This is a genomic window from Bradyrhizobium sp. HKCCYLRH2047 (assembly GCF_051168175.1).
Classification (GTDB): domain Bacteria; phylum Pseudomonadota; class Alphaproteobacteria; order Rhizobiales; family Xanthobacteraceae; genus Bradyrhizobium.
Genome location: NZ_JBNPUM010000016.1, coordinates 1 through 55,644, shown reverse-complemented (window position 1 = coordinate 55,644; position 55,644 = coordinate 1). Strand labels below are relative to the sequence as shown.

The 55,644-nt window shown below is 66.4% G+C and carries 53 protein-coding genes (1 of these 53 only partly in view); 28 read left to right on the top strand and 25 right to left on the bottom strand.

The genetic code is table 11. From position 1 onward, the window contains the following. The 5 genes from ACQR1D_RS28565 to ACQR1D_RS28545 form a co-directional block, all read right to left on the bottom strand. On the bottom strand, positions 1-274 hold the 5' end (the start) of the coding sequence (locus tag ACQR1D_RS28565; RefSeq protein WP_316238236.1) for a hypothetical protein. Its footprint begins 740 nt before the window's first position; 274 of the gene's 1,014 nt are visible here — the first part of the coding sequence; its start codon is at positions 272-274; its stop codon lies beyond the left edge, outside the window. Between the two features lie 318 nt (positions 275-592). Next, on the bottom strand, positions 593-3,124 hold the full coding sequence (locus ACQR1D_RS28560; protein ID WP_434894217.1) for an HWE histidine kinase domain-containing protein: 2,532 nt from the start codon (positions 3,122-3,124) through the stop codon (positions 593-595). After that, the gene (locus ACQR1D_RS28555) at positions 3,121-3,714 is read right to left on the bottom strand and encodes a biliverdin-producing heme oxygenase (protein ID WP_434840454.1); all 594 of its coding nucleotides are present in this window, start codon (positions 3,712-3,714) and stop codon (positions 3,121-3,123) included. Before ACQR1D_RS28555 ends, ACQR1D_RS28560 begins: the two co-directional genes overlap by 4 nt. Positions 3,715-3,878: 164 nt before the next feature. Then, positions 3,879-4,316 (bottom strand): nuclear transport factor 2 family protein, encoded by a 438-nt coding sequence (locus ACQR1D_RS28550; protein WP_434840455.1) that lies wholly within the window; start codon positions 4,314-4,316, stop codon positions 3,879-3,881. A 34-nt stretch (positions 4,317-4,350) separates the two neighbouring features. Then, entirely contained in the window at positions 4,351-4,776 is a 426-nt protein-coding gene (locus ACQR1D_RS28545; protein ID WP_434840456.1) for a nuclear transport factor 2 family protein, read from the bottom strand. 98 nt (positions 4,777-4,874) lie between these two features. Here ACQR1D_RS28545 and ACQR1D_RS28540 point away from each other — a divergent pair, with 98 nt between their 5' ends. Next, positions 4,875-5,804 carry a LysR family transcriptional regulator gene (locus ACQR1D_RS28540; protein ID WP_434840457.1) on the top strand — a complete coding sequence of 310 codons (930 nt, stop codon included), beginning with the start codon at positions 4,875-4,877 and terminating at the stop codon, positions 5,802-5,804. Between the two features lie 43 nt (positions 5,805-5,847). Here the strand turns inward: ACQR1D_RS28540 and ACQR1D_RS28535 are convergent, their stop codons facing one another. The 5 genes from ACQR1D_RS28535 to ACQR1D_RS28515 form a co-directional block, all read right to left on the bottom strand. Next, the gene (locus ACQR1D_RS28535) at positions 5,848-6,468 is read right to left on the bottom strand and encodes a glutathione S-transferase family protein (RefSeq protein WP_316178174.1); all 621 of its coding nucleotides are present in this window, start codon (positions 6,466-6,468) and stop codon (positions 5,848-5,850) included. Positions 6,469-6,597: 129 nt separating this feature from the next. After that, positions 6,598-7,584: an MBL fold metallo-hydrolase gene (locus ACQR1D_RS28530; protein WP_434840459.1), complete on the bottom strand. Its 987-nt coding sequence runs from the start codon at positions 7,582-7,584 to the stop codon at positions 6,598-6,600. 1,317 nt (positions 7,585-8,901) lie between these two features. Next, entirely contained in the window at positions 8,902-9,312 is a 411-nt protein-coding gene (locus ACQR1D_RS28525; protein WP_434894218.1) for a PaaI family thioesterase, read from the bottom strand. 147 nt (positions 9,313-9,459) lie between these two features. Next, complete coding sequence (locus ACQR1D_RS28520) at positions 9,460-10,284, bottom strand: SDR family NAD(P)-dependent oxidoreductase (protein ID WP_434840461.1); 825 nt, start codon at positions 10,282-10,284, stop codon at positions 9,460-9,462. A 199-nt stretch (positions 10,285-10,483) separates the two neighbouring features. Next, positions 10,484-10,921 (bottom strand): HIT family protein, encoded by a 438-nt coding sequence (locus tag ACQR1D_RS28515; protein ID WP_315802805.1) that lies wholly within the window; start codon positions 10,919-10,921, stop codon positions 10,484-10,486. A 467-nt stretch (positions 10,922-11,388) separates the two neighbouring features. On the opposite strand from ACQR1D_RS28515, the gene ACQR1D_RS28510 reads away from it, so the two are divergent. After that, positions 11,389-12,132, top strand: coding sequence for a helix-turn-helix domain-containing protein (locus tag ACQR1D_RS28510; RefSeq protein WP_434845359.1), 744 nt, complete (start codon positions 11,389-11,391; stop codon positions 12,130-12,132). Positions 12,133-12,370: 238 nt separating this feature from the next. Here ACQR1D_RS28510 and mutY read toward each other — a convergent pair whose 3' ends face one another. Continuing rightward, positions 12,371-13,465, bottom strand: a complete 1,095-nt coding sequence (mutY, locus tag ACQR1D_RS28505; protein ID WP_410051434.1) for an A/G-specific adenine glycosylase — start codon at positions 13,463-13,465, stop codon at positions 12,371-12,373. Between the two features lie 121 nt (positions 13,466-13,586). Between mutY and ACQR1D_RS28500 the strand changes: the two genes are divergently transcribed. The 11 genes from ACQR1D_RS28500 to ACQR1D_RS28450 all read left to right on the top strand — a co-directional run bounded on the left by ACQR1D_RS28500 (position 13,587) and on the right by ACQR1D_RS28450 (position 24,511). Beyond that, a complete protein-coding gene (locus ACQR1D_RS28500; RefSeq protein WP_434840464.1) occupies positions 13,587-13,871 on the top strand; it encodes a type II toxin-antitoxin system RelE/ParE family toxin in 285 nt (94 codons plus the stop codon). Next, positions 13,843-14,163: a HigA family addiction module antitoxin gene (locus ACQR1D_RS28495; protein WP_315802800.1), complete on the top strand. Its 321-nt coding sequence runs from the start codon at positions 13,843-13,845 to the stop codon at positions 14,161-14,163. The genes ACQR1D_RS28500 and ACQR1D_RS28495 overlap by 29 nt, the downstream gene beginning before the upstream one ends. 26 nt (positions 14,164-14,189) lie before the next feature. After that, positions 14,190-14,669 carry a DUF721 domain-containing protein gene (locus ACQR1D_RS28490; RefSeq protein ID WP_434840465.1) on the top strand — a complete coding sequence of 160 codons (480 nt, stop codon included), beginning with the start codon at positions 14,190-14,192 and terminating at the stop codon, positions 14,667-14,669. A gap of 118 nt (positions 14,670-14,787) precedes the next feature. Then, the gene (locus ACQR1D_RS28485; protein ID WP_315802798.1) at positions 14,788-15,444 is read left to right on the top strand and encodes a DsbA family protein; all 657 of its coding nucleotides are present in this window, start codon (positions 14,788-14,790) and stop codon (positions 15,442-15,444) included. 243 nt (positions 15,445-15,687) lie between these two features. Further along, on the top strand, positions 15,688-19,152 hold the full coding sequence (smc, locus tag ACQR1D_RS28480; RefSeq protein ID WP_434840466.1) for a chromosome segregation protein SMC: 3,465 nt from the start codon (positions 15,688-15,690) through the stop codon (positions 19,150-19,152). A gap of 63 nt (positions 19,153-19,215) precedes the next feature. Continuing rightward, positions 19,216-20,205, top strand: a complete 990-nt coding sequence (locus ACQR1D_RS28475; RefSeq protein WP_434840467.1) for a small ribosomal subunit Rsm22 family protein — start codon at positions 19,216-19,218, stop codon at positions 20,203-20,205. A gap of 145 nt (positions 20,206-20,350) precedes the next feature. Next, positions 20,351-20,782, top strand: coding sequence for a COG4315 family predicted lipoprotein (locus tag ACQR1D_RS28470; RefSeq protein WP_434840468.1), 432 nt, complete (start codon positions 20,351-20,353; stop codon positions 20,780-20,782). 189 nt (positions 20,783-20,971) lie between these two features. Beyond that, complete coding sequence (locus ACQR1D_RS28465; RefSeq protein WP_315802794.1) at positions 20,972-21,529, top strand: LemA family protein; 558 nt, start codon at positions 20,972-20,974, stop codon at positions 21,527-21,529. A 33-nt stretch (positions 21,530-21,562) separates the two neighbouring features. Continuing rightward, on the top strand, positions 21,563-22,762 hold the full coding sequence (locus tag ACQR1D_RS28460) for a M48 family metalloprotease (protein WP_316217322.1): 1,200 nt from the start codon (positions 21,563-21,565) through the stop codon (positions 22,760-22,762). 262 nt (positions 22,763-23,024) lie between these two features. Then, entirely contained in the window at positions 23,025-23,786 is a 762-nt protein-coding gene (locus ACQR1D_RS28455) for a hypothetical protein (protein ID WP_012042514.1), read from the top strand. Between the two features lie 56 nt (positions 23,787-23,842). Then, positions 23,843-24,511 carry a hypothetical protein gene (locus ACQR1D_RS28450; RefSeq protein WP_434840469.1) on the top strand — a complete coding sequence of 223 codons (669 nt, stop codon included), beginning with the start codon at positions 23,843-23,845 and terminating at the stop codon, positions 24,509-24,511. 16 nt (positions 24,512-24,527) lie between these two features. Here the strand turns inward: ACQR1D_RS28450 and ACQR1D_RS28445 are convergent, their stop codons facing one another. Together ACQR1D_RS28445 and ACQR1D_RS28440 are read right to left on the bottom strand one after the other, a co-directional pair. Next, on the bottom strand, positions 24,528-25,067 hold the full coding sequence (locus ACQR1D_RS28445; protein ID WP_315802791.1) for an adenine phosphoribosyltransferase: 540 nt from the start codon (positions 25,065-25,067) through the stop codon (positions 24,528-24,530). 134 nt (positions 25,068-25,201) lie between these two features. Then, entirely contained in the window at positions 25,202-27,364 is a 2,163-nt protein-coding gene (locus ACQR1D_RS28440; RefSeq protein WP_434840470.1) for an anthranilate synthase component I, read from the bottom strand. Between the two features lie 389 nt (positions 27,365-27,753). Between ACQR1D_RS28440 and ACQR1D_RS28435 the strand changes: the two genes are divergently transcribed. Further along, a complete protein-coding gene (locus ACQR1D_RS28435) occupies positions 27,754-28,902 on the top strand; it encodes an IS4 family transposase (RefSeq protein WP_316182801.1) in 1,149 nt (382 codons plus the stop codon). Positions 28,903-29,100: 198 nt separating this feature from the next. On the opposite strand, the gene ACQR1D_RS28430 is transcribed toward ACQR1D_RS28435, so the two are convergent. Next, on the bottom strand, positions 29,101-29,673 hold the full coding sequence (locus ACQR1D_RS28430; protein WP_315802789.1) for a TetR/AcrR family transcriptional regulator: 573 nt from the start codon (positions 29,671-29,673) through the stop codon (positions 29,101-29,103). A 132-nt stretch (positions 29,674-29,805) separates the two neighbouring features. Between ACQR1D_RS28430 and ACQR1D_RS28425 the strand changes: the two genes are divergently transcribed. Then, positions 29,806-30,222, top strand: coding sequence for a 4-oxalocrotonate tautomerase (locus ACQR1D_RS28425; RefSeq protein ID WP_316238228.1), 417 nt, complete (start codon positions 29,806-29,808; stop codon positions 30,220-30,222). 61 nt (positions 30,223-30,283) lie between these two features. Here ACQR1D_RS28425 and ACQR1D_RS28420 read toward each other — a convergent pair whose 3' ends face one another. Beyond that, positions 30,284-31,336, bottom strand: coding sequence for a hypothetical protein (locus ACQR1D_RS28420; protein ID WP_316238227.1), 1,053 nt, complete (start codon positions 31,334-31,336; stop codon positions 30,284-30,286). Between the two features lie 399 nt (positions 31,337-31,735). Here ACQR1D_RS28420 and ACQR1D_RS28415 point away from each other — a divergent pair, with 399 nt between their 5' ends. Next, complete coding sequence (locus tag ACQR1D_RS28415; RefSeq protein WP_315802786.1) at positions 31,736-31,939, top strand: hypothetical protein; 204 nt, start codon at positions 31,736-31,738, stop codon at positions 31,937-31,939. Positions 31,940-31,984: 45 nt separating this feature from the next. Here the strand turns inward: ACQR1D_RS28415 and ACQR1D_RS28410 are convergent, their stop codons facing one another. The 4 genes from ACQR1D_RS28410 to petA form a co-directional block, all read right to left on the bottom strand. Then, the gene (locus tag ACQR1D_RS28410; RefSeq protein ID WP_315802785.1) at positions 31,985-32,659 is read right to left on the bottom strand and encodes a dienelactone hydrolase family protein; all 675 of its coding nucleotides are present in this window, start codon (positions 32,657-32,659) and stop codon (positions 31,985-31,987) included. Between the two features lie 146 nt (positions 32,660-32,805). Then, positions 32,806-33,138 (bottom strand): YnfA family protein, encoded by a 333-nt coding sequence (locus tag ACQR1D_RS28405; protein WP_434840525.1) that lies wholly within the window; start codon positions 33,136-33,138, stop codon positions 32,806-32,808. A gap of 115 nt (positions 33,139-33,253) precedes the next feature. Then, positions 33,254-35,326 (bottom strand): cytochrome c1, encoded by a 2,073-nt coding sequence (locus tag ACQR1D_RS28400; RefSeq protein ID WP_434840524.1) that lies wholly within the window; start codon positions 35,324-35,326, stop codon positions 33,254-33,256. 60 nt (positions 35,327-35,386) lie between these two features. After that, entirely contained in the window at positions 35,387-35,917 is a 531-nt protein-coding gene (petA, locus tag ACQR1D_RS28395) for a ubiquinol-cytochrome c reductase iron-sulfur subunit (protein ID WP_315802877.1), read from the bottom strand. Between the two features lie 280 nt (positions 35,918-36,197). Here petA and ACQR1D_RS28390 point away from each other — a divergent pair, with 280 nt between their 5' ends. From ACQR1D_RS28390 to ACQR1D_RS28365, 6 genes are all read left to right on the top strand, one after another. Then, the gene (locus ACQR1D_RS28390) at positions 36,198-36,680 is read left to right on the top strand and encodes a tRNA (cytidine(34)-2'-O)-methyltransferase (RefSeq protein WP_434840523.1); all 483 of its coding nucleotides are present in this window, start codon (positions 36,198-36,200) and stop codon (positions 36,678-36,680) included. After that, entirely contained in the window at positions 36,677-37,309 is a 633-nt protein-coding gene (gene queE, locus ACQR1D_RS28385) for a 7-carboxy-7-deazaguanine synthase (RefSeq protein ID WP_315802781.1), read from the top strand. Before ACQR1D_RS28390 ends, queE begins: the two co-directional genes overlap by 4 nt. 16 nt (positions 37,310-37,325) lie before the next feature. Beyond that, the gene (locus ACQR1D_RS28380; RefSeq protein WP_315802876.1) at positions 37,326-37,694 is read left to right on the top strand and encodes a 6-pyruvoyl trahydropterin synthase family protein; all 369 of its coding nucleotides are present in this window, start codon (positions 37,326-37,328) and stop codon (positions 37,692-37,694) included. A 105-nt stretch (positions 37,695-37,799) separates the two neighbouring features. After that, the gene (gene hemF / locus ACQR1D_RS28375) at positions 37,800-38,687 is read left to right on the top strand and encodes an oxygen-dependent coproporphyrinogen oxidase (RefSeq protein WP_434840522.1); all 888 of its coding nucleotides are present in this window, start codon (positions 37,800-37,802) and stop codon (positions 38,685-38,687) included. Between the two features lie 31 nt (positions 38,688-38,718). Next, the gene (locus tag ACQR1D_RS28370) at positions 38,719-39,444 is read left to right on the top strand and encodes an HAD family hydrolase (RefSeq protein ID WP_434840521.1); all 726 of its coding nucleotides are present in this window, start codon (positions 38,719-38,721) and stop codon (positions 39,442-39,444) included. Positions 39,445-39,650: 206 nt separating this feature from the next. Next, entirely contained in the window at positions 39,651-41,591 is a 1,941-nt protein-coding gene (locus ACQR1D_RS28365; protein ID WP_434840520.1) for a diguanylate cyclase, read from the top strand. Between the two features lie 10 nt (positions 41,592-41,601). Here ACQR1D_RS28365 and ACQR1D_RS28360 read toward each other — a convergent pair whose 3' ends face one another. Genes ACQR1D_RS28360 through ACQR1D_RS28340 form a run of 5 tightly spaced genes read right to left on the bottom strand, consistent with a single transcriptional unit; the run spans position 41,602 to position 45,173 of the window. Then, positions 41,602-42,378 carry a TSUP family transporter gene (locus ACQR1D_RS28360; protein WP_434894219.1) on the bottom strand — a complete coding sequence of 259 codons (777 nt, stop codon included), beginning with the start codon at positions 42,376-42,378 and terminating at the stop codon, positions 41,602-41,604. Next, positions 42,375-43,625: a CCA tRNA nucleotidyltransferase gene (locus ACQR1D_RS28355; RefSeq protein WP_434887425.1), complete on the bottom strand. Its 1,251-nt coding sequence runs from the start codon at positions 43,623-43,625 to the stop codon at positions 42,375-42,377. The genes ACQR1D_RS28360 and ACQR1D_RS28355 overlap by 4 nt, the downstream gene beginning before the upstream one ends. Beyond that, complete coding sequence (locus tag ACQR1D_RS28350; protein ID WP_434887424.1) at positions 43,622-43,885, bottom strand: DUF6111 family protein; 264 nt, start codon at positions 43,883-43,885, stop codon at positions 43,622-43,624. The genes ACQR1D_RS28355 and ACQR1D_RS28350 overlap by 4 nt, the downstream gene beginning before the upstream one ends. Further along, the gene (locus ACQR1D_RS28345; RefSeq protein ID WP_434887423.1) at positions 43,882-44,544 is read right to left on the bottom strand and encodes a CoA pyrophosphatase; all 663 of its coding nucleotides are present in this window, start codon (positions 44,542-44,544) and stop codon (positions 43,882-43,884) included. Before ACQR1D_RS28345 ends, ACQR1D_RS28350 begins: the two co-directional genes overlap by 4 nt. An 8-nt stretch (positions 44,545-44,552) precedes the next feature. Continuing rightward, a complete protein-coding gene (locus ACQR1D_RS28340; RefSeq protein WP_434887422.1) occupies positions 44,553-45,173 on the bottom strand; it encodes a DUF1285 domain-containing protein in 621 nt (206 codons plus the stop codon). Positions 45,174-45,437: 264 nt separating this feature from the next. On the opposite strand from ACQR1D_RS28340, the gene ACQR1D_RS28335 reads away from it, so the two are divergent. The 3 genes from ACQR1D_RS28335 to ACQR1D_RS28325 are packed head-to-tail and all read left to right on the top strand — an operon-like array spanning position 45,438 to position 50,211. Beyond that, entirely contained in the window at positions 45,438-46,436 is a 999-nt protein-coding gene (locus ACQR1D_RS28335) for an AAA family ATPase (RefSeq protein WP_315802772.1), read from the top strand. Beyond that, the gene (locus ACQR1D_RS28330; RefSeq protein ID WP_316178122.1) at positions 46,436-47,392 is read left to right on the top strand and encodes a DUF58 domain-containing protein; all 957 of its coding nucleotides are present in this window, start codon (positions 46,436-46,438) and stop codon (positions 47,390-47,392) included. The genes ACQR1D_RS28335 and ACQR1D_RS28330 overlap by 1 nt, the downstream gene beginning before the upstream one ends. Continuing rightward, positions 47,389-50,211: a DUF4159 domain-containing protein gene (locus ACQR1D_RS28325; protein WP_316178120.1), complete on the top strand. Its 2,823-nt coding sequence runs from the start codon at positions 47,389-47,391 to the stop codon at positions 50,209-50,211. Before ACQR1D_RS28330 ends, ACQR1D_RS28325 begins: the two co-directional genes overlap by 4 nt. Positions 50,212-50,213: 2 nt before the next feature. Here ACQR1D_RS28325 and ACQR1D_RS28320 read toward each other — a convergent pair whose 3' ends face one another. Continuing rightward, positions 50,214-50,330, bottom strand: coding sequence for an ABC transporter (locus tag ACQR1D_RS28320; protein ID WP_434882533.1), 117 nt, complete (start codon positions 50,328-50,330; stop codon positions 50,214-50,216). A 23-nt stretch (positions 50,331-50,353) separates the two neighbouring features. Here ACQR1D_RS28320 and ACQR1D_RS28315 point away from each other — a divergent pair, with 23 nt between their 5' ends. The 3 genes from ACQR1D_RS28315 to ACQR1D_RS28305 all read left to right on the top strand — a co-directional run bounded on the left by ACQR1D_RS28315 (position 50,354) and on the right by ACQR1D_RS28305 (position 55,464). Then, positions 50,354-52,417 (top strand): hypothetical protein, encoded by a 2,064-nt coding sequence (locus ACQR1D_RS28315; RefSeq protein WP_316178116.1) that lies wholly within the window; start codon positions 50,354-50,356, stop codon positions 52,415-52,417. Positions 52,418-52,605: 188 nt separating this feature from the next. After that, positions 52,606-52,977, top strand: coding sequence for a DUF2946 family protein (locus ACQR1D_RS28310; protein ID WP_434845375.1), 372 nt, complete (start codon positions 52,606-52,608; stop codon positions 52,975-52,977). 159 nt (positions 52,978-53,136) lie between these two features. Further along, complete coding sequence (locus ACQR1D_RS28305; protein ID WP_434894220.1) at positions 53,137-55,464, top strand: TonB-dependent receptor domain-containing protein; 2,328 nt, start codon at positions 53,137-53,139, stop codon at positions 55,462-55,464. The last annotated feature ends 180 nt before the right edge of the window (positions 55,465-55,644 follow it).

Sequence of the window (55,644 nt, the reverse complement as noted above, 5' to 3'; positions counted from 1 at the left end):
CGGCACGTGCATTGGCCGCGGTCGACGAGAGCTGAGCCCGCTCCTTCTGCGAGGCGAGCTTGCGCGTGACCAGCGACGCGCCCTTCGCTTCGCGATCGTCGTCGCGCAGATACCAGCACTGCTTCTTGGTCGCGCGATCGATGCGATAGAACCAGTGCTTCCCCGCCGGCGTCCCCGCAGGCTTTGCAAGGCATTCGTCTGCAGCCGATGCCGGTGTAAACTCGATTGTCGTCGCAGCCGCTCCCGCCAGCACGGCGATAGCAACGCACGGCAACAAACTCGTCGTTCGATTCGTCATCAGACCTCCGACGATTCAACGCGCCCCCGTTGCGCCGTTTCGGCGATGACTTCGTTCGGAATAAGGCTGCGGAGGTTCCATTTGTCGAAACAATGTTAGAACAGCGGTGTCCTTTGGATGCGTTCTAATATTTTCGGGCTGTTTTGTCGCAGCAACAGTGGGATAGTCGATGCTGTGTCTCCCATCGTGCGTTATGTCGCTCACGACAAACACGCGGATGTGAGAAAACCCAAGACTGCAATCATGAATGCCAATCACCGCGACGCGCAAAGCCGACTTTGATGCGCGTGCGACTCATTTGATCTTCATCAATGCCTTCTCGACGACTTCGCGCGTGTACGGCTTCTGAATCACCGGCATGTCGGACAGCTCCGCCGGAATCGGCGCACGCTCGCCATAGCCGGTCGCGAACATGAAGGGCACGCCGAGTTCCTTCAACCGGTGCCCGACCGGCAGGCTGCTCTCCGCGCCAAGGTTGATGTCGAGCAGCGCGAAGCTCGGCACCGCGCGCTCGATCGACTTCAACGCCTGATTGACGGAGGCCGCGGTGTCGATGTGCCGCGCACCCAGCTCGAGCAGAATCACTTCGGCGCCCATCGCGATGATCAGATTGTCCTCGACGATCAGCACCGTACCGGACAGCCGCGGCGTGTCCTCTTCCTTGAACTGATGACGGGAGGGAGCGCCTGTCATCGCCGGCACCATCTGGACGAAATTGGCAGGGATCACGAAACGCGCCTGCACGCCGAGCAGGTCGAAGCGGATCTCGGCGTCGCCCTTGAGGTCGAACGGCACCGAACGCTCGATGATGGTGGTGCCGAAGCCGCGCCGCGACGGCGGCTGCACAGGCGGGCCGCCGCTCTCCTTCCAGTCGATGACCAGGCTCCAGCCGGGATCGAGCCGCCAGATCACCTGCACCTGTCCGGTGGAGTCGGCCAGCGCGCCGTATTTCGCCGAGTTGGTCATCATCTCGTGCACGACGAGCGCGAGCGTTGCGAACGCCTTGGGGTCGAGCGCGACATCCGGCCCTTCCATCAGCACCCGCCCTGCCCGCGAACCGAGATAGGCCCCCGCTTCCGATTCGAGCAGTGCGCGCAACGCGACCGGCGCCCAATTGAGATTGGTGATCTGGTCGTGGGCGCGCGCCAGCGACTGGATGCGACCGCCGAGCACGGAAGCGAACTCCTCGACCGAGCTCGAGGTCTCCTTGCTGTGCGCGACCAGGCCGCGCACGAGGCTGAGGATGTTGCGGACGCGGTGATTAAGCTCCGCGATCATCAGCTCCTGCCGCTCCTGTGCGCCGCGGCGCTCGCGCGCGGCGAGCTCCGAAAGCTGCAGAATCACTTCAAGCAGAGTGATGCGCAGGCCCTCGGCGATGCGCAGGTCCGCCGAAGACCATGGCTTCGACTGGCCGGCCACCGTCTGCTGCCACAGCTCGAAGCTCTTGCGCGGCGTCAGGCGCGGCCCGAGCGGCCCCTCGGCATAGGTCTTGTTCGGATCGCCCGCCCAGTTGACCGAGCGCAACACCTCGCGGCGGAAGAAGATCAGGCAGTCGCGCGGCGTGCGCGAGATCGGGACGGCGAGGAAGCCGGCGGCGCGATCGCGGAATACCTCGCCGGCCGCGTACACCTTGGCAATCTCGGCGCTGGCGCAGATGCGGCCGGGGGAGGTCCGGTTGATGAAGCCGATGAGGTCCTGCACCTCCTCTTCGGTCGGCGTCTCGCCCTCGAGCGTGATCTCGTCGTCGGACCACACGGCGATGCCGTCGCACTCGATCATCTGCCGATAGTCGGCGACAAGGTCGAGGATCGCGCGCTTGCTGTGCGCCTGCGCAGCCGCGCGCTCGATCAGCCGTTCCTGGATCTGATGCGCACGCGCCTCATAGGCGACGTCGGTCTCGCGCTCGCGCGCCTCGAGCAGCCAGGAGTACATCTGGCCGAACAGCTCGGCCGCGGTACGCTTCTCGAACGACAGATGATGCGGCGCATAGTGATGGCAGGCGAACAGGCCCCACAGCTTGCCTTCGCGCAGAATCGAGACCGACATCGACGCGGCGACGCCCATGTTGCGGAGATACTCGATGTGAATGGGCGAGACCGCGCGCAGCACGCTCATCGACAGGTCGAGCAGTCCGGCATTGTGCGTAGGCGTCGACTGCAGCGGCGCAGGCGCGGCGTTGATGTCGGCGATGATCCGGAGCCAGTTGCGCTGATAGAGCTGCCGCGCCTGCTTGGGAATGTCCGAGGCCGGATAATGCAGCCCGAGGAACGGCTCCAGGCCGGAGCCCGCGACCTCGGCGATCACCTCGCCCGAGCCGTCGGGATGAAACCGATACACCATCACCCGATCGAAGCCGGTCAACAGCTTGAGCTGGCGCGCCGCCTCCTGCGCCAGATCCATCATCCCCGTCGTCTTGCGGATGCGGCCGAGCATCAGCCGCACCAGTTCGCCGGAATTGACGCCGGGCTCGATCAGACTGGGCTCGGCCTCGACGACGAGATACGCACCGGAAAAGTGGATGGCGAGGTCGAAAAGCTTGCCACGACCCTGCAGATCGACGCCGAACACGCGCTCGACCGCATCCGGGCCGCTGAGATAGTCGACCCTGGCACGGATCGCGGCCGCGGCCGCCTCCGAGAGCACGGCGTCGAGCGGCTGCTGCAGCAGCCATCCGAGGTCGCCGCCGAGAAAGTCCGGCGCGTTCTCCGAGGCCATGCATATGGTGAAGTCCGACACCAGCGCCAGCAGGAATCCGAACGGCTGAACCGTCCCGGGAACATGGATCGGCTCGCGATCGCAATTGGTGAGGTTGACCGGCTCGTTCATGCTGCTGCCATCGCCTTCGCAAACATCGCGAACGCTTCGCGTGCACTCATGATCACTCTGACATCGTCGCCGGGAGGAAGCGGCTCTTCCGCAAGCTGTGACAGGAAGCTGCGCCACAGCCCCTGCCCCGCGCCGTGACGCAGATAGCGCGTTGCCCGTCGCACGCGGGGGTCGGCCGAAGCCGCGACGATGCGCAGCAGATAGGCCGCCCCGAGACGCGAGCCTTCCAGGACATAGAGCGTGCCGAAGACGAAGGCACGATCGAGCGGCCGCGCCGGCAGGTCCATGGGAACGATACGGCCGTTGAGATCGGCAAGATCGGCGCGGATCGCCTCCGCGCGCCGCCGCCGGGTCCAGTCGCCGAGCATCGCGTCGGCGCCGGCACGGTCGAGCATCTGTTCCAGCGGCAACAGCACGGCCGCGCTCGCCTGCAGGAAGCGGCGATAATGCGCCGTCGTGGTCAGGTCGAAACGGCTGAGGCGCTCGTCGAGGGCATGATGAGCCGCTGACGTGGCGGCCTTCAATCTGTTGCGAATGCCCTCGGTGCCGTCAGCGGGAATTGAGTCATCGGAAATGGCAGCCAGCGACATCAAGGGGCTCAGAAAAAGGAGATGGGGCCGCACGGCGCGCCACGGCCTCATGCAACGTCACTGGAACGGATGAGTTCCCGCTCCAGCTCTCTTTTTCCGCCACCATGGTCCGGCTGCCCGGTCCCACAGCCGAGTTCCCCTCGGTTCCCGTCGCGCTGTGCACGTCAGCGGTCCGCAGGCACCACAGCCGCTGGCGGACCCAGCACGTTTTCGATCAGCAGCGTATCGCAATATTCGACCCATTCGGTGATGCGGCCGTTGTCGAGCCGGAGCACGTTGCAATAGCTGTTGTCGTAGGCGCGCCCATCGGCGGTCGTGTTGCGGCCTCGCGCCTGGACCACGACGTGATCGCCTTCCGCGATCAGCCGCACCGGAATGGTGGTGATGCGGCCGAGCCGCGCTCGCAGCGGCGCGAACAGCTCGGCGAGAACGGTCTCTTTGCCGTCGTAGCTGCGCGACCACGATCCGCTGCCCATGATGACGAAGCGGAAATCGTCCGACAGATGCGCCAGCAGCGGCTGCGGGTTGCTCTTGGCCAGCTCGTCGAACACGTGCTGCACGATCTGCTTGTTGTGGTGACTTAAGGTGTCCCCGGTGCTCATCGGTGATTCTTCCTTGAATTCGATGATCGTCGCATCAGCTGGCCTGCCGGAGCGAAGCCGGGAACGGTCCCAGCACCGCCTCTGTCAGCGCCGAGTCGCAATATTCGCGGATTTCCACGATGCGTCCCTCATGCAATCGGAAGATCAGGCAGTAGTCGTTGTCGTAAGCCCGCCCGGCCCTGGTGCGCATCTCGCCCTTGGCTTCGACCACGACGAGGTCGTCCTCGGCGATGAAGCGCAGCGGAAGCGTGCGGCGTCCCTCGGCCAGAAGGCTGGCGAGGTGACCGTGGAGATCGCGCAGCAGCGCCTCCTTACCCCTGATCGTCTGCGACCATGAATATTGCCCGGTGATCACCATGGTGACGTCGTCGGCGATGGCCGCGACGTAGGCGGCGCGGTCGCCGGCGGCGGCTTTCGCGAGCAGCTCCTGCATCAATTGCTTGTTGGCGCTGGCGGTCATGACATCGTTCCTCCCGAATTCCTCGTGCGACAGGGGGAAGCATGCGGCACGGTCCTGCATTCTTCCAATCGATATTGAATATGATATCAATTCGCCTGATGAATTTGGCCGCACTCGATCTCAACCTGCTGGTGGCGCTCGATGCGCTGCTCCGCGAGAGCAGCGTCAGCCGGGCCGCATTGCGCATCGGCCTGTCCCAGCCGGCGACCAGCCACGCGCTGCAGCGGCTGCGCGATCTGCTCGGTGATCCCCTGCTGGTGCGGACCGGCGCGCGAATGGAGCTCACGCCGCGGGCGCTTGCGCTGCAGGCGCCGCTCGCGCAGGCGCTGGACCAGGTGCGCGGCCTGCTCGCGCCTGATGTCTTCGACGCCATCAGCAGCGAGCGTCAGTTTCGGCTGATGATGCCCGATCTCGCGGTCGAGTTGCTGATGCCGTCCTTGATGGCCAAGGTGACGCGCGCCGCGCCCAATGTCCGCATCGACGTCGTGCCGTGGCGAGGACCTGCGATCTTCCATGCCGAATTCGCGCGCACCATCGACATGGTGATTTCGATCGGCAACGCCTTCAAGGGCTTTCACCGCCAACTGCTCTACACCGACAGCGATGCGCTCGCCGTGCGCCGCGGTCACCCCGCCGGATCAGGTCTGGCGAAGCGCGAGAGGTTTCTCTCGGCGCGCCACGTCGCCGTGGTGCTGCGCGGCCAGAGCGAGGACCTGATCGACAGCTGGCTGCGCAGCAAGGGCTGGGAGCGGCGGATCGCGCTGGTGGTGCCGAGCTACATCGAGGCGCTGCACGTCGCCGCGCGCACCGACCTCGTCGCCTTCGTGCCGCGCCGCCTGATATCAGCGCTGGCGCGGCCGTTGTCGCTGGCGACCGTGACGCCGCCGCTCGATCCCGGCATCGACGAGCAATACATGTTCTATCCGACGCGGGCCCAGGTCGAGCCGGGCTCGATCTGGCTCCGCACGCTGATGCTGGAGACCGGCCGCGAGCTCGGCGGCGCGGCTCCACGCGCGACGAAGGAATGAGCCGGCGGTGCGGGCGCCGCCCGGCGCGTGCATTCCGCGGCCGTCAGGCCGAGACCTCGGCAAGCGCCTTCTTCACCGCCGGCCGTTCAGCCATGCGCTTGAAATGAGCGGCGACCTTCGGGAAGGCGTTGATGTCGACGCCGTCGCCCTCGAGCCATTGCGCGATCGTGAACAGATAGGGATCGCAGATCGTGTACTGCTCGCCCATCACCCAGGGACCGCGCAACATCTTCTGCTCGATCAGCGCGAAGCAGGCGCCCATCGTCTCCGGCACCTTCTTCTTCATGTCGGCGAAAGAGGAGTCTTCGGTCGCCCAGCGATAGCCGCGCATCTTGTGCGCGTGGGCGATGTGGACCGTCGAGCAGAGATAGCTGGTGAACGACTGCACCTCCGCGAAGGCGAAGACATCGTCGAGCGGTGCAAGACGAGCCTCCGGGAAGCGCTGCGCGATATAGGCGAGCATCGCCGGCGTCTCGGTCAGAACCCCCTGCTCGGTCACCAGCGCCGGAACGCGCCCCTTGGGATTGATCGCGAGATAGTCCGGGCTGTTCTGCTGGTTGGTCTTGAAGCTGAGCTTCTCGGCGACGTAGTCGGCGCCGGTCTCGGCCAGCGCGATGTGTGAAGCGAGCGCGCAGGTGCCTGGCGCCACATAGAGCTTGAGCATGGTGATCCCTGACAAGACGAGACGCGAACCTAGCGGCGGCGGCATCGGCCGTCCATCCCGCTGTCGAGGGAACACGTCTGCGCAGCCAGCATGCGCCGGCGGTCGGGCAAACGGCAAGGCGGCCTCAGGTCACAGCGGCGCCACATCCATCGTGTGGACCGCCGTCGGGAAGTAGCGGAAGCCGTCACCGGCCTTGCCGATGTGCCCGATGCCCGGCCATGGGAAGTGATAACCGAGAATCCGCGTCCGGTTGGCGGCGAGCATGTCGAGCACGCGGACGCGGGTCTTGGCGGCCTGCTTCGGGTCGGTGTCATAGGCGAACTCGATCAGCGGCTTTTCGATCAGCAGCACCGGATGATGGGAGATGTCACCGATATAGGCGAGCTGATCCTTGCCCGACTGGATCAGGAAGATCGTATGCCCGACGGTGTGGCCGGGCGTGAACATCGCCTGGACGCCCGGCAGGAACTCCTGGCCGTCCTTGAAGAAGGTGATGCGGTCCTTGACAGGCACGAGATTGCGCACCGCCTGCTCGTAGAACGCCTTGTAGTTGGGGCCGACCTTGGCCTCGTCGGTCCAGAAGGTGAAGTCGGCTTCGGAGATGAACAGCTCGGCATTGGGGAAGCTCGGCTTGCCGTCCGGCCCGATGACGCCGCCGCAATGATCGATATGGGCATGCGTCATGACCAGCGCATCGACGTCCTTGGCCTCGATGCCGGCCTGCTTCAAGGTCGTCAGCATCTTGCCGGTGGTGTCGCCGAACAGCTTCGAGACGCCCATGCCGTTGTCGAAGATGATGATCTTGTCTCCCGTGTTGAGCACCAGGATGTTCTGCTCGAGGGTCGCGGCGCCTGTCGGCAGAAAGTTGCTCGTCAGCATTCCATCGAGATCACCGGGAGAAATGCCGAGGAACGCCGCATGGGGATCGCCGAGCGGCAACACGCCGTCGGAGATGATGGTGGCCTCGGCCGAGCCGAGCTTGAAGCGGAAGAACGTCGGCGCCTGCGTGTTCAGGAACGGGCCCTTGGCCAGGACGGGACTCGTGAGACCGTACAGCCCGGCCGCAGCGCCAAGGCCCAGCATCGAACGACGTGAAAATCCTGTTAGCTTTGTCATCTTTGCCTCCCCAAATCGATCTTATTCCTTGCTCGCGTTGGTCCGAGCTGCCGATCATGATGTTGTCACTTCAACAAGGTGCCGACGCTTTCCCCTTCTCGATCAGCACGCCCGTTCTCGATGAGCACGCCGCTCATGGTCATGTGCAGCACCGGTTTCCGCGCTCAACCCTCATGGTGAGGAAGCGCGCAGCGCCGTCTCCGGACGATGCTACGCATCGCCGGGAGAACCATGAGGCCCCAGGGTGGCCTCGCCCTTCGAGACGCCCGCCGTCGGCGGGCTCCTCAGGGTGAGGAGCAGCAGCTCGGAACAGGTCTGCGCGCTCAAAGAGCACGACCATCAAACACAATCTAAGATTATCTACATCTGCAATGCAGTCGCAACGTAAAAGACAAGCCAAGCGAAAGGATTCAGCGCTACAGTCGCGAAACTTGGCGCAGCATCGGCGGTTGCTTGCAGAATGATCGTTCCAGGCGACGCGACGCAGGGTCCATCGGCGCGGATCGGATGTCTGGCTATGCGAGTCAGGCACGCCCCTGCCATTGAGAAACAGTGTTCCTGTCGATCGATGGCGAAACACGACAGACGCGACCTCGCCGTCTCGCGGCGCGAAGCGCCCGAGCTGTTGCCGAGAAGGACCCTCGCAAAGAAGAGGGCGCAGGGAATGCCGGGTGCTGGCCGCAACCCATGGCCCGCCTGCAACAAAGAAAGCAGGCGGCAGTCACCACAGGTCCAGCCGGATCATCCGGCATTCCCTGCGCGATGGGCTTCCGTCTTATACGTGATCTCCCCGGGGACCGGCTGTCTTGCCCCCGTCACCGGCGGATCATCATCACCGCCCGCTTGGCATCAGCACCGGGATGCCAGGACCACACGATTTCAACGTCCGCGAAAGACCCCGCACCCGCTTCACGCCGGCGAGCCGACGCAGCGCTGCACGAGACCGGTCGACGTCGTTCGTCGGACGACGCCGTCGCAGCCACCGCATCCCGCCCCGCGTGTCGTGACGACGCGTACGCCCCTCCTGCCGGGACGGAACGGGTGGATAAGACACATGATTTGGGGGGAGAGTCAAGAGGAATTCTGAAAAACGGAACTTGCGTCTGGATGACTGCCAGGGTTGGCCCGCTGCAGTTGCCTCGTCGCCTCCCGCTCGTCGGAGCCGGTTTTATGCAGAGTCACCGTAACTCTGTAACTCTCCGATCCGCTCCCTGGGGGCATGGATCACGGCGTTCGCCGGGACGACGGCGGAGCGTGTCGGTACGGTCGCCGGAGCAAGATATCTCGGAACGTCCTGCGTATCCGGCAAGCTTGAGGTTATTTGGCGAGCGCCTTCGCCGCCTCGACCAGCCGTGCACTCGCGCTTGCGGTGGCGAGCAATACACCGGCACCGCCAGTGAGGCGTGCCTCCATGAAGGCTATCGTCCTGCCGAGTTGGAGCACCCGCGCCTCGCCGACGATCGGTCCAGGTTTTGCCGGCGCAAGAAAGTTGACGGTCGCCGTGTAGAGCCGGCCCTCGGTCTTGATGAAGACCGCAGGTCCCATCGTATCGTCGAGCATCGATGCGAGGATGCCACCCTGGATGAATCCGGCCGGGTTGCAGAACTCCGGCTTGCCGTCGAAGCCGATCTTGATCCAGCCCTCAGCCGGGCGGCCGTCGATCAGCCGCCAGCCGAGCAACACGGCGCAGGGCGGCGAAGCGAGCGTGTCGATTGCGGTTGCGATCATGGGTGCCTCCTCGGTGCGCCCAAGTTCTAGATGTCCGCTGCTGCCAGCCCTGTGTCAGCAGCCGAAGTCGCCATCGACGAGCGCTATCCAGGCGCGGCTGTCGGGCGCTGATCCAGGTCGTTGTTCGAGGCGTGAATCCGCTCTCTCTCACCCGGGCCCCTCACGCCGGCGCTTCCGCTCAAGCTTCGCGACCATGCGCGCGCCAAGCCTACGCGCAATCGATGGGAAGAGCCGAAGGCCGAGGACGGCCAGCCGGGCACGCCCACCCGGAACGATGAAATGCCGATCGCGCTGGATTCCCCGCAATGTATCCGCAACCACGAGGTCCAAGGGAGTTCTCGGGATGGTCAGCGTATGTCTCCGGTTCTCCGGTGTCCGATAGGAATCGAGCTCCGCGACCATCGGCGTCTCGAACTCTCCCGGGCAGACGAGATGAACCTTGATACCTTGGCGCAGCAGCTCGTAGTGCAGGCATTCGGTGAAGCCGACCAAGGCATGTTTCGCAGATCCATAGGCGGTGAAACCGAAAATGCCGGTTAAACCAGCGATCGATGCTATATTGATCAACCGCCCGCCAGTGGCGCCCAGATGGGGTAAAGCAGCCCTGGTGACGTTCACCACACCAAAGAAATTGGTTTGCATCACGTCCCGGAAGTCATTGTCGGTGAGGGTCTCGAACCGCCCCTCGCGCATCACGCCGGCATTGTTGAACACCATGTCGATCCCGCCTCGGCGACGAGCAACCTCCCCGATGGCCTGGAACGTCGCAATTGGATCGCCAACATCGACGGCCTGAACCTCGATATCGGCGCCGGCGTGTCGCCGACGAAGTTCGTGAGCCGCGAGGTCCAGATTATCGGTCCGCCGCGAGAGGAGCGTCAGCCGAGCGCCTTGAGGGGTAAGCGCGTTCGCTATCGCAAAGCCCAGGCCTGTCGCTCCCCCGGTGATGACAATGCTAAGTGAACGAAACATGTGAGAATCCTTGCTGAGCTTCCCAGGTGCCGTTGCGGAGCAGGACTTCGGACAAGCTCCCAGTGCTTGAAGCCTCCGGTGAGACCCCGCAGGGCGACGGCCCGTCGCCGCAAGGCATGACCACATCGTCTTCGTGCTGCCACATCCGAGCTATTCCGATTGGTATTTGAGCGACAGCGGACCGCATGCCGGGCTGCGGTCAATCGAGCGCAGCGGCGATGCGGTCGGCGAGGGCGAGCAGGGTTTCTGGTTTACCCATCGGCGCCTCCCCGTGGCCCTTCATCGGCACGTCAGCCCAGCGAGGTATGATGTGGAAATGCAGGTGGAAGACGGTCTGACCGCTGGCAGCCCCGTTCAACTGCACGATCAGGAAACCCTCGGGTGCGAGCGCCTTGACCACGGCCCGGGCGGTGCGTCGGGTGGCTACGGCCATCCGAGCGAGCACGTCCGGCTCCACGTCCAGCAGGGTGCGGGAGGTCGAGGTCTTCGAGATCACCAGGATGTGCCCCTCCGACTGCGGAAAGGCGTCCATGAACGCGAGGACGTGATCGTCCTCCCAGACCTTGGCGGCGGGAACTTCGCCGCGAAGGATTCGGCCAAAGATGTTGTTGGGGTCGTAGGGGGCGGTGAGGGTCATCTGGTGCTCCGGAGTATGGGAGAGGCTGCGGTTGGGCGTTTTGTGTGACGGCGCGGCGCTCCATCGGCCGAGGACGCGTGGTCCGCGGCACGGCGGCGCAATCGCTGAGGGGGTCTCGCGTGCCGGGCGCGGCGCGCGTGACACGGACCGTCGTCTCTTAGTCTGGCCGAGGCTGACCGGGTGCGTGTTGCAAGCGGGCTGTACCGTGTAGGCGGCATTTCCAGATGCCGGCCACGGCAAGAAGCCGCCACAACTCAACAGTCGCAATCAAGAGAGCGTTGGACATCATTTCCCCAAACAGATCTTTCCGCTATGGACGCCGCGTACGACAAAAGCTTGCGCGCCCAGGTCGCTGGATTGCGTCGGCGTGATCTTCTCGCAGCATAGACGTGTGGAGGAATGGTCGCTTGCCAGAATCGGCTACCAACTTCGACGAGAGAGCTTTGTTGTGCCTCTGGCCTCAGCGAATGATGTTCATCGGGCGTCCAGGTGCGCTGCCGCTGCACCGGCATCCAATATCGGTCTGCCTGGTGGCGCTTCAGGGGCCTCTGCGGATCGGCACCACAATGGCCGGGGAAAGCCTGACCTGCCTTACGGCCATCGTCCCCGCAGGCTTGTCGCATACCCTTGATCCAAGCGGGGCGCCGGTGGCCGTGATATACAACGATCCTGACGATCCTTACTATCGGCGCCTCTCGCCCCATCAGGGATGTGGCCTAAGCTCACTGGCCCCTGACGTCGAAAGCTCGCTTATCGTCGCTGTGCGGAATCTCTACGCGTTGCATCAGGCCGGTCATAGACTACGCTTCGACGATTTCGATTTCGCGGCTGAGCAGGCATTGGGAATCGAACCGCGTCCACCACGAGTCGATGCGCGGGTCGAACATATCGTGTCTATCATAAGGGCTGACATCGCCCGCAATCACTCGATCCAGGAACTGGCCCGGCGAGTCGACCTTTCCCCCAGCCGCCTGCAGCATCTGTTCGTCCAAGAGATTGGGGTGCCATTGAGGACGTTCAGGATTTGGATTCGTTTCCGGCACGCTGTGGAGCGTGTGGGAGGCGGCGACTCCATCACGTCGGCGGCCCTCGATGCAGGCTTTGCGAGCTCCAGCCATTTCAGCCACGCCTTCAAGGCAACCTTTGGCGCGACTGCGGCCAGCGTGCTCAAGGACGCTCCGTCCAGGGTCCAGATTCGATTGATCGGGTAGCTACGAGGGCCGCCATGGGCGCGGCGGACGAGCGTCGCGATCGGCCGAGATCAGGTAGGGTGAACAAAGCAGCCGCCCGCCAGGGCGGCAGCGTGCCCACCGCGTCACCGCGCACCCAGAGCCAAACGATGGGCACGGCGCGCGAAACAGCGCGGCCGTGGCGAGCTGTGGTGATGCGCACCTTTGCCCACTCTACGTCAGCTAGCCGGGTTCTTCAGCCTCCGTCACAGACGCATCCTCAATCACCCAACCCATGCGCCACCACCTTGCGCATCACGTTGGGCAGCGCCTCGCCGTCGAGCGTCGCGATCGGCACCCAGCGCATGCCGTCTGGCGCGCGCGTGCGGGCCGGCACGCGGGCCGCGTAGACCACGAGCTCCAGCGGAAAATGCGTGAAGACATGTGTGACGACGCCGAGCTTGCGGTGCCAGCCTTTCACACCGGCCAACTCTGGCGCCTGCGCCAGCGCGTCGGCGTCGTCCTGGCCGGCGCGCCACTCCGAGCCGGGGACCTCGGTCATCCCGCCGAGCAGGCCCTTCGAGGGACGCGAGCGCACCAGCAGCTCATCGCCCCTGACGACGACGAAGGCGGCGCCACGCCGCAGCGCGCCGGTCTTCTTGGCGCCTTTGCGCGGGAACGTCTCCTGGTCACCGCGCTCGCGCGCTGCGCAGTCGTCGTTCAGCGGGCACAGCGCGCAGGCCGGCTTCTTCGGCGTGCAGATGGTGGCGCCGAGGTCCATCAGCGCCTGCGCGCTGTCGCCGGCGCGGGACGGGCCGAGCAAGGTGGCGGCGAGCGCCTGGATCTGCGGCTTGGCTTGCGGCAATGCCTCCTCCACGGCGAATAGCCGCGAGACGACGCGCTCGATGTTGCCGTCGACCGGCATGGTCAGGCGATCGAACGCGATCGCGGCGATGGCCGCGGCAGTATAGGGACCGATGCCGGGCAGCGCGCGCAAGCCCTCCTCCGTGTCCGGGAAGGCGCCGTCATGCTCGCGCATCACGGTGACGGCGCAGGCATGCAGGTTGCGCGCCCGCGAATAATAGCCGAGCCCCGCCCACATCCGCAGCACGTCGTCGAGATCGGCGCTACCGAGCGCAGTGACATCAGGCCAGCGGGCGACAAACTTCTCGAAATACGGCCCGACCGCCTTCACCGTGGTCTGCTGCAGCATGATCTCCGACAACCAGACCCGATACGGATCGGAGCGCTGTCCGGCTGGCGCACGCCATGGCAGCCGCCGGCGATGGCGATCGTACCAGGCGAGAAGCTGTGCGGGACGCCCTGCTTCCCCGACAGCGATATCATGTTTGCGAGAAGCCTTGAGTTGAGCCACCCCTCCTCCATACGAGGAAACGAGCAACGAGACCAGAACCCTGATCCGGAAGTCCCCAACTCGTGGCAGAGCCAAATAGAATGCGCTCGCATTCTATAACGTCCCGCGTTATAAGTTCCGGATGATCCAGAGCTTCGCGGATCGCGAGACGGAGCTGATATGGAGCGGCCGACGGAGCCGGAGATTGCCGTCCGACATCCAGGATGTCGCGCTTCGCAAACTTCGTCTTTTGAATCAGGCGCGGGTTCTCGACGATCTCCGCGTGCCGCCGGGCAACCGTCTCGAAGCCTTGAAGGCCGACCGCGTCGGCCAGCATTCGATCAGGATCAACGATCAATGCCGAATTTGCTTCGTCTGGGATGATAGAGGACCGGCGCATGTCGAAATCGTCGACTACCACCGCTAGAAGCAACCTGCTGCACAATCCCCATCCCGGCGAAATCCTGCTGGAAGAGTTCCTCAAGCCGATGGGGCTGAGCCAGAACGCGCTGGCGCGTGCCGTTCACGTGCCGCCCCGGCGGATCAATGAAATCGTGCTGGGCAAGCGCGACATCACTGCCGACACCGACCTGCGCCTTGCCCGTTATTTCCGGATCTCGGAGGGCTTTTTCCTCGGTCTCCAGATGGATTATGATCTCATGCAGCGGCGCCGCGAGATTGCGCCGGACCTGAAGGCCATCCGGCCGCGTGCGGCCTGACGCCCGCGCCGTTGCGAGCATTGATCATGGCAAAGCCCGGCCGTCTCACCGCAAAGCCTCTCTCGCTGATGATGGGCGACGTGCTGACGGCCGCCTATGCCAAGCAGGGGTTTGCCGCACGTGAACTCGTGACACGCTGGCCGGAGATCGCGGGCCGCGACATCGCCGAGCATGCCCAGCCGTTGAAGATGCAATGGCCGCGGCCGGTCGAGGGCCAGCCGCAGGAGCCGGCCACCTTGATCCTGCGCGTCGAGGGGCCGATGGCGCTGGAGATCCAGCATTCCTCGGATGTGATCCTGGAGCGGGTCAACCGGTTCTTCGGCTGGCATGCGGTGGGCAAGCTGGCGCTGCGCCAGGGGCCGCTGACCCGGCCGCCGCTGAAGCGCCGCCCGGCCCCGCCCGATCCGAAAAAGGTGGCGAAGGTCGCTGAGACCCTGACCGCGATCGAGGACGACGCGCTGCGTGACGCGCTGGCCCGGCTGGGCGCGGCCATCAAGCGAAATTGACGTTCGCCGTTTGATCCCGGCTTGAGCGCCGGCATTGCCTCCAACTGGGTTTCAAGCTAGCGAAAAGGCACGTCACGAGTGTTTCAGGCGCGAGATGCGCCCATTTCGGAGCAGAGCCTTGATCATTACCCGCCGCGCCTTCACCGCAGCCTTGTCGCTGACCGGCCTCGCCGCCCTGGCGGGCCTGTCCCCGCTGCGGCTGATCTCGGACGCGATGGCGCAGAGCGCCGCCGATGTCGCCAAGCCCCAGTCCTTGCCCGACATGGCGATCGGGCCGGCAGACGCTGCGGTGACCATCACCGAATACGCCTCCATGACCTGCCCGCATTGCGCGGCGTTCAACGCCACCGTGTTCCCGAAGCTGAAGGCCGAATACATCGATACCGGCAAGATCCGCTACATCTTCCGCGAGTTCCCGCTCGACATCAAAGCCGCCGCGGGCTCGATGCTGACGCGCTGCATCGCCAATGGCGACGCACAGAAGTATTTTGCGGTCACCGACATGCTGTTCCGCTCGCAGAACGACTGGGTGGTGAAGAACACCACGGAGACGCTGACGCGGATCGGCAAGCAGGCCGGCCTCAGCCAGCAGCAGGTCGAGGCCTGCCTCAAGGACCAGGCGCTGCTCGACAAGATCGCCGCCGACCAGAAATACGCGAGCGACATTCTCAAGGTCGATTCGACGCCGACCTTCTTCATCAACGGCGAGAAGATCAAGGGCGAGGCTTCGATCGAGGAGTTTCAGAAGAAGATCAACCCGCTTCTGAAGAGCTGATTCGAGAGACTGAGTCCGGCAAGACACAGCGCGGCCCCTTCGTGGGGCCGCTTCTGATTCGTGGGCCGTTCGCTGCGAGAAAGCCTTGGAAAAGCGGGGCCGCCGGGTTGCCCTCGCGGGCGGCCATCGCCATTGTCCGGCCCCTAGAATGGGGCGCAAAGGCGACTCAGTCCACATTGACATTGCCTTCCATGGTATTGTCGGGGTTGGGAGATTCGTCTCCCGCCAACAGAGAATCTGTGCATGAAACTCACGCGTCTTCGTCTTCACGGTTTCAAGACGTTCGTCGAACCGACTGACTTCGTGATCGAACCCGGTCTCACCGGCGTCGTCGGTCCGAACGGCTGCGGCAAGTCGAATCTGGTCGAGGCGCTGCGCTGGGCGATGGGCGAGACCTCGCACAAATCGCTGCGCGCGGCCGACATGGACGCCGTGATCTTCTCCGGCTCGAACACGCGGCCCTCGCGCAACCACGCCGAAGTGGTGATGACGATCGACAACAGCGATCGCACCGCGCCGGCTGCCGTGAACGACCGAGACATTCTCGAGATCTCGCGCCGCATCGAGCGCGAGGCCGGCTCGGTGTATCGCATCAACGGCCGCGACGTGCGCGCCCGCGACGTGCAGATCCTGTTCGCCGACGCCGCCACAGGCGCTCGCTCGCCGGCCCTCGTCCACCAGGGCAAGATCGGCGAAATCATTCAAGCGAAACCCGAGCAGCGCCGCCGCGTGCTGGAAGACGCCGCCGGCGTCGCCGGCCTGCATGCGCGCCGCCACGAGGCCGAGCTGCGGCTGAAGGCGGCCGAGACCAATCTGCTGCGCGTCGAGGACGTCATCGGCCAGCTCTCCGGCCAGATGGAAGGCCTGCGCAAGCAGGCGCGGCAGGCGATCCGCTATCGCGAGGTCGCCGCCAAGGTGCGCAAGGCCGAAGCGACGCTCTATCATCTGCGCTGGATGGGGGCGCATGCCGACCTCAACGACGCCGCGCATGTGCACGACGTCGCCGTGCGCGAGATGGCCGAGCGGACCCGCGAACAGGCCGAATCCGCCCGTATCCAGGCCATCCGCTCGTCGCATCTGCCGGCGCTGCGCGAGGCCGAGGCCCGCGCCGCCGCGACGATGCAGCGGCTGAAGAACGCCCGCGACCTGCTCGACCGCGAGGAGGTTCGCGCCAAGGAGCGCGTCGGCGAGCTCGATCGCCGCCTGATGCAGCTCACCGCCGACGTCGCGCGCGAGCAGCAGCAGAACCAGGATGCGCAGGTCGCGCTGCAACGTCTTGAAACTGAAGATGCGGAGCTGAAGGAAGAGATCAAGGCGCGCGTCGAGATGCGCAGCGGCGTCGACGAGCGCGTCGCCGAGGCCGAGGCCCTGCTCGCCGAGACCGAGCGCCAGTTCACCGAGCTGACGACGCAGCTCGCCGATCTCACCGCGCGCCGCAACCAGCTCGAGGCCAACGTCCGCAGCCACCGCGACCGTCTCGCCCGGCTCGACCAGGACATCGCCAATGTCCGCGCCGACGAGGAGCGGCTGGCGCAGGAGACCGCCCATCTCGGCGATCTCGACACGCTCGCCGCCGCGCTCGAAGCCGCGGAAGAATCCGAGGCGCAGGCCGAAGCCGCGGTGCAGACCAACGAGGCCGCGCAGGCCAATGCGCGGCAGAAGCTCGAAGCCTCGCGCGCGCCGCTCGCCGAAGCCGAGAAGCGCGCGCAGCGGCTGGAGACCGAGGCGCGCACCATCTCCAAGATGGTCAACAGCGAGACCAAGAACCTGTGGCCGCCGATCATCGACGGCGTCACCGTCGCCAAGGGCTATGAGAAGGCGCTGGGCGCCGTGCTCGGCGACGATCTCGATGCTCCGGTCGATGCGTCCGCGCCGATGCACTGGACCGTCGCCGGCGCGGAGGTCACCGACCCCGCGCTGCCCGACGGAGTCGAGCCGCTCGCCGCCTATGTGCAGGCGCCGCCTGAGCTGTCGCGCCGTCTCGCCCAGATCGGGGTCGTGTCGCGCGATCGCGGCGCTCAACTGGTTTCTCAGCTCAGGACCGGCCAGCGGCTGGTGTCGCCGGAAGGCGACGTCTGGCGCTGGGACGGCTTCATTGCCGCCGCGCACGCGCCGACCGGCGCGGCCCGCCGGCTCGCCGAGCGCGCCCGCCTGATCGACATCGAGGCCGAGCTGGAGCAGGCGCGCATCGATGCCACGAACAAGCGCCAGGCGCTGGAGAGCGCCGAGGCCGAGGTGAAGGCTGCGACCGCCGCCGAGAGCGCCGCGCGCGAAGCCTGGCGCGCCGCGCAGCGCGAGGTGAACTCGGCGCGCGAGCGCCACGCCAACGCCGAGCGCGAAATCAACCGCCATTCGGCGCGCAAATCGGCGCTGGTCGAGGCGTCCACGCGTCTCGCCCACGACCGCGCCGAGATCGCCGAGCTGCACCAGAATGCGCTGGAGGCGATCGAGGAGCTGCCGGCGACGACCGAGGCCGACGGCCGGTTGGCGGCCGTGCGCGCAGAGATCGAGACCAAGCGCCGTGCCGCCGCGCAGGTGCGCGCCGAGGCCCAGGCGCTGGCCCGCGAGGCCGAGCTCGCCGATCGCCGCGTGCAGGCGATCATCAGCGAGCGCAACGACTGGTTCAACCGCATCCGCGGCGCCGGCTCGCAGATCGCCACCATCGAGGCGCGCATCGCCGAGGTAAGGGACGAGCGCGCCGAGCTCGACAACGCCCCGGAGATTTTTGCCGAGAAGCGCAGCGCGCTGATCGACGAGCTCGCGATTGCCGAGGAGGAGCGCCAGGTCGCGGCCGACGCGCTGGCCGAGGCCGAGACCGCGATGGGCGACACCGACCGCGCCGCCAAGGCGTCGCTGGAAGCGTTGTCGAAGTCGCGCGAGGCAGCGGCCCGTGCCGAGGAGCGGCTGGAGAGCGCCAAGCGCCGCATCGGCGACGTCGAGCGCGAGATCCACGACATGCTCGAATGCGAACCGCAGGCCGTCGCGGCGATGGCCGAGATCGGTCCGGACACGCAACTGCCGCCGCTGCACGAGATCGAAGAGACCTTGGAGAAGCTGCGCCGCGACCGCGAGCGGCTCGGCGCCGTCAACCTGCGTGCCGAGGAGGAGCTGACCGAGGTCGAGGGCTCGCACACCGCGCTGACCACCGAGCGCGACGACCTGGTCGAAGCCATCAAGCGGCTGCGCCAGGGCATCCAGAGCCTCAACAAAGAGGCGCGCGAGCGCCTGCAATCCTCGTTCGAGACCGTCAACGACCACTTCAAGCGCCTGTTCACCGAGCTGTTCGGCGGCGGCGAGGCGGCGCTGCATCTGATCGAGAGCGACGATCCGCTCGAGGCCGGCCTCGAGATCATCGCCAAGCCGCCGGGCAAGAAGCCGCAGACGCTGTCGCTCTTGTCGGGCGGCGAGCAGGCGCTGACCGCGATGGCGCTGATCTTCGCGGTGTTCCTCACCAACCCCTCGCCGATCTGCGTGCTGGACGAGGTCGACGCGCCGCTCGACGACCACAACGTCGAACGGTTCTGCAACCTGCTGCACGAGATGAAGGGCTCGACCGAGACCCGCTTCATCATCATCACCCACAACCCGATCACCATGGCGCGCATGAACCGGCTGTTCGGCGTCACCATGGCGGAGCGCGGCGTCTCGCAGCTCGTCTCGGTCGCGCTCGACGAGGCCGTGAAGATCCTCGACCAGCAGGTGGCGTGATCGTGCTGCGTCATTCCGGATCGCCGCGTCGGCGGCGCCCGGATTGACGCGTGGAGAGGACCGATGATCTCTCCCGATCTGCCCGCCGCGCTGAAGGCGTCCCTCGAAGCCAGGCTGCACGGGCAGTCGCGGCAGGATGCAGCCGCCCGAGCGGCCCGCATCTCGGCCGCCTATCGCAGCGGCGGCAATTCCGGAACGATCACGAGCGACACCGACGCCATCGCCTATGCCACCGTGCGGATGCCGGCGACTTATGCCGCGATCGCGGCGAGCCTGAACGCCGTGATGCAGGCCTGCCCGGACTTCGCACCGGCCTCGCTGCTGGACGTCGGTGCCGGGCCGGCGACCGCGAGCTTCGCTGCGGCGGAAGCGTTTCCGCCGCTGACCTCGTTCAACGCCGTCGATTCCAATGCAGCGTTGCGCGGGCTGGCGCTGACGCTCGCTGACGACACGATGCGCCTGCGCGACCTCTCCTATGCGCTGGGACCGGCGCGAGCGCTGCTCGATCGTGCCGGAAGTGCCGATCTCGTCATCGCCAGCTACATGATCGGCGAACTGACGGACGCCGATCGCCCTGCGATCGTGGACGCGCTGTGGGCGACGACCGGTGATACGCTGCTTATCGTCGAGCCCGGCACGCCCGCCGGCTATCAGCGCATCCTCGCAGCGCGTGACCGCCTGATCGCAGCCGGCGCTCATGTCGTAGCGCCCTGCCCGCACGCAGCGCCCTGCCCGCTGGTCGCACCGGACTGGTGCCATTTCGCGCAGCGGCTGGCGCGGTCCCGGGCGCATCGCGAGCTGAAGGGCGCCGACGTCCCGTTCGAGGACGAGAAGTTCAGCTTCATTGCCCTCACGCGCAAGCCAGCAACGCATCAGCCCGCCGCACGCGTGCTCGCGCCGACGGCGATCACCAAGATCGGGGCAGCCGCGAAGCTGTGTCAGGCGGACGGCGCTGCCGGCGTCGTCAGCATCCCGCGCCGCGACAAGCCCGCCTTCGCCGCCGCCCGCCGGTGGGACTGGGGCGACGGCGTCGAGCCGCCGCCGCGCCACTGAATACCTGCCCGGCCGCCGATGGTTAACGACAGGTCGAGTTTGTCTCTCATTTTCGCGATTTCGCGAAACCGGCGAGAAATCCGCGTTTGCTACGGTGAGCTGCAACGGGCGCTGACATGCGCTGCTCACAAGGGAATGCATTTCGATGTTCAGGACGATGACGATCGCTGCGATGCTGCTGGCTTCGGCAGGGACCGCCTTCGCGGGCGGCCATGGCGGCGAGTCCTCGGCGCCGCCGCCGGCTCCCAAGCAGGAAGGCCCGCCGGCCAGGGCGATCATCGGCAAGAACGGGCCGGTTCTGACGGACCCGAAAGGCATGACGCTGTACTATACCGAGCGCGACACGACCGGGAACAAATCGACCTGCGACGGCGACTGTGCCCAGAAGCGCCCCCCGCTGGCGGCGCCCGACAACGCGGTCGCGACCGGCGACTTCACCGTCATCACCCGCAGCGACGGCAAGAAGATGTGGGCCTACCGCTACCGGCCGCTCTACACCTCGCAGCTCGACAGCGCCCCCGGCGATATCAAGGGCAACGACCCCACGCAGCAATGGCGGATCGCCCGCCCCTATTGAACCCTGCGCGTCGTTGCCTCCGGCGCCAATTCGGCCACCTGGGCGCCCATCGAACGGACCGGTCAGGCCAAAGCGACTTGAACGGGCATCCCCCCTGATGCGACCAATGCACGCCGGTCCAGCTGCGGACCGGCGGCGCCGTCGCGTGTCGGCCGCCTCGTTCTCCCGCCCCCTCCCTCGGAGCCCGTCATGTCCGGCTGGATCGTCCTCGGCATCATCGTCATTCTCGTGCTGTTCGCCCTTGGCGCCTACAACCGGCTGGTCGCCCTCAGCCAGCGGGTCGGCCAGGCCTTTGCCGACATCGACGTCCAGCTCAAGCAGCGCCACGATCTGATCCCGAACCTGGTCGAGACCGTGAAGGGCTATGCCGCGCATGAGCGCGGTACGCTGGACGAGGTGATCAAGGCCCGCAATGCGGCCATGTCGGCGCAGGGACCGGCCCAGGTCTCGGCGGCCGAAGGCCAGCTCTCCGGTGCGCTCGGCCGGCTGATCGCGCTGTCCGAGGCCTATCCGGATCTGAAGGCCAATGCGAACTTCCAGCAGCTCGCCAGCGAGCTGTCCGACATCGAGAACAAGATCGCCGCCAGCCGCCGCTTCTTCAACAACGCTGTGCAGGAATACAATACCGGCATCCAGCAGATGCCCGCCGCACTGTTCGCCGGCACCTTCGGCTTCACCCGCAAGGAGTTCTTCGATCTCGGCGCCAGCCGGGCCGACGTCGAGGCCGCGCCGAGCGTCAAGTTCTGATCCCGCGCCTTCCGCGCTGAAGGGTCCGACGCCATGGCCGCCTACGGTCTCTACACCCACATCGCATCGAACAAGACCCGTTCGGTGCTGCTGCTCGGCGGCCTGTTCCTGCTGATCTATGTGCTGGTGTTCGCCGGTGCGCTGATCGCGGAGGTCATGATCAACGGCAATGGCAGCGTCGCCTATTACATGAACGCCGCCACCCGCGACCTGATCAAGGCGCTGCCCTGGGCCACGCTGGGCGCGGCGGCCTGGATCGTGATCGCCTATTTCTTCCACCAGACGATGATCGACGCCGTGACCGGCGGCACCGCGGTCACGCGTCAGGAGCAGCCGCGGCTGTACAATCTGCTCGAGAATCTCTGCATCTCGCGCGGCATCACCATGCCGAAGCTGAAGATCATGGACAGCCCAGCGCTGAATGCCTTCGCCACCGGCCTCAATCAGCGGCAATACGCCGTCACCGTCACGACCGGCCTGCTCGCTGCGCTCGATGACCAGGAGATCGAGGCGGTGCTGGGTCACGAACTCACCCATATCCGCAACGGCGACGTGCAGCTGATGGTCGTGGCCGTCATCATCGCCGGTGTCGTCGGCTTCTTCGGCGAATTGTTCTTCCGCCTGTTCACCAATATGAGCTGGGGCGGCGGCTGGGGCCGCTCGTCGTCGTCCTCCTCCTCATCCGACTCCGACCGCAAGGGCTCCGGCGGAGGGGCCATCATCGTCGTGATCATCGCGGTCGTGCTGATCGTGGTGGCCTGGCTGTTGTCCCAGGTGGTCAAGCTGGCGCTGTCGCGCACCCGCGAATACCTCGCCGATGCCGGGTCGGTCGAGTTGACCAAGAATCCGGACGCCATGATCAGCGCTCTGCGCAAGATCGAAGGGCGCGGCGAGCTGCCCGGCGCCACCTCCGCCGTCATGGAGTTGTGCGTCGACAATCCGCGCGAGGGCTTTGCCGACCTGTTCGCCACCCACCCTTCCGTCGATGCCCGGGTCCAGGCGCTGATCAAGTTCGCCGGCGGCCACGATCCGGGCCCGCTGGCGCTGCCCACGGACGAGGCACAGCCGGACGACACCGGCGCCAACGCGACCGAAAGCGACGCTCCGCCACCGCTGCCGTCCGGCGGTCCCTGGGGCCAGGCCGATGGCCCGCCTACGCCATCCGGCCAGGGACAAGCCGCTCCCGAGGGACCTTGGAGCACACCCGCAACCGGTCCCTGGGGCCGGCACTAGACCCCTCCTTCGCAGCGGAATCGGGGGCGAATGCCGTGCGGCGGGCAATCGTGCTGCCACTCGCTTGCAAGTGCTTCCTCGCCGGCACGAACGTTTGGCCGGAATGCCTCCGATTGCTCCGGCCCGCGGCGGCGAAGGCGCAAATTTCCCCGGTCCCGTGCTGCAATGAATTTGAATTCTCCAGCGTTTCTGCCATGTTCGCGCCCAAAGCAGAATGCAATGCGCCGGCCCCCTGGCCGGCCTCAGGGCTGAAGGACTTTCCATGGCGAAACCGGCAGTGGTTGTGGTGGGCGCGGACAAGGGCGGGGTCGGCAAGACCACGGTGTCGCGGACGTTGCTCGATTATTTCAGCGCCAACAACGTCCCCACCCGGGCGTTCGACACCGAGCATCCGCGCGGCACCCTGAAGCGCTTCCACCCCGAGATCACCGAGATCGTCGACATGAACTCGACGCCGGACCAGATGAAGATCTTCGACACATTGAGCGCGGTGGCGCCCTCGGTGACCGTGATCGACGTCCGCGCCGGCCTGATGTCGCCGACACTGGCCGCCTTGCGCGACATCGGCTTCCTCGACGCCGCCCGCTCCGGCCAGATCACCTTCGCGGTGTTCCACATCCTGGGCTCGTCGATCGCCTCGCTCGACGAGATCGCCGAGACGGCCAGCTACATGATCGGGGCGAAGTATTTCCTGGTGAAGAACTTCATCAACAACACCAGCTTCTTCGAGTGGGACCAGTCGACCTATAATTCCTACTTCCACCGCATCAAGGACGCGACCGAGCTGACCATCCCCAAGCTCAACGAGATGGCGTTCGAGCAGGTCGAGGTGGCGTCGGTGCCGTTCCTCAAATTCGTCGCCAACAAGGGGCCGCGCGACGAGGCCGCCAACTATTCCTTCGTGCTGCGCGGCTATGTCCGGCATTGGCTCGCCAATGTCTGGAGCGAGTACGACCGCATCAAGCTGACCGACATCGTCGGCTCGACCAAGGCGGCGACGCCGCGTCCGGCCGGGGAAAAATAGCATTCCCGTGACTGATGGGACTTTATCGCAACCGCATTTGACCTGATATAGGTTGGATGCCCGCGACGCCCGTCTACATCGTCTGCTCGCCCCGGCCGCAATCCGGGAAGACGCTGCTTGCGCGGGTGCTGAGCGAGTTCCTGCTGCTCAAGAACGGCCAGGTGCTCGCGTTCGACGTCACTCTGCGCGAGCCGTCGCTGCTCGACTTCCTGCCGCAGATCACGGAAACCGCGACGATCGAGGACACCTACGGCAAGATCCAATTGATGGACCGGGTGATCCTCAACGACGGTATCCCCAAGGTGATCGACCTCGGCTACTACTCGTTCGACGAGTTCTTCAAGATGTCCGAACAGATCGGCTTTTTGAAGGAGGCCGCGCGGCGGAACGTGGTCCCGATCGTGCTGTACTGCGCCGAGGGCGACCGCGTCTCGATGCGCGCCTACGACGCCTTGCGGCGGCAGATCCCGAAGGCACAGCTGATCGTGGTCGAGAACGACCACGTGCTGCGCGAGGAACTTCCCGACCTCTACAGCCGCAGCAAGCATCTGCGCATCGCCGCCCTGCCCGCCTTCCTCAGGACCTATATCGAGCGCTTCTCGTTCTCCTTCACCGGCTATCTGCGCCAGGAGAAGGACCCCTCCACCGAGCTCTATCAATGGATCCGGCGCAACTATTATGCGCTACGCGAGATCGAGAACGAGCTCCTGTTGCAGCGGTCCTGACGCCGCCGCGCGCGCCTCAGTGCCCTTCGAAGGAAATCAGCGTGCGCACGGGCACGTCGAGCGCGCGCAGCTTGGCGGCGCCGCCGAGATCCGGCAGGTCGATGATGAAGCAGGCCGCCACCACGGTCGCGCCGATCTGGCGCAGCAGCTTCACCGCGCCCTCGGCCGTGCCGCCGGTGGCGATGAGATCGTCGACCAGGATCACGCGCTCGCCGGGCTGCACCGCGTCGACATGCATCTCCATCTCGTCGGTGCCGTATTCCAGCGCGTAGGACATGCTGACCGTCTTGTGCGGCAGCTTGCCCTTCTTGCGGATCGGCACGAACCCGGCCGAGAGCTGATGCGCGACCGCGCCGCCGAGGATGAAGCCGCGGGCCTCGATGCCGGCGACCTTGTCGATCTTCGATCCGGCCCAGGGATGCACCAGCTCGTCCACCGCGCGGCGGAACGCGCGCGCGTCCGCCAACAGCGTCGTGATGTCCCGGAACAGGATGCCGGGCTTCGGATAGTCCGGAATGGTGCGGACCGTGTTCTTGATGTCCAGATCGAACGTCATCGTGCTCTCGCTACCTTGTTTTGCCGTGACCGCGAGGAATTCGTCATTGCGAGCGAAGCGAAGCAATCCAGGGCCGCGAAAACAACTCTGGATCGCTTCGTCGCTACGCTCCTCGCGATGACGGCGACCACCTGTTACGCCGGCTGCTTCAGCCGGAACGCATTCTCCACGATCCGCAAACCGACGGCATCGCCGAGCGACATCAGCGATTCCGGATGGAACTGCACGCCGCCGACCGGCAGCGTCTTGTGCTCGATCGCCATCGCCACGCCGTCATCGGTTGCCGCCGTCACCGTCAGCACCTCGGGCATGCTGTCGCGCTCGACGAACAGCGAGTGATAGCGGCCGATGACGATCTCGTTCGGCAGCCCCTGCATCAGGCGGCCGCCGCGCACCTGGACCCGCGAGGGCCTTCCATGCGCGGGCTGGGCGAGCTGGCCGAGACGGCCACCGAAATACTCACCCATCGCCTGCACGCCGAGACAGACGCCGAAGATCGGCAGCTTCTTTTGAAGCGCGGCATCGATGGTGGTCGAGATCTTGAAGTCCTCGGGACGGCCCGGCCCCGGCGACAGCACGATCAGATCCCAGCTGCGCTCGGCCAGCATCTTCAGTGCATGGACGTGACGCACCACCGTGACGTTGGCGCCGACCTGGCGGAAATAGTCGGCCAGCATGTGCACGAACGAGTCGTCATGATCGATCAGCAGCACGTTCTTGCCGGAGCCTGTCGCGTCCGGCGCCGTCGACGACAGCGGCTTCGGCGGATCGCCGCGCAGCGCCTGGAACAGCGCCGCCGCCTTGACCTGGCACTCGCGATCCTCGGCCGCGGGGTCCGAATCGAACAAACAGGTGGCGCCGACGCGCACCTCGGCGAGCCCGTCCTTCATACGGATGGTGCGGATGGTGAGGCCGGTGTTGATCGAGCCGTCGAAATTCACGGCGCCGATCGCGCCGGCGTACCAGCGCCGCGGCGAGCGCTCATTGTCCTCGACGAACTGCATCGCCCACAGCTTTGGCGCGCCGGTGACGGTCACGGCCCAGGCGTGGGTCAGGAACGCGTCGAGCGCGTCGAAGCCCGGCCGCAGCATGCCCTCGACGTGGTCGACGGTGTGGAACAGCTTCGAGTAGGTCTCGATCTGGCGGCGCGCCAGCACCTTGATGGTGCCGGGCACGCAGATGCGCGCCTTGTCGTTGCGGTCGACGTCGGTGCACATGTTGAGCTCGAACTCGTCCTTCTCCGAGTTCAGGAGCTGACGGATCTGCTCGGCATCGCCGATGGCGTCGCGGCCGCGCGCGATGGTGCCGGAGATCGGGCAGGTCTCGACGCGGCGGCCGTCGGAGCGGACGAACATCTCGGGCGACGCCGACACCAGGAACTCGCCGTCGCCGAGATTCATCAGCGCGCCATAGGGCGACGGGTTGATCCGGCAGAGCCGCTGGAACACTTCCGCCGGCGAGCGCTCGCACGGCTCGGCAAACAACTGGCCGGGCACCGCCTCGAACAGGTCGCCGCGGGCAAAGGCGGCGCGGGCCTTCTCGACCGTGGCCTGGTACTCGCCCGGCGCGTGGTCGGCAAAGCCCTGGCGCGGCTCCTTCAGATAGACGCTGGCGTCGGTGTCGCGCGGCAGGCCTGATGTCGACTGGCCGTTCCAGGAAAAATCATAAGACAGCACGACGCCGCGGCCGGTGGCGCGGTCATAGGCCAGGAGGCGATCGGGCACGTAGAGCACGATGTCGCGCTGGTCCTTTTCGCGCGGCCGCTTCTGCACGAGGTCCTCGATCTGGAACACGAGGTCGTAGGCGAAGGCGCCGAACAGGCCGAGCAGCGGATCGTCATTGGCGGACAGCGCGGCGATCATCGCCCGCACCAGCGACATCACGCTGGCGCGGCGGGTGCGTTGGTCCTCCTCGACCGGGGCAGGCCCGCGGACGATGTGTCCGGCCAGCCGCGCCGGCGAAGCCGCAGTAATGACCACGCAGGGCTCGCGCAACGTGTCCTTCAGGAACGCGATCAGCACCTCGCCGCGGCGGTTGAGCGCCTGCAGGGTGAAGTCGGTGCCCTTGGTTTCCAGCACCAGCGGTGGGTCGGCGAAGCCGAGGTCAAAACTCTCGTAGCGGCCGGGCACGGTCGTGCCCGAGGACAGCACCACGCCGCGGCGGCGGTCGAGCAGGTCGATCAGGTCGTCGAGCCGGCTGGCATTGCCGGAAAACTGCTCGACGGCGCGCGTGATCGCGAGCCCGCTGGAGGTGCGGTAGTCGCTGCGGGCCGGAAGGGCGAAAACGGTCCTGTTCATGGGGTCCTCTTGGGCGTCCTCTTACGGAATTTGCCGAGGAAACGCCACACAGGACCAACCGGAAGCCGCCGCTGCGTGGCGGCCCCTCTGCGATCGAATGTCAAATGAATCGCACCGGCCACCTCTTACAAGGTGCGCCACCAGAGACGGGCTGGGCGGACAAGGGTGCTCATGCGGCGGAACTGACCACGGGCGGCGGGCGGGGTCAAGGGGCGGCGGGGACACAGGTGGGGGTGGCGCTTACGTGTGCGCGTCTTTCTCCACCTCGTCATGGCCGGGCTTGTCCCACGGCTGTCCGGTTCAGGCAGGCTGGACAAGGCGCATGGCGTGGATTCTTCTGCGATCTTGAGCATCGCCAAATGTTCGAGACACACGAGGGGGATCCCGCCATGCGCCACCACAATACTGTATTTCACGGTCTGCAGAAGCTCGTTCCGTGGAGGGTTTTTGACCGGCTTGTGGAAACACATGGAGGAGACAAGCGGGTGCGCCGGCTCAGTACCCGGAATCAGTTTTGTGCTTTGCTCTATGCGCAACTGGCTCGCGCTGAGAGCCTGCGTGCCATTGAAGCTGCTTTCGAGAGCCACGCTGCACGGCTCTATCACGTAGGCGCCAAGGTGGTTTCGCGTTCGACGCTGGCCGATGCCAATGCAAAGCGACGGCCCGAGGTCTTTGCCGGTCTGTTGGCAGAGATGATGAAACGCTGTGAGCGGAAGCTGGCAAACGAGGTGGCGGATGCGGTCTACCTGGTCGATTCGACCAGATTTCCCCTGAACTCTCTCAGCGCCAGCTGGGCCAAGTTCAGCAGCGGCATCAACTGCTTCAAGCTGCACATCGTTTATAATCCGGATACCGGAAATCCGGTTACGGCCGACGTGACCGCGGGAAACGTCAACGACATCACCGCGGCAAAATCTCTTCCGATCCGCCCGGGCGCGACTTACGTCTTCGACCTCGGTTACTATGACTACGGCTGGTGGGCCAATCTCAACGAGCAGGGGTGCCGTCTCGTCACCCGTCTCAAGGCGAATACTAAACTCAGAGACGTGACTGAGAAGACAATCCCGGAGGGCTCGTCCGTGTTGTCCGATCGGATCGGCCTGCTGCCTGGCAGATTGGCTGTCTCGCGAAAGAACCCGTTCCAGGATCCCGTCCGTGAGGTCAGAGTTGCCACGGAAACCCGCAAGGTCCTGCGCATCATAACCAACGACCTCGACGCATCTGCCGACGAAATTGCCGACCTTTACAAGCGCCGCTGGCAGATCGAGCTGTTCTTTCGCTGGGTCAAGCACACGCTGAAGATCAGACACTTCCTCGGAACGTCCGAGAACGCCATACGCATCCAGATTGCAGTGGCGCTGATCGCTCATCTCCTGCTGCGCGCGGCCCATAAGCTGCAAAGCAGCGTGGAAAGCCTGCGGACCTTTACCGGCCTGGTCGCGCAAAACCTCATGCACCGCAGGAGGATCGATGGACTGCTCGATCCTCCACAGTCTCTCACCCGAGACGACCGCCAGCTGAGCCTTAGTATATGCTAAAACCTCAACCGGACAGCCGTGGGCTTGTCCCGGGCATGACGGAGCAACTAGTCGGCAGGATAGTTCGCTGGGATAGCTCCGCATCTCCATATGCGACAGCCCTGCCCTGGAGTGCCCCTTGCAGGGAGCGGGGCTCACCGCTGTTGGGCGAGCGGCAACTCACAACTTGCGAAGCTGAGTACTCGCGCGGCAATTGCCCTACAGCAGCCCGCGCGCGGCTTGCTTGAGATGGGCGGCGATGGCGTCGCGGGCTTCGGGTGAGGCGACGCTGCGCGCCATGGTCACGCCGCCCGAGAGAAGCGCCATCAATGCCCAGGCCTTTTGCAGCCGCGCCTCGTCGGTCTTTCCCTGCAACCCTTTCGCGATCTGCCGGGCGACCCGTTCGAGCGCCGCGCCGTAGCTGGCCTTGATGGCCGCGCTGGCGCGCGTGACGTCCGGGGTCAGGCTCTGCAGGCCGCAGCTCGCATCCAGCGCGCAAGTGAGGCGCTCACCGAGATAGAAGGCGACGAACGTCTCGGCCCAGCGGGCGCCCTGCTCCGCCTGAAGGGCTGCAATGCCGGCTCTGAGTTCCTCGAGTCCGGCCAAGGCGGCGGATTCGAACGCGGCGTCCTTCGACTTGAAATGACCGTAGAATGCGCCGGAGGTGACCCCGGCCTCCTTGGCCAGACCATCGACGCCGATCCCGCCATAGCCGAGCCGGCGAAATCCGCGGCCTGCGGCCTCCAACAGTTTTGCCTTTGCTTCCAGCTTATGTTCGGCCTGATACCGCATCTGGCGCCTCTCATAGCGATCGTTATTTCATGATTGACTCATAACGATCGTTATTCTATTAATACATCACGGTCGTTATATAATGGCCGCCATTCCCCGGACAACCGCCATAGCGCGGGCACAGGAGGACTCATGCCGATCAGTCTCACACTCACCGAAGGCGTCATCGCTGCCGACAAGGCGCCGATCGCCGTCGCGCGGATCACGGAAGCGTTCCTGAGACATCATGGTCTCGCGGGAAACAGGATCATGACGGCGAACGTCACAGCCCATCTGAACATCCTGCCGAAGGGCCAGACCTTCGCCGGTGGCACGCCTGTCGACGGAGCCTGGATCGAGACCAAGACGCCGTCCTTTGCGCTCGCCAGCCACGACATCCAGACGGCGTTCTTCGGCGAAGCCACCGACATTCTGCATGACCTCTCCGGCGGGGCGCTGGCGAGGGACCGGATCTGGTCCAACGGCGTCCATGCCGTCGACGGCACCTGGAATCTGCACGGCAGGCCGATGACCAACGAAGCGCTTGTGGGAGCCATCACCGCAGGCTGACCACGGCCATCGCGGCCGCTACCGCATCGCGCGGCGGCGGCCGTGACCGAATGCCGACCGCTCACGTCCCCGGCTTCACCAGCCCGAGCTCCGCGAACTTCATCTCCGTCGCCACCACCGCGTTCTCATACACCTCGCCGCGCTCGACGAAGTAGTTGAAGTAGCCGGCCGGCGTCTCCGGCTGGATCTCGACCAGCTCCACGGTCTTGTATTTGGGATCGGTGATGGCGCCGCTCGCGATCAGGTCGTTGATGCGCTTGAGCGCATCGACCTCGGCTTTGTAGCCGACCGAGAACCACATCTCGGTGGTCCAGTCCTGCACCTCGAACCAATTGGCCGGCGCCTGGCCCTGCCACCCCTGTGCGAGCGGGCGGACGGCGAAGACGCGGTCGAAACCGTGCAGCTCGGAAATGATGCTGGCACGGTGATAGGCACCGTCCATCTGTCCCTGCGGCAGCTTGGTGAAGCCGTACAGCGACAGCCACAGCGCCGCCTTGACCGCTTCCGGCGTGATCGGGCGGATGGCGCGCTCGGCCAGCACCTCGGAGGCGTAGCGCAGGTCGCGCTTCGCCGCCGATTGCCGCGCCTTGACGGCATGAGCATTGGGAACCGACTTCTCCGACGGCAGCAGCGCCCGCGCCGCCTCGTTGCCGTAGAGATAGCCGGTGCCGGTCTCGGGATCATAGGTGTTGAACACGACGCCGATCGGCGTGGCGTTGAGCGTCTCCGCCGCGTGCGCGAAGTCGGCCTCGCTGCGCACCGGGACATATTGCTGCGCCGGCCACAGCCGGTCGGCGAGGGCGTTGAACGGGCCGTCGCGCCAATCCGGCCAGGAGACGAGGCGCGCCAGCGCCTCGGCATAGGCGGGACGGAACACCCCGGGATAGCCGAACATCACCGTGCGCAACTGCGACGCCGGATCCCGGTGGCGGTCGGAGGACATCAGCTCGTTGCGCAGATCGAGACCCTGAAGCCACGCCGACAGCACCAGGATCTGGCCGGATGTCGCGGTGACGAGATCCGGCGTCACGCCCCAGGCGCGGGCCGTATCGAGGAAGCCGGCGCCATGGGCGTTCAAGCCGCCCAGCCCGGCCAGCGCAAAGGCCACACGCACGGCTTTCTCCATCAGCAGAGGGATCGGGGAATGCTACCTCAGATTGTTTCTGCGACGCAACCGGCGACGAGACGCGGCGAATTCGAACATCGAACGAAGCGACGCGTTTCGAACATGATCAACGCTCATATCCCGGCGAAACAACGGTGATTCGCGGAAACCTCGCAGCGCCAGGCGGCGGAAAGCTGCAGCCGGCGGCTGTGCGGCCCGTCACAACCTCATGTTGCGCGCGTGCATGAGGCCTCTCCTGTCGATCGGCGGTTGTCCCAACCGCAAAAAGTTACATAACTTGACCGTGCGTGAGAGCAACACCTGTTGTCTATCTGCCATAGTATGGCAATGATTGGTTAACCATATTGAATTACCTTGGTTAACATGGCTCGCGGCAAACAGCCTTCTGTGTCGCATGCGCTTCCGAAGCAGCAGACGCTGCTCGATTGCTTCCTGGAAGCGCAGGCGAAGAGGACGAAGCGTCGACGGCGCTCCGCCGACGCGGCGACCAGCATCGATCCCGCCCGTCCCTTGGAGCCGACCGACGACGCCTCGTCCCGCGACGAGGCCGAACAGACGTCGGCCGAGATCAAGGCCGTCCGCGCGGTGTAAAGTCCGCGCGGCACCGCTTCGGACCGGTGCGCCCCTGCCCTCAGCTCAGCCGAGATGCTTGTGGAAGAACGCCGTGGCGCGGCCCCAGGCGAGCTCGGCGGCCGCGCGGTCGTGCACGGTCATGCGCTGCTCGTTCACGAAGGCATGCTCGGCGTCGTAGCGGTAGAGCTCGAGCGACTTGCCGGCGGCCTTCATCGCCGCCTCGAAGCCGTCCACCAGCGCCGGCGTGCACCAATCGTCCTTGTTGGCGAAATGGGCCTGCAGCGGAATCTTGACGTCGGCGGGCTTGGCTGCCTGCTCCGGCGGAATGCCGTAGAACACGACGCCCGCGGTCAGCTCAGCGATCCGGGTGGCGCCGATGATCGTCACCGCGCCGCCGAGACAGAAGCCGGTGAGGCCGACCTTGGCGCCGTTACGGGCGAGATATTGCGCGGCGCCGCGCACCGTCTGCGTGGTCGCGTCCATGAAATCGAGCGAGTTCATCTCGCGGCCTGCCGCATCCGTGTCGTGATACGGCACCACCGTGCCCTTGTAGAGATCCGGCGCCAGCGCGTTGAAGCCGGCCAGCGCGAACCGGTCGCACATGCCCTTGATCTGATCCTGCAGGCCCCACCATTCCTGGATGACGACGACGCCCGGCGCATTGCCCTGCGCCGCCTTGGCGAGATAGCCCTTGGCCTCCTGGCCGTCGGGGCGCTTGAAGCTGATGAGTGTGCCCATGATGGTCCTCCGCAATTTCTGTTTGGGACGTTGGGAATGCGGTTTACCGCAAATGCGCGTCCGGCGCGACGGGAGGGGATCGGGTTCGCTTCAACGTGACCGCCTTCGTAGCCGGATGTCGCCACGCTCGGCCACGGGTCGCCGCGCTACACCGGCAGCGACCGTGGCGCGAACAGGATCACGGCCATGCCGGCGAGGCAGATCAGGGCGCCGGCGGCGTCCCACAGATCGGGGCGATGGTCTTCGACCAGCCAGCCCCACAGCAGCGCCGACGTGATGTAGATGCCGCCATAGGCGGCGTAGGCGCGGCCGGCGAGCGGGCTGTCGGCGAGGGTCAGCAGATAGGCGAAGCCGGCAAGCGCGACCATCCCCGGCAACAGCCATAGCGGCGAATGGCCGAGCCGCAGCCAAGCCCAGAACGCAAAGCAGCCGCCGATCTCGAGCACGGCGGCGCCTGCGAAGGCCAACAATGACGTCATTGCGTCCCCTCCTCTGCCGCGCCTCGTCAACGCTACGACGGCCAGAGCGGCCAAAAGCAAAAAAGCCCCCAGAGGGGGCTTTTTCAATCGCATGCGGCGATGGCTCGCGCTCCGCTCAATGCGCGGCGGCCCAGACCCGCTTCTTGGTGAAGTACATCAGCCCGGCGAAGATGATCAGGAAGATGAACACCTGATAGCCGAGGCGCTTGCGCGCTTCCATGTGCGGCTCGGCGGTCCACATCAGGAAGGTCGCGACGTCGTGGGCATACTGCTTCACGGTGGCCGGCGAGCCGTCGTCGAACGTCACCTGGCCGTCGGACAGCGGCGGCGGCATCTTGATCGCGTGGCCGGGGAAGTACTTGTTGTAGTACGAGCCCTCCGGGATGGTGACGCCGTGCGGCGGGGTTTCTTCATAGCCCTGCAGCAGCGCGTTGACGTAGTTCGGGCCCTGCTCCTGGAACTGGGTGAAGAAGTCGATCAGGAACCAGGGGAAGCCGCGCTTGTAGGAGCGCGCCTTGGCGATCAGCGACAGGTCCGGCGGAGCCGCGCCGCCATTGGCGGCCCGCGCGGCCTGCTCGTTCGGGAACGGCGCCGGGAAGTAGTCGGCGGGGCGGCCCGGGCGCTCGAACATATCGCCGGCGTCGTTCGGACCATCCTTGATCTTGTACTCGGCGGCGAAGGCGGCCGCCTGGGCGGGCGAGTAGCCGGGACCGCCGGGCTCGGCCAGGTTGCGGAACGCCACATAGTTCAGCGAATGGCAGTTCGAGCAGACTTCCTTGTAGACCTTGAGGCCTCGCTGCACGGCGCCGCGATCGAAGGTGCCGAACGGACCCGCAAACGACCACTTCACCGACGGCGGGTTCTCCTGGCCTTCGCTGGCACGGGCATCGCCCATGCTGCCGGCGAGCAGCGACACCGCGGCGACCAGCGCGATCACGGTCGAGACCATCGGCGCCGCCTTGCGGCCGGACTTCGCCAGCACGTCGTCGGCGATCGAGTTCGGCAGCGGCCGCGGCCGCTCGATGCGGGCGAGCAGCGGCAGCACGATCAGGAAGTAGGCGAAGTACAGCACGGTCAGGATACGGCCGAGCACGACGTAGACGCCCTCCGGCGGCTGCGCGCCGAGATAGCCGAGGCCGACGCAGACGACGACAAAGATCCAGAAGAACTGCTTGCCGAGCGGACGGTACTTGTTCGAGCGGGTCTTGGCCGAGTCGAGCCAGGGCAGGAACACCAGCACGATGATCGCCGCGAACATCGCGATCACGCCGGCGAGCTTGTTCGGCACCGAGCGCAGGATGGCGTAGAACGGCAGGTAGTACCATTCGGGCACGATGTGCGCCGGGGTCACCGCCGGGTTGGCCGGGATGTAGTTGTCGGCGTCGCCGAGATAGTTCGGCATGTAGAAGATGAACCAGGAATAGAAGATCAGGAAGCAGGCGACGCCGAAGAAGTCCTTGATCGTGGCATAGGGCGTGAACGGCACCATGTCCTTCTCGGTCTTCGGCTCGACGCCGGCCGGATTGTTCTGGCCGACCACGTGCAGCGCCCAGACGTGCAGCACGACCACGCCGGCGATCAGGAACGGCAGCAGGTAGTGGAGCGCGAAGAAGCGGTTCAGGGTGGGATTGCCGACGGAGTAGCCGCCCCACAGCAGGGTCACGATGCTCTCGCCGAAATAGGGCACCGCCGAGAACAAATTGGTGATGACGGTGGCGCCCCAGAAGCTCATCTGGCCCCACGGCAGCACGTAGCCCATGAAGCCCGTTGCCATCATCAGGAGATAAATGATGACGCCGAGGATCCAGAGCACCTCGCGCGGCGCCTTGTATGACCCGTAATACAGGCCGCGGAACATGTGGATGTAGACGGCAAGGAAAAACATCGACGCGCCGGAGGCATGCATGTTGCGCAGCAGCCAGCCGTAGTTCACGTCGCGCACGATCAGCTCGACCGACTTGAAGGCCATGTCGGCGTGCGGCGTGTAGTGCATCGCCAGGATGACGCCGGTGACGATCTGCACGCCCAGCATGATCGAAAGGATGGCGCCGAACGTCCACCAGTAGTTCAGGTTCCGCGGCGTCGGATAGGCAACGAAGGACGAGTGGACCAGGCCGATGATCGGAAGTCGTTGCTCGAGCCACTTCAAGGCGGGGTGGCTCGGCTGGTAGTCAGAAGGTCCACTCATGATGCGTTCCTGAAGAAATTATCTTGCACGATCGAGCGTGAGCTCAAGACAAACGTCTGCTCAGCCGATCTGGATCTTGGTGTCGGAAACGAACTGATAGGGCGGGACGGGAAGGTTGAGCGGCGCCGGTCCCTGGCGCACGCGGCCGGAAGCGTCGTACTGCGAGCCGTGGCACGGGCAGAAGAAGCCGTCGTAATTGCCTTCATGCGCGATCGGGATGCAGCCGAGATGGGTGCAGATGCCGATCACGACCAGCCACTGCTCGTGGCCGTCCTTGGTGCGGGACTGGTCGGTCGCCGGATCCGGCAGGCTCGACACCGGCACCGCGCGCACTTCCTCGACCTGCTTCTTGGTGCGGTGGGAGATGTAGATCGGCTTGCCGCGCCAGAACACCTTGATGTCCTGTCCTTCGGCGACGGGCGCGAGATCGACCTCGATCGGCGCACCGGCCGCGATGGTCGAGGCATCGGGGTTCATCTGGGAGATGAAGGGCCACAGGGCGAGCACACCGCCGACTGCCGCGGTAGCGCCCGTGGCGACGAAAAGAAAATCCCGGCGTGTCGGATGATCCGCAGTAGACGCTGTCACGATTCCAACCCTTTCTTCGTTGCAGCCGGTGGAACCGCCCCGCTCGACGTCTGACGATCTCGACCTGGGAGATCACGTGACCGGGAGATCCTGCCGGCGCCCGCGTCCCCCGCGGCGGCAGAAAACGGCTCGCTCCACCGCCCCTGGGGAACAAGCCGTCCAGAATCGTTCTATTGGCACCCTTGCGATACGAGCGCAAGCCCGCTATCGGCCCTGCAGCACGCCATGCACCAATTCCCGCTTCCGAAGCGGACTTTCAGCCTCAGTCTTAAGACCAATTCGCATGCAGATCGCGCTCTATCAGCCCGACATTCCGCAGAACACCGGAACGATTCTGCGCCTCTGCGCCTGCCTCGGGCTCGCGGCCCACATCATCGAGCCGGCGGGCTTTCCGGTGTCCGACCGCCAGTTCCGCCGCGCCGGCATGGACTATCTGGACCAGCTGAATTGGCGGCGGCACGATTCCTGGAGCGCGTTCGAGGCCTGGCGGTCCGGAGCGGGCCATCGCCTGCTGCTGCTGACGACCAGGGCCGCGACCTGCTATCTCGAGGTCAGCTACCGGCCGGACGACATCCTGCTGCTCGGGCGCGAGAGCGCCGGCGTGCCGGACGGCGTGGCGGCAGCGGCCGATGCGCGGTTGCGGATTCCGCTCAAGCCCGGACTGCGCTCGCTGAACGTGGCGATGGCGGCGGCGATCGCCACCGGCGAGGCGCTGCGCCAGACCGGACAATTCGTCCAATTGCAGTCACAAGGAGCCGGAGCGTGAGCTACGCGGTGAAGGAAATCTTCATGACCCTGCAGGGCGAAGGCGCCCAGGCGGGCCGTGCCGCCGTGTTCTGCCGCTTCGCCGGCTGCAACCTGTGGAGCGGCCGCGAGGCCGACCGCGCAACCGCGACGTGCCGGTTCTGTGACACCGATTTCGTCGGCACCGACGGCACGCTAGGCGGCCGTTACGCCAATGCCGCCGACCTGGCCGCGGCCATCGCCGGGCAATGGACAGGCGGGGCGGCCGACCGCTATACGATCCTCACCGGCGGGGAGCCGCTGCTGCAGGTCGATGCCGACCTGATCGAAGCGCTCCACGCCCGCGGCTTCGCGGTCGGGGTCGAAACCAACGGTACGCTCATTCCGCCTGACGGGATCGACTGGATCTGCGTCAGCCCGAAGGCCGGCGCCGAGCTGAACCTGCGGCAGGGCCACGAGCTGAAGCTGGTCTATCCGCAGCAGGGAGCCGAGCCGGAGCGGTTCGACGGCCTCGCCTTCGAGCGCTTCTCGCTGCAGCCGATGGACGGGCCCGAGGCGGCCGCGAACACGGCGCGCGCCATCGATTACTGCCAGCATCATCCGCAATGGCGGCTCAGCCTGCAGACGCACAAGATGATCGGCATCAGATAGGATTGTGACTGACACGATGTGGGAATTGACCAAGTCGTTCACCTTCGAGGCCGCGCATACGCTGCCGATCACGACGCTCGGCGAAGCCAGCCAGGAGATCCACGGCCACTCATTCCGCGCCGAGGTGACGGTGCGGGGCGATGCGACCAATCCCGAGACCGGCATGGTGGTGGATTTCGGCGTGCTGACGCAGCGCCTGGGCGAGATCCAGACCATGCTCGACCACAAGTTCCTGAACAAGATCGAGGCGATCGGGCTGCCGACGCTGGAGAACCTGTCGCGCTTCATCTATGAGCGCGTCCGCTCCATCGGCCATGTCACCAAGGTCAGCGTCCACCGCGACAGCTGCCGCGAGACCTGCACCTATTTCGGTCCGCAGGCCTGATCGATTGTGGTAGGACCGAACCGTAGCGACAACAGCACTGTCACCTCCGGCTGTCATGGACTCTTGACGGCGGGGTGACCGCCAATGTGCCAGGGGGGAGCGTCCATGACCATCGCCGCCATCGAGGATCGCAAGGCCCGCGCCCGCGCCTGGTTCGAGAGCCTGCGCGACCAGATCTGCGCGGCGTTCGAGCGGCTCGAGGACGAGGCGCCGGCTGCGCTCTATCCGCGCGCACCGAGCCGGTTCGTGCGCACGCCGTGGGAGCGCACCGACCATGGCGGCGGGCATGGCGGCGGCGGCGTCATGAGCATGATGCACGGCCGGCTGTTCGAGAAGGTCGGCGTGCACTGCTCGACCGTGCATGGCGAGTTCGCCCCGGAATTCCGCAGCCAGATTCCCGGCGCCTCGGAAGACCCGCGGTTCTGGGCCTCCGGCATCTCGCTGATCGCGCATCTGTGGTCGCCGCACGTGCCGGCGGTGCACATGAACACGCGCTTCGTCGTCACGACAAAAGCCTGGTTCGGCGGCGGCGCCGATCTGACGCCGGTGCTGGACCGCCGCCGCACCCAGGAGGACCCTGACACGGTCGCCTTCCACGCCGCGATGAAAGGTGCCTGCGACGCACACGCGGCTGTCGCCTCCTATGACAAGTACAAGCGCTGGTGCGACGAGTACTTCTACCTGCCCCACCGCAAGGAGCCGCGCGGCATCGGCGGCATCTTCTACGACCATCACGATTCCGGCGACTGGGAGGCCGACCTGGCCTTCACCCAGGACGTCGGCCGCGCCTTTCTCGCCATCTATCCCGAGCTGGTCCGGCGCAATTTCGCCGCGCCCTGGACCGAGGCGGACCGCGAGGAGCAGCTGATCCGGCGCGGGCGCTATGTGGAATTCAACCTGCTTTATGACCGCGGCACCACATTTGGGCTGAAAACCGGTGGCAATGTGGAGTCCATTCTGTCGTCGATGCCGCCTGAAGTGAAATGGCCCTGAAACCCTTGTTTGATTGACCCGTAAGCTCATTATGACCGCCGCCCTGCCCCGCGCCATGCTGATCGACATGGATGACACCATCCTGTCGGCCTATGGCCGTCCCGAGATCGCCTGGAACATCGTCGCCACCGAGTTCGCCGACGAACTCGCGCCGCATACGCCGCAGGCCGTGGCCGCCGCGATCCTGGCCTCCGCGCGCAGCTTCTGGGCGGTCGCGGGCGCGGAGTGGCGGATGAAGCTGATCCAGGCGCGGCAGGAGGTGGTGAAGGGCGGCTTCGCGGCGCTGACCAGCGCCGGCGCCGCCCTGCCGACCGAGCTCGCGATCCGCATCGCCGACCGCTTCACCGGCTATCGCGACGAGCAGATGTTCGTCTTCCCCGGGGCGCACGAGGCGATCGACGCATTCAAGGCGCGCGGCGTCAGGCTGGCGCTCGTCACCAACGGCGAGGCCGGCCAGCAGCGCGCCAAGATCGAGCGCTTCGCGCTGGCGCATCGCTTCGACCACATCCAGATCGAGGGCGAGCACGGCTTCGGCAAGCCGGAGGAGCGCGCCTATTGGCATGCGATGGAGCGGCTCGGCGTCGGCCCGGACGACACCTGGATGATCGGCGACAATCTCGAATGGGAGATCGTCGCGCCGCAGCGGCTCGGCATCTATTCGATCTGGATCGACGTCCATGGCGACGGCCTGCCCGAAGGCACCGACGTCAAGCCCGACCGCATCATCCGCTCGCTGACCGAGCTGGTGCCGGCCTGAGCGTTAGCCCGTCGTTCACCTTGACGGGACACGCGCCTTTAACCGCGCGCGCCGTTCGTGCCCTCCCCCGTTGACCTGCGGCCTGCCCGTAACCGAATCGAAATTCGCACAAGCGTCTATTCGCTGCGGGGCTTGGAGGGGAATAGGCGCCAGTCCTTGCGCGCCGCTTCGACCGATCGCAAGCCGGTTCGAGCAGCGTCGGTGTCATGGCTCTCAATCTGCCGCAGATCTCCCTGGGCGTGTCGATCAAGAACTCGCTCCTGACGTCCGTCTTCCTGCTGCTGGCGATCCTCGCCGGCGTGTCGGTCATGGCGACGATGCGGCTGTCGGCGCTGCAGGACGCGATCGAGAACATCAACCGCGACCGGCTGCCGAAGATTCACACCCTGGGTGATCTCAACGTCAGCATCGCCCACACCCATCTCGTCGCGATCCGCGCAGCCCTCTCCACCGCGGCCGAGCCACGCGCCGCGTCCGAGCAGGAGCTGAGACGCCGCACCACCGACGTCGATGCGAAGATCGCGCGCTTCCAGGACACGATCGGCACCGACGCGCCGTTGAAGATGGCGTTCGACGAGTTCGTCAACAAATGGGACCTGTACCAGAAGCAGCAGGCGGTGATGCTCGAGCCGGAGGTCGGGGCGAGCCGCGACCGCCTGGAGCATGTCGTCAACATCGAAACGCCGCCGGTCTTCCAGGCCGTGGTCGATGCAATCGGACACGGCATCAGGCTCGCCGACCATCGCGCCGACAGCGCGATCGAGAGCGCGACGCTGGATGCCCAGGTGTTTCGCCTGGTGCTGTGGTCGGTCAACGGCGTCAGCGTGCTGATCGGGCTGGCGACGCTGCTGTTCGTCGTCCACGATGTCTCGATGCCGATCTTCCGCATCACCCGCAGCATGGAGGCGATCGCCAGGGGCGAGCTGCAGACCGAGATTCCCTATGCCGGCCACAGCAACGAGCTCGGCATGATGGCGCGGGCGCTGGCCGTGTTCCGCAAGAGCCTGGTCGAGAACGAACGCCTGAACGCGGCGACACGAACCCTGTCGGAGCTCAGCGAATGGCTGCAATCGGCCAAGTCCGAGAGCGAGCTCTACGGGATGATCTCGACCGTGCTCGGCGGACTGATGCCGGAATGCACGGGCGCGCTCTACATCTACGCCGACAGCCGCGACGTGCTCGAACTGGCCGCCGAATGGAACGGCACGCTGCCCACCCGGACCCTGCACCCCGACGATTGCTGGAGCCTGCGCCGCGGCCATGTCTACGTCCATGGCACGAGCGAGGTCGAATTCCGCTGCGACCACGTGCACCACGAGACCAATGAGAACTACTGCTGCATTCCGATCCTGGCCCATGGCGAGACCGTCGGACTGCTGCATGTCGCCTACAATTTCGACGACCGCGACACCGCGGCCGAGGCCAAGGCGCGCTTCGCCGATCGGGCTCGTCTCGCGCTCGCTTGCGCCGAGCACCTGTCGATTGCCATCGCCAACATGAAGCTGCGCGAAGGCCTGCGTGACCAGTCGCTACGCGATACGCTGACCGGGCTGAACAATCGCCGCTATCTGATCGAGACGGCACGCCGCGAACTGCTGCGCGCCGCGCGCAATCAGACGCCGCTGAGCGTGGTGACCTTGGACATCGACCACTTCAAATCGTTCAACGACAATCACGGTCACGAAGCCGGCGACACCGTGCTGCGCCATGTCGGCGAGATCCTCAAGGCCACGTTCCGCGGCGACGACGTGCCCTGCCGCCTCGGCGGCGAAGAGTTCGTCGTGATGCTGCCGAACTGCGGAATCGAGGAAGCCGCGCTGCGCGCCGAGGAGTTGCGCACCCGCGTCGAAGCGCTCAACATCAGCTATGGCGAAGGCATGCTGCCGCGGGTGACGATCTCGGTCGGCGTCGCCGCCTATCCCGAGGCTGGCCTCGACCTGACGGAGATCCTGCGCGTGGCCGACGGGGCGCTGTACCGCGCCAAGCACAAGGGCCGCAACCGGGTCGAGCTCGCCTCGGGCGGCATGGTGCCGCCGCTCGACGAGGTGACGAACCGGGCCGTCGCCGCGCTCGATGCCATCGTGGCACGTGCGGAGACCGACACCATCACGCCATCCGATCGGGAGACGGGCCAGCAGGTGGCCTGACGCCGGAAAGCTACCCCGCCGGCAGCAGGTGTCGCAGCGCCGACGCGATCATCACGCCGCCGCCGGTGATGACGGCGGCATCGAGGATGGCCGCGTGGATGTGCACCGGCATGCGGGCGACGAAGGCCTTGGCAAGGAACGCGCCGGGCACCGCGACCGCGCCGATCAGCAGCGCGAAGGCCAGCACTTGCGCCGTGACGACGCCTGCCAAACCGAACACCGAGATCTTGATGACGCCCGTCGCGACCGAGATCATCGCGTCGGTGGCGATGACCGCGGCGCCTTCGAGGCCGGCGGCCATCAGCAGCGACAGCAGGATCACGCCGGAGCCGGAGGTGCCGCCGACCAGCACGCCATAACCGACCGCGCCGGCAGCAAGCCCGCCATTGCCGATCCTGACCTCGCGCTTGCGCAGGATCCGCCGCAGCGGAACGCTCATGATCAGCATCGTGCCGATCACGAAGGCCGCGCCGGCATTGGTCAGCCGGGTGTAGCCGTAGGCGCCGAGCGCCGTCGTGAGCGCGGCTGCCGCGATCACGATTCCGGCGCGGGTACGGTCGGCATGGCTGACATAGGCGACGACACGGCTGAGATTGGTGAGAATCGCCGAGATCGCGATGATCGGCACCACCGGCTCGGCCCCGACCATCGGCACCAGCACGAGCGGCATGAGGGCGCCCGTGCCGTAGCCGGCAAGACCGCCGATGATGGAAGCGAACAGAGCGACGGAAGCGACGAGCAGGAGTTGCAGCAGCGAAATGTCGGCAAAGCCTGCCAGAAAATTCATGAACGTCCGTCGCGGTTGACGCGCGCCGCCGCCTGGTCGGCGATCGCGTTCAGAGATGCCTCGTCGAGCGGAAAGTCCGCCGCGAGCCAGGCATCTTCTGCGAGGGTGAGCACATGACCAAGAAGCGGTCCCTCCGCAACCCCTCGCGCGATGAAATCGGCCGCCTTCAACGGCAATTTCGGCGGCGTGAAGCGCTGCGGCAACAGCGCACGCTCGCGCCAGCGCCGGTCGTCGCGATCGCGCGCCCGCGCCCAGCCGAGCATCAGCCGGTCGCGATAGACGGTCTCGCCGAGACGATACAGCAGACGCCGGACCCGCGCCTCGTCGGCGGAAGCGAACCGCCACCAGCGATGGCCCATGCCGTCGAGCGCCTTGGTCTCGGCATTGGAGAGCTTCAGTCTGACGCCGAGACGGCGCGCATCCTCGGTCACGGCGACCGCAAGCGCAGCGAGACGGCGGACCGCGTTCGGCGGCAGCTCCAGCTCGCGCTCGATGCCGATCATCGCGGCGAACGGACCGAGATAGGCGACACCGCCGAGGATCGCCGTCAGCAACCCGCCATCCGCCATCGCCGTGACCGCGCCGACCGCGCCGTCGGTGACGAGCAGCTTCAGCATCTCCATGCGCACGCGCTCGGCCGACAGGGAGGCGAACCCGGCACGGCCGGCGATGCAGGCCAGATAGCCGTCGCGATCAGGGGCGCCATGACCGAATGCCGAATGGATGCGGAAGAAGCGCAGGATGCGTAAGTAATCCTCGGCGATGCGCTGGGCGGGATCGCCGATGAAGCGCACGCGGCGCTGGGCGATGTCGGCGAGGCCGCCGACGTGATCATGCACCACGCCATCGGGCCCGACGGACAGCGCATTGATGGTGAAGTCGCGCCGGTGCGCGTCGCCGACCCAGTCGCGGCCGAACTCGACCTTGGCCTTGCGGCCGAAGGTCTCGGTGTCCTCGCGCAGGGTGGTGACCTCGAACGGATGCCCCTCGAGCACGAGGGTCACGGTGCCATGGTCGATGCCGGTCGGCACGCTCTTGATCGACGCCGCCTTGGCGCGCCGGAGCACCTCCGCCGGCAGCGCCGTGGTCGCGATGTCGATGTCGCCGATGGCGATGCCGAGCAGCGCATTGCGCACGGCGCCGCCGACCACCCGCGCCTCCTCGCCGTCGCAATTGAGCAGCGCAAGCACGCGCGCGGCGGGACCAGACGAGAGCCAGGGCGCGTGCAGCACCCGCGCGCCGGTCATTTCTCGACCCCTGGAACGAGCCTGCCGTTCTCGACATGAGCGGGGACGTAGGTCGAACGCGGCGGCGCGCCGGAGAATTCGGCGACCAGGACCAGACTTGCAATCACCAACACCAGCGCCGCCACCGTCAATTTTGTGATCAGATGAAAGGGCCAGCTGGCCGGCACCAACAGCCCCGATTTGGTCGCGAGCAAGAACAACACATAAACCGCAAAAGGAATGAGGAAAATTCCGATTTCCGTCAACACGCCACGGATCATGGCCGGCATATCCGTTCGTACAAGACCCGAAGGATGCCGGCTGTGGCGCCCCATATGTAGCGCTCGGCGAACGGCATCGCGTAATACGAGCGCTCCATGCCGCGAAACTCCTTGGAATGCAGCTGATGATTGGCGGGGTCCATCAGGAAGGCCAGCGGCACCTCGAAGGCGTCGTCGACCTCGCCCTCGTTGATCTTGAGCGTGAATCCGGGCCGCACCCGCGCCACCGTGGGCAGGATGCGGAAGCCGAAGGCGGTGCCGTAGACGTCGAGATAGCCGATCGGGTCGACGAAGCTGCGGTCGAGCCCGACCTCCTCCTCGGCCTCGCGCAGGGCGGCATCGAGCGGCGAGGCATCGGTGACGTCGATCTTGCCGCCGGGAAAGGCGATCTGTCCGGCATGGCTCGAGAGGTTCGGCGAGCGCTGGGTCAAAAGGACCGTCGGCTCGGGATGGTCGACCACCGGGATCAGCACTGCCGCGGGGCGGATCGGCTGCTCGCGGGAGATGATCTCGAGCATGCGGTCGGTGCCGGAATCTCCGCTGGCCGGAATGACATCGGGATCGAGCAGGGCCTGCGGAACGTCGAAGCCCAGCCGCGCGCGGCCCCGCGCGAAGAAATCCGCTGAATTGAGCACAGCGGCGGCCCCGTTCCTCACCATGGGCTGGTTCAAAGCGCCGCCCTCACCTCTTCTGCATCGGCCATGGGGAAGAACGCGCCGCCGGACCCCACGCCGAACATGACACGCCCATCGATCATCCGCTCCTCACCCATGTCAACAAGCTCGTAGTAGAGCGCCCGCGTCACCTTGGCCCAGAGATCGGCTCGCACATGCAGATAGGGCGTCAGGCCGCCGCTCTCGCCGGGCTCGAAGCGCAGGCGGTGCTCGGCATCGCACCCGACCCAGTCGTCGACATTGGTGCGGAAATGCAGCGACGGCCCGCGCGCATCGCTCTCCGTCCGCATTTCTACGGCCGTGAAGGGGACATCATCGACGCGGATGCCGACCTTCTCCACCGGCGTGACCAGGAAATAGCGATCACCCTCGCGCTTGAGGATCGTCGAGAACAGTCGCACCAGCGCCGGCCGACCGATTGGCGTGCCCATGTAGTACCAGCTACCATCACCGCCGATTCGCATGTCGAGATCGCCGCAGAATGGCGGATTCCACAAATGCACCGGCGGCAGTCCTCTTGCGGATGTGCCAGCCTGCGTTGCCGCCGACGTCAGCCGATCGAGTCCGTTGACGGTGCCGAGTGCGTTGTCGGTGGTCTGCCCTTGCTTCGCCATGGTTTGCCTTGAGTTTGCGTCCACCTTGGCACGATTGGTGCAAGATTCCATCGCCGTCGTCTGTGCAAAAGTTCCTGGCGGCCCTGCAGGTCATGTAAGGTCGCCATAACGTGATGCCGTCAATACCCCGTAATGCCGATAATATGGGGATAGTTTAACTCAACGAATACAGCGCCTTCGCATAGATTGGCATCCGCTTCCCCGGCAAACTGGAGCGGAACGTCCGTCCGAAAGTTGAAGATGCGGGGCAGAAGGAGCGACGGAATGGCTGAGAGTGCCGAGAAGCTCGAGGATGCGATCGTCCGGTCGGCCGAACAGGTCTCCGGCCAGATCCGAGCGGCAAAGGATGCGATTTCCAGCGTCATCTTCGGCCAGGACCGCGTCGTGGAGAACACGCTGGTGACCATCCTGTCCGGCGGCCACGCGCTGCTGATCGGCGTCCCCGGCCTTGCCAAGACCAAGCTGGTCGAGACCCTGGGCGTCACGCTCGGCCTCGATGCCAAGCGCATCCAGTTCACGCCGGACCTGATGCCGTCGGACATCCTCGGCGCCGAGGTGCTGGACGAGAGCGCCGGCGGCAAGCGCTCGTTCCGCTTCATCGCCGGCCCGGTGTTCGCGCAGCTCCTGATGGCGGACGAGATCAACCGCGCCAGCCCGCGCACGCAGTCGGCCTTGCTGCAAGCCATGCAGGAGCAGCACATCACCGTTGCAGGCGCCCGTCATGACCTGCCCAAGCCCTTCCACGTGCTCGCGACCCAGAATCCGCTCGAGCAGGAAGGAACCTATCCGCTGCCCGAGGCGCAGCTCGACCGCTTCCTGATGGAGATCGACGTCGACTATCCCGATCGCGACGCCGAGCGCCGCATCCTGTTCGAGACCACCGGCGCCGAGGAGAGCGCCGCCAAGGGCGCGATGACGGCCGATGCGTTGATCGCGGCCCAGCGCCTGGTGCGGCGCCTGCCGGTCGGCGATTCCGTGGTCGAGGCGATCCTGTCGCTGGTCCGCTCGGCGCGTCCCGGTCCGGAGGCCGGCGAGGCCGGCAAGCTGATCGCCTGGGGCCCCGGTCCGCGCGCCAGCCAATCGCTGATGCTCGCGGTGCGCGCGCGCGCGCTGCTCGACGGCCGCCTCGCGCCCTCGATCGACGACGTGCTCGATCTCGCCGAGCCCGTGCTCAAGCACCGCATGGCGCTGACCTTCCCGGCGCGCGCCGAGGGACGCACCATTCCGGACGTGATCCGCCAACTGAAGAGCCGGATTGGCTGATGGCCGCAGCGACGGGGCACGCCGACAAGGAAATTCTCGCGATACGGCGTGCCGATGGCGAAAGCCGGACGCTGGCATCGTCGCTGCCGCGTCTCGTGCTGGAAGCGCGCCAGATCGCCGCCAACGTGATCCATGGTCTGCATGGCCGTCGTCGCGCCGGCTCCGGCGAAAGCTTCTGGCAATATCGCCGCTTCGTTTCCGGCGAGCCGTCGCAGCGCGTCGACTGGCGCCGCTCTGCGCGCGACGATCATCTCTATGTCCGCGAGCAGGAATGGGAGGCCGCGCACACGGTGTGGATCTGGCCCGACCGCTCGCCCTCGATGGCGTTCGCGTCGAAAGGCGCGCGCGACAGCAAGCTCGAGCGCGCCCTGATCGTGACCTTCGCCCTGGCCGAGCTGCTGGTCGCCGGCGGCGAACGCGTCGGCATTCCCGGCCTGATCAATCCGACCGCGAGCCGCAACGTGATCGACCGCATCGCGCAGGCGATGCTGCACGATGAGGCGGTCAGGCCCAGCCTGCCGCCCTCCTTCGTCCCCTCGGCGCTCGCCGAGATCGTCGTGCTGTCCGACTTCTGGTCGCCGATCTCGGAGATCAGCACCATGCTGGCCGGCCTGTCCGCGTCGGGCGCACACGGCACGATGGTGCAGGTGGTCGATCCCGCCGAGGAGACCTTCCCCTATTCCGGCCGCGTCGAGTTCGTCGAGCCGGAAGGCGGCGAGGTGATCACCGCCGGCCGCGCCGAGAGTTGGGCGCAAGACTACGTCGCCCGCGTGGCGCTGCATCGCGACCAGATCCGCGCCGAGACCGGCAGGCTCGACTGGCTGTTCACCACCCACACCACCAGCCGCTCGGCCGCCGAGCTGCTGCTGTTCCTGCACGCCGGCATGACGACCGCGAAGGTCGGCGCGCGCGGCGGCGTCAAAGTGGGCGCTGGCCCCGGAGGGCTCGGCGCATGATGGGCCTGCCGCTGTCGTTCGCCGAACCGCTGCTGCTGACCGGCCTCGTCAGCCTGCCGGTGCTGTGGTGGCTGCTGCGGGTGATGCCGCCGCGGCCGCGCCGGATCGAGTTTCCGCCGACCCGCCTCCTGTTCGACATCACGCCCAAGGAAGAGACACCGTCGCGCTCGCCGTGGTGGCTGACCCTGCTGCGGCTGATCGCGGCGGCGCTCGTGATCTTCGCCGCGGCCGGCCCGATCTGGAATCCGCGCACCGAGGCCGTCGGCAGCAAGGCGCCGCTGGTGCTGCTGCTCGACGACAGCTGGAGCGCGGCCGCAAGCTGGGACACCCGCATCAGGGCCGCCGACGAGATCATCGCCAATGCCGATGCCGACCGCCGCGGCGTCGCGCTGCTGCCGCTGTCGGAGCCCGCGCGTGACCTCACCTTGATGGCGGCCGGCGCGGCGCGCGTCGCGCTGCGCCAGATCACGCCCAAGGCCTACACGACCGAGCGCGCCGATGCGCTGCCGCAGCTCGATCGCTTCCTGAAGGCGACCGGCGATGCCGAGATCATGTGGTTCTCCGACGGCGTCGATCCCGGCCGCGGCAGCGAGTTCGTGACGGGTCTCGCTAAGACCATCGGCGACCGCAGCCTGACGGTGTTCGAAGGCGGCACGCCCTCGCCGCTGGCGCTCGCCGGTGCCGAGAACGCCGCCGCCAAGATGACGGTGAAGGTGCTGCGCGCCGATCTCTCCGTTCCCGGTGGCATCGTCCGCGCGCTCGATGCCAAGGGCTCGCCGCTCGGCGAGGCACAATTCAGCTTCGCCGCCGGCGCGCACGACGCCGAGGCGAGCTTCGACCTGCCGGTCGAGCTGCGCAACGACATCACGCGGCTGGAGATCGCGGGCGAGCGCTCGGCTGGAGCCGTACAGCTGCTCGACAAGCGCTGGCGCCGCCGCGCCGTCGGCATCGTCTCCGGCGCCACCAGCGACACCGCGCAGCCGCTGCTCGCCCCGACCTTCTACCTCACCCGCGCGCTGTCGCCGTTCGCCGATCTCCGGCTCGGCGACCGCGGTGCGCCGCAGCAGGTCATCACGCAATTCCTCGACCAGAAGGTGCCGATGATCGTGATGGCCGATGTCGGCACGCTGTCTCCGGAGTTGCGCGACCGGCTCAACGGCTGGATCGAGAACGGCGGCGTGCTGGTCCGTTTCGCCGGACCGCGCCTCGCGCAAGGCGACGACGATCTCGTGCCGGTCAAGCTGCGCCGCGGCGGCCGCACGCTCGGCGGCAGCCTGACCTGGGAGAAGCCGCAGCATCTGGCAGCGTTTGCTGCCGACGGCCCGTTCGCCGGCATCACCGTGCCGAAGGACGTCACCGTCAACCGCCAGGTCCTCGCCGAGCCCGACGCCGTGTTGGCGACCAAGAGCTGGGCATCGCTGGAGGACGGCACGCCGCTCGTCACCGGCGAGCATCGCGGCAAAGGCCTGATCGCGCTGTTCCACGTCAGCGCGGACATGCGCTGGTCCGATCTGCCGATGTCCGGCGCGATGGTCGAGATGCTCCGCCGCATCGTCGACATGTCCGGCTACACCTCGACGCCGGGACCGGGTCCCGCTGGCGAGACCGCCAAGGCCACGCTGGCGCCGCTGCACATCCTCGACGGCTTCGGCGCCTTCGGACCGCCGCCTTCGACCGCCAAGCCGCTGCCGGCCGATTTCAACGACCGGGCTTCGCTGGATCATCCGCCCGGATTCTATGGCCCAGCCGAGGGACCCACCGCAGTGAACACGCTGAGCCCCGCCGATCGCATTCTTCAGCTCGACACGTCGGCGCTGCGCGCCAACCGCGCCAGCTACACCACCGCCGAGCCGCGCGATCTCCGGGGCATCCTGCTGTCGACCGCACTGCTGCTTTTCCTGATCGACGCGGTCATCGTCGCTCTCCTCGGCGGCGCGCTGGCCTCGCTCGCACGGCGGCGACGTGCAGCACCCGCGTCCATCGCGCTTGCGGTGCTTGCAACCGGCGCCCTGCTCGCCGTCGCAATGCCGACCACCGCGCGCGCCGATGCGGCAAGCGATGATTTCGCGATGCGCGCGGTGTCGCAGACGCGGCTTGCCTATGTCGTGACCGGCAATGCCGACGTCGATTCCATCGTCAAGGCCGGGCTGACCGGACTGACCTTGTTCCTGGCGCAGCGGACTGCGCTCGAAGCCGGCGATCCCGTCGGCGTCGATCCCGCCCATGACGAGCTTGCCTTCTTCCCGCTGATCTACTGGCCGATCGTGCCGGGCGTGCCGAAGCCGCCGCAGGACGCGATCAACAAGATCGATGCCTACATGAAGCAGGGCGGCACAGTGATCTTCGATACCCGCGACGCGGTCGAGGCGCCCCCCGGCGAGAACGGCGCGCAGCAGACCCCGGGCATGCAGTCGCTGCGCGAGATCCTGTCGTCGCTCGATGTGCCCGAGCTCGAGCCGGTGCCGCGCGAGCACGTGCTGACCAAGACGTTCTACCTGCTGCGCGACTTCCCCGGCCGCTTCACCACAGGACAGACCTGGGTCGAGGCGCTGCCGAAGGACGAGGACGAGGACAGCGCCTCGCGCCCGGCGCGCGGCGGCGACGGTGTCTCGCCGATCATCATCACCTCCAACGATCTGGCCGGTGCCTGGGCCATCCGCCCCGACGGCCAGGCCATGCTGCCGATGGTTCCGGGCGAGCCGCGGCAGCGCGAATTCGCCTTCCGCGCCGGCGTCAACATCGTGATGTACACGCTGACCGGCAACTACAAGGCTGATCAAGTGCACGCACCGGCGCTGATCGAACGGCTCGGGCAATGAAATTAGCTGTGCGCGAAGGTCGCGCCAAACCCATAGCCGTCATGGCCGGGCTTGCCCCGGCCATCCACGACCAGCGGCGCACGCTGCGCGACGTGGATGCCCGGCACGAGGCCGGGCATGACGACAACTGCGAGTTTGCCTCATGAACTACGGCATCGCGTTCACACCTCTGGTCCCGCCGATCGTGCTGTGGCTCGCGATCGGCGCGATCGTCGTCATCGCGGCGCTGCTGTTGCTCGGCCGCTCGCGTTCGGCCTGGATCCGCGTCACCGCGCTGGCCTTGATCGCGCTCGCGCTGGCCAATCCGCAGTTCACGCGCGAGGACCGCGAGCCGCTGAGCTCGGTCGCCGCCGTCGTGGTCGACAAGAGCCCGAGCCAGAATTTCGGTGACCGCAACAAGCAGACCCAGGCGGCCCAGGAGTCGCTGGTCGACAGCCTGAAGAAGATCAAGGGCCTCGAGGTCCGCGTGGTCGATGCCGGCCAGGCGGACGGCGAGACCGACGGCACGCATCTGTTCAGCGCGCTGACATCGGCCCTGTCGGACGTCCCCGTCGATCGGGTCGCGGGCGCCTTCATGATCACTGATGGCCGCGTGCACGACATTCCCGGCAACCTCGCCGCGCTCGGCTTCCAGGCTCCGCTGCAGGCCCTGATCACGGGCCAGAAGGCCGAGCGTGACCGCCGCGTCGCGATCACCGCGGCCCCTCGTTTCGGCATCGTCGGCCAGCCCCAGACCATCAGCTTCCGGCTCGATGATCAGGGCATCGCGGGCGCCAGCGCGAAGGTCGTGATCCGCCGCGACGGCGAGGTCATCAGCGAGCGCACCTTGACCAGCGGCCAGGCTGCCAATGTCGACGTCGACGTCAAGCACGAAGGTCAGAACATCGTCGAGATCGAAGCCTCGCCGCTCGACAACGAGCTGACCCTCGTCAACAACCGCGCGGTGGTCTCGATCGATGGCGTCCGCGACAAGCTGCGCGTGCTGCTGGTGTCGGGCGAGCCGCATTCGGGCGAGCGTACCTGGCGCAACCTGTTGAAGTCAGACGCCAGCATCGATCTCGTCCACTTCACGATCCTCCGGCCACCGGAGAAGCAGGACGGCACCCCGATCAACGAGCTGTCGCTGATCGCGTTTCCGACCCGCGAGCTGTTTCAGCAGAAGATCAACGAATTCCAGCTGATCATCTTCGACCGCTATGCCCGCCAGGGCGTGCTGCCGGTCGCCTATTTCGACAACATCGCGCGCTACGTGCGCAATGGCGGCGCGGTGCTGGTCTCGGCCGGCCCGGACTACGCCTCCAACACCAGCATCTGGCGCACACCGCTCGACTCGGTGCTGCCCGCCGAGCCGGTCGGCGTCACCGAGAAGCCGTTCTATGCGCATCTGTCCGACGCCGGCAAACGGCATCCGGTGACGCGCGGCCTCGAAGGCTCGGGCTCCGAGCCGCCGCGCTGGAGCCGCTTCTTCCGCACCGTCGAGACGCGCAATGCGGTCAGCCCGCCGGTGATGACCGGCGCCGACGGCAAGCCGCTCTTGCTGCTGTCGCGCTTCGGCGCCGGCCGCGTCGCGCTGCTGCTATCCGACCACATCTGGCTGTGGGCGCGCGGCTACGAGGGCGGCGGTCCGCATCTCGACCTGCTCCGACGCACGTCGCACTGGCTGATGCAGCAGCCTGACCTGGATGAGGAGGCGCTGCGACTCCAGATCCAGGGCAAGGATCTCGCCGTCATCCGCCAGACCATGGGCGACACCGTGCCGCCGGTCACCGTGACTTCGCCGTCCGGCCAGACGCGTGAGCTGACGTTGAGCCAGGGCGATCCCGGCGAATGGCGCGCGACCTTGCCGGCCAACGAGCTCGGCCTGTGGCAGGCCACGGACGGCACCTTGAAGGCGCTCATCAATGTCGGCCCGACCAATCCGAAGGAATTCTCCGAGGTCACTTCGACCACCGAGACGCTGAAGCCGCTGGCACAGGCCACCGGCGGCGACGCCCGCCGCATCGCCGACGGATCCGGCATCGACATGCCGCGCATCGTCCCCGTCAGGTCATCGACGCTGTTCAGCGGCGACGGCTGGATGGGCGTGCGGATGCGCGACGCCAGCGTCGTCAAGGGCGTCGGCGTGCTGCCGATGTTCGCCGGCGTGATCGGCCTGTTGCTGCTGCTCGGCGCGCTCGCCGCCACCTGGCTGCGCGAGGGTCGCTGACACAACGACACGAGCACGCGCCACCGCCTCGTGCGACGTGGCGCGAAGGGCACAGCGACGGGGATTCCACCCGCCGTCGCAGTGCGCTGATTGACAGGTGTGAAGCCCCCTTGCGATGTTACATTGTAACAACGGCTGAGCCTTTCGGCCGAACGGGGATGGCCTATTCACATGTGCCAGAGCTGGCGATGAGCTGGTTTCGCGCGAACATCAAGGATGTCTCGCGGCTGGCGCTGTTTGCGCTGGTGCTGCAATTCGCGCTCGCGTTCGGCCATGTCCATTGGCTTTCCGCGCAGGCGCTGGACGGCGGCCGGATCACGACCGCGCAGGCCCATACCGGCTCCTCTCCCGCAAGCCAGGACCCCGACCAGAAGCCCTCCGCTGACGGATGCGCCATCTGCGCCGTCATGGCGATGGCGCAATCGATCCTGCTGTCGCCAGCGCCCGTTCTGACGCCTCCTGAAGCGGTCGCATTCCGGCTGCCCGATGCGATCACCGCCACTGTCGCGGCCGTCGTCGTCGACACCGCCTTCCAGCCGCGCGCTCCTCCCACCGCCTGATCTGAGCCGCTCGAAACGCTGCCCCGCTGCGCGAGCGCACGGCGGCCGCGTGCAGGAATGGGTCCGTCGCAACCCGACGGCAGGCGCATCCCGCCAGCAACGAAAGACGTGGGACGCCTGATCAGGATCAGGAATTGAAAGATGTTGTCGAGAGCCTTGATGTCGGGCTGCAGCGCCGCAGCCTTGTTGTGCGTTTTGGGTGCGCCCGCGCGCGCTGACGATCCGGCGAAGCCGGCGGCCGAACTGCCCGAGGTCACAGTGACCGCACCGAGCCCGATCCGTGCCCGCAAGCCGGTGGTGCCGCGGCCCAATCCCACCGCGCGCGTGGCGCGCAGCGGCCCACGCACGCCGGCGCCCGCGCGCGAGGCACAGACCGCGCCGCCCCCGCCGCAGCAGGGCGTGACGCCCATCATCACCGACCAGTTCGCGACCGTCACGGTGGTGCCGAACGAGGAGCTGCGCCGCTCCGGCGCGGCAACGCTCGGCGATCTCCTGAATTCCAAGCCGGGCATCACCGGCTCGAGCTTCGCGCCGGGCGCATCGAGCCGGCCGATCATCCGCGGCCTCGACGTCAACCGCGTCGGCATCGTCGAGAACGGCATCGGCGGCGGCGGTGCGTCCGATCTCGGCGAAGATCATTTCGTGCCGATCGATCCGCTCACCAGCGACCAGATCGAGGTCGTCCGCGGCCCCGCGGCGCTGCGCTACGGCTCGACCTCGATCGGCGGCGTCGTGAGCGCCACCAACAACCGCATTCCCAATGCGGTGCCGACCTGTTCGACAGCGCCGTTCCAAACCTATGGCCTGCCGGCGAGCGCGCCGGCCGTGGGCAGCGCGCCTTGCGTCACCGCGGAAACGCGCACCTCGTTCAGCTCGGTCGACCGCGGCGTCGAGGGCGGCGTGCTGCTCGATGCCGGCGGCGGCAATTTCGCTGTCCATGCCGATGCCTACGGCCGCAAGACCGGCGACTACTCCATTCCCGGCTACCCCTATCTGTTCGACCAGACCCGCCCGGTGAACGGCCGGCAGCCGAACTCCGCCGTGCAGAACGATGGCGCCTCGCTCGGCGGCAGCTACTTCTTCTCAGGCGGCTTCGTCGGCGCTGCGATCACGCAGACCGATGCGCTCTACCACATCCCCGGCATCGACGGCGCCGACAGCCGGACGCGGATCGACGCGCACCAGACCAAGATCACCGCCAAGGGCGAGTACCGCCCGGACTCCGCGGCGATCGACGCCATCCGCTTCTGGGCCGGCGCGACCGACTATCGGCACAACGAGGTCGGCCTCGCCGACCCCGCCGATCCGACCACCGACGGCGTGCGCCAGACCTTCACCAACCGCGAGCAGGAAGCGCGCGTCGAGATGCAGATGATGCCCGTCAATCTGCGCTTCGCCACGCTGACATCAGCCTATGGCGTGCAGGCCGGACACCAGGAGCTGAATGCGCCGAGCCCCGACAATCCCGGCTCGGTGTTCAACGGACTGTTCGGCCCCAACACCAACAACCGCGTCGCCGGCTACGTCTTCAACGAGTTCGCCTTCACACCGGCGACCAAGGCGCAGGTCGCAGCCCGCATCGAGCACGTCTCATTGAACGGCTCCACGCCGAACTTCCCGGTCGACTATCTGCCGGACGGCACGCCACAGGCCAACATCGCCCGCAATCCGTCGTACACGCCGAAGAGCGCGAGCGTCGGCCTGTTGCAGAACCTGCCGGGCGATCTCGTGGCGAGCGTCACCGCGCAATATGTCGAGCGCGCGCCGAAGCCAGCCGAGCTGTTCTCGCGCGGCGGCCATGATGCGACCGCAACCTTCGACATCGGCAATCCGAACCTGACCATCGAGACGGCCAAAACCGTCGAGGCCGGACTGCGCAAGGCCACCGGCCCTTTCCGCTTCGAGGCCACCGCCTACTACACGCAGTTCAGCAACTTCATCTATCGGCGGCTGACCGGCGTGATGTGCGGCGACGATTTTGCCTCCTGCGGCACCATCGGCGCCGGACTGAACCAGGCGGTCTACTCGCAGCGCAACGCGCTGTTCCGCGGCTTCGAGTTCCAGAGCCAGTTCGATGTCGCTTCGCTCGGCACCGGCATCTGGGGCATCGAGAACCAGTTCGACGTCGTCCGCGCCACCTTCGCGGACGGCACCAATGTGCCGCGGATTCCGCCGATGCGCGTCGGCGGCGGCCTGTTCTGGCGCGACGCCAACTGGCTGACCCGCATCAATCTGCTGCACGCCTTCGCGCAGAACGATATCGCGCCGATCGCGGAGACGCCGACGCCAGGCTACAACCTGCTCAAGGCCGAGGTCAGCTATCGCACCAAACTCGATCCGAACATGTTCGGCGCGCGCGAGATGCTGGTCGGCATGGTCGGCAACAATCTGTTGAACGAGAAGATCCGCAACTCCGTGTCCTACACAAAGGACGAGGTGCTGCTGCCCGGCATCGGCGTGCGGATCTTCGCCAATCTGAAGTTCTGAGTGCGAGGTCCTCACCTCGCCCCGCTTGCGGGGAGAGGTCGGATTGCATCGCCAGATGCAATCCGGGTGAGGGGGACTCTCCGCGAGGTTTGTGCGTGTGGCGGCCGCCATTGGCGCTAACTTACCAAATTAACGCTTGGTATTCTCGTTTTCTTGGCGGCTCTTGGAGATGGCGTTGAA

What these genes read in the sequence shown, in the direction of transcription:
- ACQR1D_RS28560 (WP_434894217.1), bottom strand. Translation starts at nt 3,124, where the DNA reads ATGAACGAGCCGGTCAACCTCACCAATTGCGATCGCGAGCCGATCCAT.
- ACQR1D_RS28555 (WP_434840454.1), bottom strand. Translation starts at nt 3,714, where the DNA reads ATGTCGCTGGCTGCCATTTCCGATGACTCAATTCCCGCTGACGGCACC.
- ACQR1D_RS28550 (WP_434840455.1), bottom strand. Translation starts at nt 4,316, where the DNA reads ATGAGCACCGGGGACACCTTAAGTCACCACAACAAGCAGATCGTGCAG.
- ACQR1D_RS28545 (WP_434840456.1), bottom strand. Translation starts at nt 4,776, where the DNA reads ATGACCGCCAGCGCCAACAAGCAATTGATGCAGGAGCTGCTCGCGAAA.
- ACQR1D_RS28540 (WP_434840457.1), top strand. Translation starts at nt 4,875, where the DNA reads ATGAATTTGGCCGCACTCGATCTCAACCTGCTGGTGGCGCTCGATGCG.
- ACQR1D_RS28535 (WP_316178174.1), bottom strand. Translation starts at nt 6,468, where the DNA reads ATGCTCAAGCTCTATGTGGCGCCAGGCACCTGCGCGCTCGCTTCACAC.
- ACQR1D_RS28530 (WP_434840459.1), bottom strand. Translation starts at nt 7,584, where the DNA reads ATGACAAAGCTAACAGGATTTTCACGTCGTTCGATGCTGGGCCTTGGC.
- ACQR1D_RS28525 (WP_434894218.1), bottom strand. Translation starts at nt 9,312, where the DNA reads ATGATCGCAACCGCAATCGACACGCTCGCTTCGCCGCCCTGCGCCGTG.
- ACQR1D_RS28520 (WP_434840461.1), bottom strand. Translation starts at nt 10,284, where the DNA reads ATGTTTCGTTCACTTAGCATTGTCATCACCGGGGGAGCGACAGGCCTG.
- ACQR1D_RS28515 (WP_315802805.1), bottom strand. Translation starts at nt 10,921, where the DNA reads ATGACCCTCACCGCCCCCTACGACCCCAACAACATCTTTGGCCGAATC.
- ACQR1D_RS28510 (WP_434845359.1), top strand. Translation starts at nt 11,389, where the DNA reads ATGATGTTCATCGGGCGTCCAGGTGCGCTGCCGCTGCACCGGCATCCA.
- ACQR1D_RS28500 (WP_434840464.1), top strand. Translation starts at nt 13,587, where the DNA reads ATGATCCAGAGCTTCGCGGATCGCGAGACGGAGCTGATATGGAGCGGC.
- ACQR1D_RS28495 (WP_315802800.1), top strand. Translation starts at nt 13,843, where the DNA reads ATGTCGAAATCGTCGACTACCACCGCTAGAAGCAACCTGCTGCACAAT.
- ACQR1D_RS28490 (WP_434840465.1), top strand. Translation starts at nt 14,190, where the DNA reads ATGGCAAAGCCCGGCCGTCTCACCGCAAAGCCTCTCTCGCTGATGATG.
- smc (WP_434840466.1), top strand. Translation starts at nt 15,688, where the DNA reads ATGAAACTCACGCGTCTTCGTCTTCACGGTTTCAAGACGTTCGTCGAA.
- ACQR1D_RS28475 (WP_434840467.1), top strand. Translation starts at nt 19,216, where the DNA reads ATGATCTCTCCCGATCTGCCCGCCGCGCTGAAGGCGTCCCTCGAAGCC.
- ACQR1D_RS28470 (WP_434840468.1), top strand. Translation starts at nt 20,351, where the DNA reads ATGTTCAGGACGATGACGATCGCTGCGATGCTGCTGGCTTCGGCAGGG.
- ACQR1D_RS28465 (WP_315802794.1), top strand. Translation starts at nt 20,972, where the DNA reads ATGTCCGGCTGGATCGTCCTCGGCATCATCGTCATTCTCGTGCTGTTC.
- ACQR1D_RS28460 (WP_316217322.1), top strand. Translation starts at nt 21,563, where the DNA reads ATGGCCGCCTACGGTCTCTACACCCACATCGCATCGAACAAGACCCGT.
- ACQR1D_RS28455 (WP_012042514.1), top strand. Translation starts at nt 23,025, where the DNA reads ATGGCGAAACCGGCAGTGGTTGTGGTGGGCGCGGACAAGGGCGGGGTC.
- ACQR1D_RS28450 (WP_434840469.1), top strand. Translation starts at nt 23,843, where the DNA reads ATGCCCGCGACGCCCGTCTACATCGTCTGCTCGCCCCGGCCGCAATCC.
- ACQR1D_RS28445 (WP_315802791.1), bottom strand. Translation starts at nt 25,067, where the DNA reads ATGACGTTCGATCTGGACATCAAGAACACGGTCCGCACCATTCCGGAC.
- ACQR1D_RS28440 (WP_434840470.1), bottom strand. Translation starts at nt 27,364, where the DNA reads ATGAACAGGACCGTTTTCGCCCTTCCGGCCCGCAGCGACTACCGCACC.
- ACQR1D_RS28435 (WP_316182801.1), top strand. Translation starts at nt 27,754, where the DNA reads ATGCGCCACCACAATACTGTATTTCACGGTCTGCAGAAGCTCGTTCCG.
- ACQR1D_RS28430 (WP_315802789.1), bottom strand. Translation starts at nt 29,673, where the DNA reads ATGCGGTATCAGGCCGAACATAAGCTGGAAGCAAAGGCAAAACTGTTG.
- ACQR1D_RS28425 (WP_316238228.1), top strand. Translation starts at nt 29,806, where the DNA reads ATGCCGATCAGTCTCACACTCACCGAAGGCGTCATCGCTGCCGACAAG.
- ACQR1D_RS28410 (WP_315802785.1), bottom strand. Translation starts at nt 32,659, where the DNA reads ATGGGCACACTCATCAGCTTCAAGCGCCCCGACGGCCAGGAGGCCAAG.
- ACQR1D_RS28405 (WP_434840525.1), bottom strand. Translation starts at nt 33,138, where the DNA reads ATGACGTCATTGTTGGCCTTCGCAGGCGCCGCCGTGCTCGAGATCGGC.
- ACQR1D_RS28400 (WP_434840524.1), bottom strand. Translation starts at nt 35,326, where the DNA reads ATGAGTGGACCTTCTGACTACCAGCCGAGCCACCCCGCCTTGAAGTGG.
- ACQR1D_RS28390 (WP_434840523.1), top strand. Translation starts at nt 36,198, where the DNA reads ATGCAGATCGCGCTCTATCAGCCCGACATTCCGCAGAACACCGGAACG.
- ACQR1D_RS28380 (WP_315802876.1), top strand. Translation starts at nt 37,326, where the DNA reads ATGTGGGAATTGACCAAGTCGTTCACCTTCGAGGCCGCGCATACGCTG.
- hemF (WP_434840522.1), top strand. Translation starts at nt 37,800, where the DNA reads ATGACCATCGCCGCCATCGAGGATCGCAAGGCCCGCGCCCGCGCCTGG.
- ACQR1D_RS28370 (WP_434840521.1), top strand. Translation starts at nt 38,719, where the DNA reads ATGACCGCCGCCCTGCCCCGCGCCATGCTGATCGACATGGATGACACC.
- ACQR1D_RS28365 (WP_434840520.1), top strand. Translation starts at nt 39,651, where the DNA reads ATGGCTCTCAATCTGCCGCAGATCTCCCTGGGCGTGTCGATCAAGAAC.
- ACQR1D_RS28360 (WP_434894219.1), bottom strand. Translation starts at nt 42,378, where the DNA reads ATGAATTTTCTGGCAGGCTTTGCCGACATTTCGCTGCTGCAACTCCTG.
- ACQR1D_RS28355 (WP_434887425.1), bottom strand. Translation starts at nt 43,625, where the DNA reads ATGACCGGCGCGCGGGTGCTGCACGCGCCCTGGCTCTCGTCTGGTCCC.
- ACQR1D_RS28350 (WP_434887424.1), bottom strand. Translation starts at nt 43,885, where the DNA reads ATGATCCGTGGCGTGTTGACGGAAATCGGAATTTTCCTCATTCCTTTT.
- ACQR1D_RS28345 (WP_434887423.1), bottom strand. Translation starts at nt 44,544, where the DNA reads ATGGTGAGGAACGGGGCCGCCGCTGTGCTCAATTCAGCGGATTTCTTC.
- ACQR1D_RS28340 (WP_434887422.1), bottom strand. Translation starts at nt 45,173, where the DNA reads ATGGCGAAGCAAGGGCAGACCACCGACAACGCACTCGGCACCGTCAAC.
- ACQR1D_RS28335 (WP_315802772.1), top strand. Translation starts at nt 45,438, where the DNA reads ATGGCTGAGAGTGCCGAGAAGCTCGAGGATGCGATCGTCCGGTCGGCC.
- ACQR1D_RS28330 (WP_316178122.1), top strand. Translation starts at nt 46,436, where the DNA reads ATGGCCGCAGCGACGGGGCACGCCGACAAGGAAATTCTCGCGATACGG.
- ACQR1D_RS28325 (WP_316178120.1), top strand. Translation starts at nt 47,389, where the DNA reads ATGATGGGCCTGCCGCTGTCGTTCGCCGAACCGCTGCTGCTGACCGGC.
- ACQR1D_RS28320 (WP_434882533.1), bottom strand. Translation starts at nt 50,330, where the DNA reads ATGCCCGGCCTCGTGCCGGGCATCCACGTCGCGCAGCGTGCGCCGCTG.
- ACQR1D_RS28315 (WP_316178116.1), top strand. Translation starts at nt 50,354, where the DNA reads ATGAACTACGGCATCGCGTTCACACCTCTGGTCCCGCCGATCGTGCTG.
- ACQR1D_RS28310 (WP_434845375.1), top strand. Translation starts at nt 52,606, where the DNA reads ATGAGCTGGTTTCGCGCGAACATCAAGGATGTCTCGCGGCTGGCGCTG.
- ACQR1D_RS28305 (WP_434894220.1), top strand. Translation starts at nt 53,137, where the DNA reads ATGTCGGGCTGCAGCGCCGCAGCCTTGTTGTGCGTTTTGGGTGCGCCC.